This is a genomic window from Stenotrophomonas sp. GD03877 (assembly GCF_029840555.1).
Taxonomy (GTDB): Bacteria; Pseudomonadota; Gammaproteobacteria; order Xanthomonadales; family Xanthomonadaceae; genus Stenotrophomonas; species Stenotrophomonas geniculata.
In genome coordinates, this window is sequence record NZ_JAOCCT010000028.1 from 1 (window position 1) to 55522 (window position 55522).

Sequence of the window (55522 nt, forward strand, 5' to 3'; positions counted from 1 at the left end):
TTTCGGGATCGGTGGGAGCAGTCAACTGGTACTCGCTGCTGGCGGTGTTCAGGCGCACAGCCTGGAACGGGGCCAAGCAGATCTCTTCAATTCGGCCTCGGGCCTTGGCCGCGCCGCGGCCCGTGCGGGCAAACGGGGTCAGCACCATGCGCAGGCGCAGCTGCAGGGCCGATTTGCCCTCCGGCGCCGGCAGTGCCATCGCCGGTACCGGCACGGTTGGACTGGGCAGGCTTGCTTCAATGCGGTCCCGGGCAAACGGGTCACGCCCGTCCAGGTAACGCATGGCCGACTGCACATCGCGCCAGCCCACGTACTCCATCAAGGCCTTCATGTCCCAGCCTTGGTCGTTGGCCCAGCTGGCAAAGCCGCGGCGCAACGAATGGCTGCTGTGGAGCCCCGCATCGGCAAAGCCGGCACTGGTCAGCAACTCGCGTAGCAGGCGCACCAAGCTGTTGGGATGCAGGCCCTCGGCGCTCACCTGGCCCCATTGGTTAACCGCCCGAAACACCGGCCCTTCGTGCAGGTCGGCCGCCTGCAGCCACGCCTGGGTCGCCTCCACCGGACATAACCGCGACAGCGCCGGCACCTTGTAGGTGACGCCGGCTGCCTGGCGATCACCCTTGCTGCGTGGCAAGAAGCAGGTCATCCCCTGTCCCGGCACCAGCGTGAGATGGGCCACGTCCAGACGCAGCAGTTCATCGCCACGGAATCCCCGCCAGAACCCGAGCAGCACCAGCGCTCGGTCTCGTTGATGGCGCAGCGCCGCCGGCCCATCGCCCCGGGCATGTGCCGCAGCGATCGCCGCGGCCAGCCAGTCATCGAGCTCGACCAGCCGCCGAATCTGGAGCGGCGCGGCTTGCTTGACCTGGCCCGGGTGCAGGGTCTGGATGCCTTTGAGCACCTTGCGCACCAGCGGCGATCGGGTCGGGTCGACAAAGCCGTGGTCGCGGTGCCAAGAGGCGATGGCCGCCAGACGTTGGCGGAGGGTGCTGGTCGCCAAGGTCTGCGCATAAGCGGCCAGGTACCGGGCCACGCTGTCAGGTGTCGCTGGGAGGTGGCCTTGCCATTCAACCTCGAAGTGCCGCAGCGCCGACGCATAGCTGCGCACCGTGTTCTGGCGCGTGGCCGCATCGAGGTAGCGGTCCAGTTCGGTCACTGGCGCGTGGCCTCCACCGAGGTCGTCTGGCGCAGCGTCGACAGGATGGTGCATTCCGCCCGCTGCCCGCCATGGCAACTGGCAATCACCCGTTCCAGCTCGCTGGCCATGCGCTGCAGGTCGGCCATGCGGGCGCGCACGTCGGCCAGATGGCTGCGGGCCAACCGGTCCACGTCCCCGCACGAAAGCTCCTCATCGCCGGCCAGCTGCAGCAGGCTGCGGACCTCCTCCAGGCTGAAGCCCAGGTCCCGGCCACGCGCAATGAAGCGCAGCCGCTCGATGTCGGCCGGGCCATAGACCCGGTAGCCGTTGCCCGTGCGCCCCGGGCGCGGCAGCAACCCGATCCGCTCGTAATAGCGAATCGTCTCCAAGTGGCATCCGCTGGCGTCGGCAGCCTCACTGATTTTCATTCGTAGTACGCTTGACTCCGTAGTAGCTACGGACTTTACGCTGAACCCGTATCCGCCGCCACTCCGGCCGCGGCGCTGCATGTGACGACCATGCCACTGCCCATCGCCTTGATTCGCTACTGCTTGATTGCCTTGCTGATCGGCTGGGTTCTGCCCGCTTCTGCTCAGGCGGAGCCTGCCGCAGCAGACCTGCGCCAAACCTGGCAGATGCTCGATTACATCGCGGTCGACTACCCCGGCGCGGTCCAGGCCGGTCGCGTAATTGCCCCCAACGAATACGCCGAAATGAGCGAGTTTGCCGGCGCCGTGCGCAGTCAGCTGGCAGCATTGCCCGGTGGCCAGAACCAGCAGGAGCTGACGGCCCAGGCCGACCGCCTGGTCCAGGCGGTGGCAGAGAAGGCCGACCCGGCGCAAGTGGCAACGTTGGCGCGCGGGCTCGGCACGACGCTGTTGGCCCGCTACCCGATCGGCGCTGTTCCGGCGAGCGCGCCGAAGACCTCCCAGGCCGCGTCCATCTACAGCCAGCAGTGCGCGGCCTGTCACGGCCCCACAGGTCACGGTGATGGCCCCGCCGCGCAAGCGTTAAGTCCGCCGCCGATCGCGTTCACCGATGCCACTCGCGCCGCGCAGCGAACGCCGCTGTCGTTGTACGAGGTCATTTCCCAGGGTGTGCCGGGTACCGGCATGGTCAGCTTCTCTGGGCTGTCAGAAAGTGATCGCTGGGCGTTGGCATTCTATGTGGGCAGCTTGGGGTACTCCTCGCAAGCCAAGGCTCAAGGTGAGGCGTTATGGCGCACCAGTGCCGAGGCCCATACGCACATTCCCTCGCTCGAAGCGCTGACACGCACGCGAGAGGCCGATCTTGCCACCACGATGCCCGCCGATCAGGCAAACGCGATCATCGCCTACCTGCGTTCGCAGCCACAGGCAGTAAACGAAGCGGTACCAGGAGCCGATCGCTTTGCGGTGGCGCGGCAGCGACTGGCCGCCAGCCAGCGCGCTTACGCTGATGAGGACCTGGCTCAAGCCAAAAAGCTTGCGCTCTCGTCCTATCTGGATGGTGTAGAGCCGCTTGAACCCACGCTGGCCACGCGCAATCCGTCATTGCTGCGAGAGATCGAGACGGCCATGGCAGGCTACCGCGCGCAGCTGGATCAGCATGCGCCCGCGGCTGACGTTGCCGGGCAGGCAGCGCAAATTGCCCAGCTGTTTGATCGCGCGGACGTGGCGCTGCAGGACACCCGAATAGGCGCCAGCACCGCGTTTCTAGGCAGCTTTACCATCTTGGTACGCGAAGGACTGGAAGCGCTGCTGATCGTGATTGGTATCGTGGCGTTCTTGCGTAAAGCCGAGCGGTCTGATGTGTTGCCGTATGTGCATGCGGGTTGGATCTGCGCGTTGTTGGCAGGCGCAGCTACCTGGGCAGTGGCCACTTACTTTGTTGATATCAGCGGTGCGAACCGGGAAGTCACTGAGGGCGTCTCGGCCTCGTTCGCTGCCGCTGTCCTGCTCAGCGTAGGCATCTGGATGCACCAAAAGAGCCTTGCAGGGCGGTGGCAGGAGTACCTGCACGCCAAGCTGACGACTGCGCTGACACGGCGCTCGGCTGTTTTCCTGTTCATGCTGGCCTTTGTCGCGGTGTACCGCGAGGTGTTTGAGACGATCTTGTTCTACATCGCGATGTGGAGCGATCAGGCGTCCACCGCCATCCTCGCAGGCCTGGTGGCGGGAATCGCGGTGTTGGCTGCGGTGGCGTACTGGATGCTGCGCATGAGCAGGCGGCTGCCGATTGGCCGGTTCTTTTCGATCAGCTCGATTCTCATCGCGGTGATGGCGGTCATCCTGATCGGTAAAGGCGTGGCCGCGTTGCAGGAAGCGGGCTGGATCTCTCAAACACCGCTCGCGTTGCCGCGCATCGAGTGGATCGGCCTGTATCCCACCTGGCAGTCGCTGCTGGCGCAGGTATTGGTAGGCACCGCCGCCATCGTGGGGTTCCTCGCCAATGCCCGTTCCGGTGTGCGTAGACAGCCAGGCGCAAACAAGCAATGAAACAACACAGCAGAGGACCAAGACATGAGTGATTGCGGGTGCCACCACGAAGCCAAGAACAAGGAGGAGCGACGCATCCTCTGGATCGCCTTGGTCCTGAATGCAGCGATGGCCGTGATCGGCGGCATTGCCGGCTGGATTGCCCATTCCACCGGGCTGCTGGCTGACGCGCTGGACATGCTGTCTGACGCCACCGCCTATGCCATTGGCCTGGTCGCTATCGGGCGCACGGCGCGCTTCAAGGCCAACGCCGCGTGGGTCAGTGGCAGCGTGCTGCTGGTGCTGGGCGTAGGCGTGCTGGTCGAAGTCGGCCGCCGGGTGATGTACGGCGCCGAGCCGGTCAGCGGTTGGATGATCGGTACCGCTCTGGTCTCGCTGGCCGTGAACCTGAAGGTGCTCCGTATGCTCGCCCCCTTGAAGTCTGGCGAAGTGCATCTGCGAGCGACCTGGCTGTTTACCCGCGCCGATGTGGTGGCCAACGTTGGGGTGATTCTGGCCGGCCTGTTGGTGTGGTGGCTGGCCAGCCCCTACCCGGATTTCGTGATCGGCGCCCTGATCGGCCTGTATGTGATCAAGGAGGCTTTCGAGATCTTGGGTGATGCTCGCCGGGCGCGTGCCGACGCGCGCAAAACGCCTGCATGACAGCGCTTGGCCGGCTGAGCTGTGGCCTGCGCTGGCTGCTGCTGGCGCACTTGGCCGTGGGCCTTGTGACGCAGCCGGTGCTGGCAGTGGTTGGCGAGCTCCATGCTCAAACCCATCTGGCCGCGGCCGACCATGACCCGGCAGTGGCATCACCAGCTTCCGAGCGTGGCGTAGACGCCGCGCTGCACCGGCTACAGCAGCTGGTGCTGTGCTGTAGCCAGGCCGCGCCGGCTCCAGAAATAGTGTTGGCCATTGCTCATATCGGCCGGCATTGGCCGTCGGCGACAGCCCATGCGGACAGATATCGGCATGAGCACCTGCTCGCGCCGTTCCGGCCGCCGATCGCAGGGTGATGCGCGCCGGCGTGCGCCGGATCCCTGTTGGCTATCGAAAATTCTGGAGTACTTCATGCATGTGCGATTGGCGGCCCTGGCCGCGTGGCTACTGTTGAGCGCGGCGGCAACGCCGGCGACAGCAGAAGAGCTGATGACCTTGGACGACGCGTTTGCACGCGTGGCCCAAACCCACCCCGAGCTGCGCCTGGTCGATGCGCGAGCCACGGTGCTCGCTGCCGAGCGCGACCAGGCCGTGCAGCGGCCACCGTGGACGTTGGGGGCGGAGGTTGAAAATGCGCTGGGCACGGGCGCGGCCCGTGGCCTGGACAGCGCGGAGTTGACCTTGAGCCTGAGCTCGGTCCTGGAGCGCGGCGGCAAGCTCGACGCCCGCCGCACCTTGGCCCAAAGCCGGATTGATGCACTGGCCGTGCAGCGCGAGACCGGGCGGCTGGACCTGCTCGCCGAGACGGCGCAGCGCTATTTGGCCGTTGTCGGTGCCGACCGGCAACGCAGCCTGGCGAACATGGATGTCGGCCAGCGCCAGCGGACCGTCGCCGCTGCCCGGCAGCGCCTGCAGGCTGGCGCGTCTCCCGAATCGGTGATGCTCACCGCACAAGCAGCACTGGCGAGAGCAGAATTGACCCGTGATCGGGCCGAGCAGCAGCGCATTGCCGCCCGGCAGCACCTTGCTGCCCTCTGGGGCGAACGTGCTCCGAGCTTCGAGGTGGCCGCGGCGGATCCCATGACCCTGCCGGCGATCGCGTCCATGCAGTCGCTGGCCGAGGAATTGGAGCGCACTCCCGAGTTGGCGCAGTTTGCCGATGCCCGCCGGATCGCGCAGGCACGACTGCAGCTGGCGCGTTCGGCGGCCTCGCCGGACTTGTCGTGGCAGCTGGGCGTGCGCCGCCTGCAGGAGACTGACGACACCGCGCTGGTGGCCAGCCTGTCCATGCCACTGGGCAGCCGCAGCCGCGCGCAGCCGGAGATCCGCGCCGGCGAAGCCGAGCTGGAGGTTCTGACGATCGAGCGCGAGGCCAAGGGCCTGTCGCTGTATTCCACGCTGGTCGAAGCCCATGGTCGCTACACCGTGGCGCAGGCCGAGGTGGCACGGCTGCAAGGCGAGGTGCTGCCGAAGTTGGCCCGGGCTGAGCAGGCCGCCGAGCGCGCCTATCGCGCCGGCGCGATCAGCTACCTGGAATGGGCACAGCTGCAGTCCGAACGCACGGCCATGGCCCAGCAGCAGCTGGACGTGGCGCTCGATGCGCAGCGCGCCCTGATCGAAATTCAACGCCTGACCGGCCAGGCGCTTGTCGCGCCGCCGGCGGCTGCTTCCACCGGAGAGACCCCATGAATCGCTTTTCCTGGACCGCACTGGGCATGGCCCTGATGATGCTGGCCGCCTGCAACGCGTCGGCCCCCAACGAAGCGTCCGAAGGCGGCGCCGCCGCTGAGGGCGAAGAGCACGGCGAGCACGAGGAAGCGCCGCTGGAAACCAAGATTGCCGCCAAAGCTGCGCAGGCAGCGGGTATCCAGGTCGCACCGGCAGGCCCCGGTGAGATTGCTGACGAGCATGAGGTGCAAGGGCTGTTGACCCCGATTGACGGTCGCATCGCGCAGGTCACGGCACGCTTCCCCGGACCGGTCCGCTCCGTGCGTGCGGGCGTGGGTGATCAGGTACGGGCCGGCCAGGCACTGGCCACGGTAGAGAGCAACCTGAGCCTGACCACCTATACCGTCACCGCGCCGATCAGTGGCGTGGTCATGGCGCGCACGGCCGCCGTAGGCATGGCCGCCGCTGAGGGCGCGCCGCTGTTTGAGGTCGCCGACCTGTCCACGCTGTGGGTGGACCTGCACATCTTCGGCGCCGACGCCCAGCACATCGGTGCTGGCGTGCCGGTGACGGTTACCCGCTTGAGCGATGGCGTCACCGCACAGACCACCTTGGAGCGCGTCCTGCCCGGCACCGCCACCGCCAGCCAAAGCACCATTGCGCGCGGCACGGTGGCCAACACCGATGGCCTGTGGCGGCCGGGGTCGGCGGTCAAGGCGCGGGTCACCGTGGATCGCCAATCGGCAGCGTTGGTGGTGCCGATCACGGCGCTGCAGACCGCAGAAGACCAGGACGTGGTCTACGTGCAGCAGGGCGAAACCTACCACACCCGGCCGGTGAAGCTGGGGCGCCGCGACGCCGAACGCGCCGAAGTGCTGGAAGGCCTCAAGGCCGGTGAACAGGTGGTGGTGGCCCAAAGCTTCCTGATCAAGGCCGACATCGAAAAGTCCACCGTGGAAGAAGAATGAGGCCCGCCATGCTCGAACGCCTCATTGGGCTGTCCATCCGCCATCGCTGGCTGACGCTAGTGCTCACCGCTGCGCTGGTTGCGCTGGGCGTGTGGAGCTACCGTCACCTTTCCATTGACGCCACACCCGACATCACCAACGTCCAGGTCCAGATCAACACCCAGGCCCCGGGTTACTCGCCGCTGGAGGCCGAACAACGGGTCACCTTTGCCATCGAAACGGCCATGGCCGGTCTGCCCAAGCTGGACTACAGCCGCTCGCTGTCGCGCTACGGGCTTTCGCAGGTCACCGTGGTGTTCAAGGACGGCACCGACCTGTACTTTGCCCGCCAGCAGGTCGCCGAGCGCCTGCAGCAGATCGCTTCCCAGCTGCCCGACGGATTGGACCCGGAAATGGGGCCGATCTCCACCGGGTTGGGCGAGATCTTCATGTACACCGTGGAGGCCGAGCCCAACGCTCGCAAGCCCGACGGCACCCCGTACACCGCCACGGACCTGCGCACCCTGCAGGACTGGGTGATCCGGCCGCAGCTGCGCACCACGCCCGGCGTCACCGAGGTCAACACCATCGGCGGCTTCGAGCGGCAGATCCACATCACCCCGGATCCGGCCCAGTTGGTGGCGCTGGGCTTTACGTTGAACGACGTGGTCGCCGCGGTCATGCGCAACAACCAGAACATCGGTGCCGGCTACATCGAGCGCAATGGACAGCAGTTCCTGGTGCGCGTGCCTGGCCAGCTGGCGAATCTGGATGCGATCGGCAACATCGTGCTGGATCGCCGCGATGGTGTGCCCATCCGGGTGCGCGACGTCGCTAGCGTGGGCGAAGGCAAGGAGCTGCGCACGGGCGCGGCCACCCAGAATGGCCACGAGGTCGTGGTCGGTACCGCCTTCATGCTGTTTGGCGCCAACAGCCGGGAAGTCTCCCAGGCGGCCGCGGCCAAGCTGGACGCTGCCAACGCCAGCTTGCCTGCCGGCGTCCATGCCAAGGCCGTCTATGACCGCACGGCGCTGGTGGACCGCACCATCGGCACGGTGTCCAAGAACCTGATCGAGGGCGCGCTGCTGGTGGTGGTGGTGCTGTTCCTGCTGCTGGGCAATGTGCGCGCCTCGTTGATCACTGCGGCGGTGATTCCGCTGGCGATGCTGTTCACCATCATCGGCATGGTGCGTGGCGGCGTGTCGGGCAACCTGATGAGCCTGGGCGCGCTGGACTTCGGCCTGATCGTGGACGGTGCGGTGATCATCATCGAGAACTGCCTACGCCGGTTCGGGGAGGCGCAGCACGCGCTGGGCCGCCAGCTCAATGATGAAGAGCGCTATGACCTGACCGCCTCGGCCACCGCCGAGGTGATCCGTCCCAGCCTGTTTGGCCTGGGCATCATCGCCGCGGTCTACCTGCCGATCTTCGCGCTGTCCGGGGTGGAAGGAAAAATGTTCCACCCGATGGCGATCACGGTGGTGCTGGCCCTGACCGGTGCCATGGTGTTGTCGCTGACCTTTGTGCCGGCAGCGATCGCCAGCTTCCTGCGCGGCCGTGTGGCTGAGCACGACAACCGCCTGATGCGCTGGTCGCGCGCCCGTTATACGCCGCTGCTGGATTGGGCCCTGCGTCGGCGCGTGGTGGTGCTGGCCGGCGCGGCCGTGCTGGTGGTGGGCTGTGGCGTGCTGGCCACCCGCTTGGGTTCGGAGTTCGTGCCGAGCCTGGATGAGGGCGACATCACCTTGCAGCCCATGCGTATTCCCGGCACCAGCTTGGAGCAGTCGGTGGCCATGCAGGAAACGCTGGAGAAGCGCCTGGCCCAGTTCCCGGAGGTGGCCAACATCTTCTCCAAGATCGGCACCGCCGAGGTGGCCACCGATCCTATGCCGCCGTCGATGGCCGACACCTTCCTGATGCTCAAGCCCCGCGACCAGTGGCCCGACCCGCGCAAGCCCAAGGCCGAGCTGGTGGAAGAGCTGGAGGCGGCGGCCAAGGAAATCCCGGGCAGCAACTACGAGTTCACCCAGCCCATCCAGATGCGCACCAACGAGTTGATCTCCGGCGTCCGTTCGGACGTGGCGGTCAAGGTCTACGGCGACAACCTTGACCAGTTGACGCGCCTGGCCAGCCGGGTCGAGCGGGTCATGCGTAGCGTCCCCGGCGCCGAAGACGTCAAGGCCGAGCAGGTCTCCGGCCTGCCGCTGCTGACCATCACGCCAGATCCGGCGGCATTGGCACGGTATGGCCTGAACCCGGGCGATGTGCAGGAAACGGTGGCCACCGCCATTGGGGGCAGTGTTGCCGGCCAGTTGATCGAGGGCGACCGCCGCTTCGACCTGGTCGTGCGCCTGCCCGAAGCGCAGCGCCAAGACCCCGCTGTGCTGGCAGATCTGCCCATTCCGCTGCCGGCAAGCACCAGTGTCGATGAGTCCAGCCGTCTGGCCGCCGGCGCCAATGGGGGGCCTCGCACGGTGCCGCTGCGGGAAGTGGCGAAGATCCAGGTAGAGCGCGGGCCCAATCAGATCAACCGCGAGAACGGCAAGCGCCGCGTGGTGATCACCGCCAACGTGCGCGAGCGCGATCTGGGCGGGTTCGTCGGCGAGTTGCGCACACGCATCGGCCAGGATGTCGCGCTTCCAGAGGGCTACTGGATCGATTACGGCGGCACCTTCGAGCAGCTGATCTCGGCCACCCAACGCCTGGGCGTGGTCGTTCCGGTGACACTGGCGTTGATCTTCGCTCTGCTATTCATGGCCTTCGGCTCGGCCAAGGATGCGGCCATTGTGTTCAGTGGCGTGCCGCTGGCGCTGACCGGCGGTGTGCTGGCACTGGCTCTGCGCGGGATTCCGTTGTCGATCTCTGCCGGCGTGGGCTTCATCGCGCTGTCGGGCGTGGCCGTACTCAACGGGCTGGTCATGATCGCCTTCATCCGCCGTCTGCGCGAACAGGGCGATCCGCTAGACGACGCTGTGCGCGACGGCGCCCTTGGACGCCTGCGACCGGTGTTGATGACCGCCCTGGTAGCCTCGCTGGGCTTCCTACCCATGGCCTTGAATGTCGGTGCTGGCTCGGAAGTGCAGCGGCCGCTGGCCACTGTCGTCATCGGCGGCATCGTCTCATCCACCGCATTGACCTTGTTGGTGCTGCCGGTGCTCTATCGTTGGCTGCATCGCGACCGAGCTCCCCGCGCCGGTAGCACTGCTTTGGAGTCCCCATGAACGAGCTCAACCTGGAACAGGTCCGTGCGGCGATGTTTACCGACCCGGGCGTGAAAGCGGTGGACGACCTGCGCCTGGTCGCCGGTGAGCATGGCCGTGCGATCGCGGCCACCATCACCGTCGCTGCGCCCTCGGTCGACCTGGACCTGGTGCATGCTGTGATTGCCCAGGTCCTGGCCGATCAATTCGGCATCGATCAGATCATGCTGTGTTTCAACGACCCGGGCCCGGTACCGCCGCCGCCCACCGCGGTGCCGTTAAAGAAGATGTGATCGCAGCCCCTGGCTCTATGCGTCTGCGCTGGCAGGCGCATAGAGCTGATGACCCGGCAACGCGCACGCGCCGGCATACACAAAGGCCACGCTTTGCCGCACGCACGTCAGCTATTACCGCGAGCCTAAGCTGCGCCCCAAGCGAATCTGCGATGAGGCGTCCCATGGGCAGCACGGTACACGAAACAGCAAGTAGCGATGCTCGGGTTCGCTTGTACGCACTCAACGCGTCTGCGAGCCCGAGAGCTGCTTCAACCCAATCGCGGAAAACAAGGTGTGTCACGAAAGTATCCCGTTTTTCAGAAGATTCGCACTCTCCGCCCATGCCGACGGGCGCCAACGAACTACGGCGTCTGCAGCCATGCCGGACCTTACTCAGCCCGGGTCGAGATCAATGTGCTGTAAGTACTCGGGGATGCATGCAGACCAATGCAGCTGCCGCTCAATGGCTAACCTCTGAGCGTCGGCAGCGTCTGGCTCTCCGTGTGTGATGAAAACCCGCCGCGGAGTCGTCTGTGCCGTGCGCAGCCAGCTTAGAAGTTCATCGGCGTCGGCGTGGGCAGAAGCTGCTTCCACCTGTACCACCTCGGCACGTATCGGCACGTCCTGACCATAGATTCGCAGTAACTTGTCACCGCGCACCAATGCCGCCCCGCGCGTTCCCCCTGCCTGGAAGCCTGGCAAAAGGATCATGTTGCGACAATCCGGGCCAAAGGCGATGAGATGATGAAGAATGCGTCCCCCGGTCAGCATTCCACTACCCGCGACGATGATCATAGGGCCTTGCCGAAGGTTGAGAGCCTTGGATTCCTCGATGCTATTGACGAGCCGGGTTGCCGCGTGCAACCGCTCCAGTGCGGCGTCATCCAGCAGATGTTCGTTTCTGTATTTCCCATAGAGCAAGGTGACGTCCTTTGCCATGGGGCTGTTCAAGTAGATCGGGGCGCGCGGAATCCGCCCTTCCGCCTGCAGGGTGGCGATCACGTGCAACAAGAGCTGGGCGCGCCCCACCGCGAACGCCGGTATCATCACCACTCCACCCCGCCCGAGGGTGCGCCGGATCGGCTCGATAAGCAGGTCCGTCAAAGACGTCGTCGGATGGCGCCGATTGCCGTATGTCGATTCGACCACGACCCAATCCGATGCCGGCAGCGCCCAGGGAGGGCGCATCACCGGATCGTTCGAACGACCGACATCACCACTGAACGTGATGCGCCTGCCCCGATGGATCAGCGATACCGATGCGGCGCCAAGGATGTGTCCCTGTTTGCGAAACGTAGCCGTTACGCCAGGCACCGGTTCAAAGGGATCGGAAAAGTAGACGACGCGCATTAGATCCAGGCACCGTTGCGCATCCTCCTCGGTGTAGAGCGGCTCGGCCGGATGGTGTTTCGAGCTGCCACGCTGATTGGCGTGGCGCGCCTCCTCCTCCAGCAGGCGCGCGGCGTCGGGGAGAAGTGTCCTGCATAGATCCCGGGTGGCCGGTGTGCACCACACGGATCCATGGAATCCCTGCTTCATCAGTCGTGGCAGATATCCGCTGTGATCCAGGTGCGCGTGGGTGAGCACCACCGCATCAATGGATGCGGGATCCACCGGAAACGGTAGCCAGTTCCGCAATCGCAGCGGTTTGTATCCCTGGAAGAGCCCGCAATCCACCATGACGCGGGCGCCACCGGCCTCTATCAGGTAGCGTGAGCCGGTGACAGTATCCGTGCCGCCCAGGAACGAGACACTGAGGCGGGTTGCATCGTGAGGCGGATTGTTCACGTACATGGATCACCTGGGAGGGCGTTGGATCAGCCGTGCGGCAGGCCAAGCCGGCGTTGCTCGGCAGCCGATGCCCGGTACGGGAGAACTGGGTGGCCAGCGGGCTTCACGCCGATCTCAGTGGGCGAGAAATACTGGTATCGGACTGTGCCGGATCAGTGTGCGGGTAACGCCGCCAAACAGGAATTCCGAGGCACGGGATCTGCCGTAGCCGCCGGCGACAATGCAATCGGCGCCGCTCTCCTTCACGAAGTTCAGTATGGCCGGTCCTGCTCCACCTTCCTCATAGCCGCGGTGCACAGGCGAGGCTGAGACGCCGTGGCGCTGTAGATGAGTCACCAGGCGCAGAGTCGCGTCTTTCTCCCTGCTGGGTTCGCCGGGACCGGCATCGATAGACAACAGGTGTACACGCTGTGCAGCGACAAGCAACGGCAAGGCATCATGGACCGCGCGAATGGATTCCCTCGTGCTTTTCCATGCAATTACAACGTCACGCGGCACCGCATCGCGTGCTTCCGGTGGCACGAGCAGCAGCGGCACGCCCGATTCCACCAGCAACGAGGAGACAAGCGTGTCCTCAATGCCGGGGTCATCGCGATGCAACCCCAAGATGGTCAGGTCAACGCATCGTGACTGAGGCATCACCTGATCCACAGGCCCCTCCCACACCCTCTCGTTCGCGGACACGAGCCAATCTACCCCTGCGCCCGCCAGCCGCTCCTCCAGCGACGTGGCAAGCATCCTGACCGTTTCCTTGGCCGGCTCGTGCAGAGCGGTGTAGACGGCAGGGTAGTACATCCAACCCGTCGCTACCGGCACAACTACACTGGCCCCAGCCAGAGCTACCAGACGGCTCCCCTGCTCACGCGAAAGCGCCGTGGCCAGACCCAACGCCTGCTCGTGCAGGCGCCCCAAGACGAAGGGCAGCAGAATGTCGCAGTACATGATCGGTCTCCCCGGGGTGAAGGAGTCGTTAGCTTGAGCCCCGCGCGACGAATGAACTTGATCGAAGTCAACGAAAGTTCCCCTGGATCGTTGACTTGGATCAAGTCATCCCGGGATTCGTTCTGGACAAATGCCCGAGCAGAATCGCCATTGACCGATTCCAGTGGGCAACCAAAAATGCTGAGCATCGTCCAGGATCCGGCAGGCACCGCCGCGGGGCTGATTACCGCCTCTGTCGTGGGCGCCCTTGTTGGACTGGCCTGGCAGCGAGCAGGCGGGAGGATGGCGGCGGCCCACACGCGCTTTGGGGGCAGTGTTGTGCTTGCGCTGGTCGCGATCTCAGGCGGGTTGGGAGCGCTGCTGGGAGGCGCGGCGCTGGTAGCTGGCGCAGTGCTGCTGGGCCTGGCAGTCTGCCCTCGCCCACGACACTCCCAGGCAGCCGCGGCCAGTCTGATTGTGCTGCCTGCCCTGTATCTGGTAGGCGCCATTGCGGTAAGCGCACCTGCAACGGCGATCCTCGCCGGCAGTGCCATCCTGGTGATACTGGTTGGGGGCCCTGCCCTGATACGGAAGGTGAATGCGAAGGTTTCCAGCCGTGAGCTTCGGGACGTCGCAACGGTGCTGGTTGCTGGCTTTCTGATTCTTCCCTTGCTTCCAGACCGCACCGTCGACCCTTGGGAAGTCATCAACCCGAGTCGGCTCGGCACACTCATCGTGGCGCTGATGGCAGTCAGCGTCGGAGCGCACCTGGCGCTACGCCATCTGGGGCCCCGGTCGGCCTTGGCCTTGACCGGCTTCGCCGGTGGGTTTGTCTCCAGTACCGCCACCATCGCGGCAATGGCGGACGGGGCGCGGTCGTCGCCCCGGCTGGCGCCTGCATTCGCAGGAGCAGCCTTGCTTTCCAACGTGGCCATGATTCTGCAGTTGGGCCTGGTAATGGGCACGCTGGCACCTGCATTACTCGCCTACAGCATGGTCCCGCTGGTCTGCTCGGCAATCGTGGCCATGGGGATAGCATTGGCATTCGGATGGCGGTCCTTGCTCAGTACCTCAGCGGTGTCCGGGCTGGCCATCGTGCGGCCATTCAAACCGTTGGCGATCGTGGTTTTTGTTGGGCTGATCGTCATTCTGCTTCTGGCAGCAAGTCTGCTGCGAGACTGGCTGGGTGACGAGAGCCTGCCCTGGACTCTGGGCATCTCCGGCATTGCCGACGTACATGCCGCCACCGCCTCTGCCGCCCAGATGGTTGGTGCGGAGCGGATCAGCAACGGTATCGCGATACAGGCGATCACCATCGCACTCGCGACCAACTCATTGCTGAAATGCTTGATCGCCGCGGCAAGGGGCGGATGGCGCTTCTCTGCTCCGTTGTTGATCGGGACCAGCCTGATCGTCGGAACGTTCGCTGTGGCCGCCGGGCGTAGCGGGTGATCGTCAACACCTTGACCCACGTCAATATCTCCGTGCAGGACTGGCGGAGAATGCGGGGCAACGCCGGCCTCTGTGTCCAACAGCCAAGATGGATATTCTTGTCCCTTTGACGGATACGCCCGCTGATGCTTCTGCCATGCAGCTGGCAGCAGCGCTTGTCGGCGCCCGTGGCGGGCACATCACGCTGGTGCAGCCAGTGGAATCTCCCTTGCCCGACGTTGCACGCGCCGAAGTCCCGCCCAGAGTCGCCACGCTCTTGCGCCGGGTTGCGCAGTGGAGCGTTCCGCATGACATCCAGATCGAGGACGGGCGCGCGGAACGTCCTGTGGACGCGATTGCCCTGCGCGCACAGGGTTTCGACCAGGTGATAATGGCGTGCGCCGGACATGACCACGCCGAGCGCAGGCTGCAACATGCTCAGTTCTCTTCACTGGTTAGCCGATCCGGACGCCCCATCCTGGCATTGCCAGGGAGAACCCGTTTCGACGGAATCTTCAAGCGGGCCGTCATCGGCTGGAGTGCAACCCCCGAATCCGCTCGCGCGGCACATGATTTCCTGAGATTGGATTTCGCGTGTGCCCTTGTGGTTACCACCGTGGACGGAAGTGACCGGGTCAATGAACATGCTCAGGCGTTCATCAACAGTCTGATGCGGCAGGGGCGAGAAGCGATATTTACTCCCGTGTCGTCAGATGGGGGGAGCGTGGCTGAAGCGCTACTGGGCCACGCATTTGATAGCCAGGCGGATCTACTCGTCTGCGGCGCCTATGGCCATTCGCGCGCGCGCGAATGGCTGCTGGGGGGAACGACGAGGGAGCTCTTCGAGCGCACCCTCACGCCCCTGTTCCTGTCACGTTGACGCACCAGGATGCCAGAGCCATGTTGAAGGATATTCTTGTGCCTTTGTCAGACTCATCAGCAGATGACGCGGCCATCCGCTTCGCCGTCGAGATCGGCAGGTCGCAGGACGCGCGGGTGCGCATCATCGAAACGGTCGACCTGCCTCCGCCGGCGATCGGGACTGCTGATCCGACGCCCCGCGCATCGTTCCTGGCTGCCCAGGACGCATGTCGGCGGGAGGCCTCGGAAAGAGCCTCAAGGATCAGGGCCAGAATCGCAGAGCACCCTGGTGTTTCCGTAGAAGTTCACGAAGCGGGCATTGAATCTCCTGCAGAGCTCGCCGCTCGACTGGCCTTCTCTGCGGATCTGGCCATTGTCGGGGGCTGGTCAGGATTCGCCAAGGCCGACCCAGCGGGCGTGGCCCTGTTCAATGCGCTGCTTTTTGACGCGGGAAGGCCCGTTGTGGTGGTGCCGCCGCATTGGCGGGCAAGCGACCACTCGTGTGCGATTGTGGGTTGGAAAGACACCCCAAACGCATGCCGCGCCCTGCACAGCGCGATCCCATTGCTACAGCAGGTGCAGACTGTCCTTCTGGTGGAGATATGCAGCCATTCGGACGAGATGGAGGGTGCTGCTGGCACTGTCACAGCTTCCCTCATTGAACACCTCCGGAGCTGGGGCATCGCCGCATCGGCCACCCGGCTGCTTGCCAGACACCGCCGTTCCAGCGAGGTCCTGCTCGATCACGCCCGCGCGACCAAGGCGACGTTGATCGTGGTTGGCGGATACGGACACTCCCGCCTGCGCGAGCGGACCATCGGAGGGATGACGATGGAGCTATTGCAGGGGGCGACCATTCCGGTCCTTTATGCCCATTGAGTACCCCCAACGCCAGGATCGTGCCTCGGCAGCGGCGAAAGGCAGATTGGGGAGCACGCAGTCGGACTCCTGGCGCTTCGCGCTGTTCTGCCTTGGAATCTACATAGGGTGCTGGCTGCTTGCCGCAGTCGAACCCTACCACCGGCGCGACTGGTTGCTGGAGAATCTGCTGGTATTCATCGCCATTCCCTACGTTGTCTTCCAGCAGTGGAAGCGCCCGTTCCGGCCCGCAACCAATGTCTCGCTTCTGCTTTTTCTGTGCCTGCATGCCGTGGGCGCTCATTTTACGTACTCGGAAGTCCCTTACGACGCTTGGGCGCAGAAACTTGCGGGCTACAGGATCACCGACCTGTTCGGCTGGGATCGCAACCATTTCGACAGACTCGTTCACCTCGCCTACGGCGTATTGGTCTTTCCCGCGGCGAGAGAGCTCTACGCAAGGCGTGCTGTGGCCAGCGAGCTGACGCTGACCCTGATTGCCACTCAGTTCATCGTCGCCACGTCCGCTGCCTATGAACTGATCGAATGGGGCGCGGTTCTGGTGGTCGACCAGGACCTTGGAATGGCTTATCTCGGCATCCAGGGCGACGTGTGGGATGCGCACAAGGATGTGCTGTTGGCGTCGGCTGGAGCGATCATCAGCGCGGTGGGTGCCAGCGTACGGCACGCCACGTCTGCTCACTCCCGGTCGTCGGACTGATCCACGCAGAAGATCCTGTGCATGGCAACCAGCATCGCCTCAACGCGGCTGTCATTGATGCGATAGAAGACTGAACGTGACTCTCGCCGGGTCGTCACCAGATGCCGTTGACGCAGTTCGGCGAGCTGCTGGGAAAGGGCCGGCTGTCGGATGCCGGTGGCCTCCTCGAGGGCGCCGACGGTCGACTCCCCTTGGGACAGCTGACAAAGCAACAGCAGACGCGACGGCGTGGCCATGAAGCGCAGCAACTCGGCCACTTCAGGCGCCCGTTCCTTCATGTCGGCCAGGTTGTTGGCGGTGAGGCGGTTGGTCAAGAGCGGTTCACCAGAAAGGAGAGCTAGAGCGTACCTGTTAATCCGCACGCCAGCTGAACCGGACAAAGGACACGAAGCGGCACTTACATAGTTTACGTAAGTATGTATTAATATCCATCATACAACCACCGGGAGCGAGTCGTGAACAGGCCTGTCGTCGTCGATTCTTCATTGGAGAGAGCTCAAAACATCGTGCGTGAAGCGCGAGGTGGCCACACGCCTTCGCCTTGCGTGAAGACGTTCTTCGACCCCGCCACCTTTACGGCCAGCCACGTGGTACGCGACCCCCGGTCTTCGGCGTGCGCCATCATCGACAGCGTTCTTGATTTCGATATGCCCTCTGGACGCACCTCGACCGACTCCGCCGCGGCGCTGGTCCAGTACATTCATGACGAAGGGCTGCAGGTTCAGTGGCTGCTGGAAACGCATGCCCACGCCGATCACCTTTCCGCTGCACCGTGGTTGCAGCGGCGGGTCGGCGGAACGCTTGCCATTGGCGAGCACATCACCGGCGTGCAGGACACCTTCGGCAAGGTTTTCAACGCTGGCAAGGAGTTCAAGCGCGACGGGAGCCAATTCGACCATCTGTTTGCCGATGGCGCGGAGTTCACCGTTGGGAATCTCCAGGCAACTGCCTTGCACGTGCCAGGCCACACCCCTGCGTGCATGGCCTACGTCATCGGGGATGCGGTCTTTCCGGGCGACACTCTGTTCATGCCGGACTACGGCACGGCCCGCTGCGACTTCCCCGGTGGCTCGGCCCGCCAGCTCTATCGCTCCATCCAACGTCTACTGGCCCTGCCGGATGACGCCCGGGTGTTCCTCTGCCACGACTACAAGGCCACGGGCCGGGATCGGTTCGCATGGGAAACCACCATGGGCGCGGAACGAACCGCGAATATCCATGTGCATCAAGGTGTGACGGAGGACATGTTCGTGGAGATGCGTGAGAGCCGCGACGCGACGCTCCCCATGCCGCGCCTGATCCTGCCCTCAGTGCAGGTCAACATGCGCGCGGGCCATCTGCCCGACCCGGATGACAACGGGGTGCGCTACCTCAAACTGCCGGTGGACCTGCTATGACCCTCCCCTCTTTGGCGTGGTACTGGCCCGTCATCGGCGGCCTGATGATCGGTACGGCAGCGGGTGGATTTCTGCTGCTGACCGGTCGCATTGCCGGCGTCTCCGGCTTGCTTGCAAACACTCTTGGCCTGTCGTCCGCTGGCGACCGCTCCTTGTCGGCCCTGTTCCTGGCAGGGCTGCTGGTGGCGTCCGGGCTGGCGCTCGCGGTCAAGCCCATTTCGCTGCCGTCGCTTTCAATCTCCGCTACGCCGTTGTTGGTGTTGGCCGGGCTGCTGGTCGGCTTTGGAACCCGCCTCGGATCTGGCTGCACGAGCGGTCACGGCGTTTGCGGCCTGGCCAGGCTGTCACCACGCTCCATGGTTGCCACGGGCGTTTTCATGCTCATGGGCATGGCGACCGTGGCGGTTGTCCGCATGATGATCGGAGGCGGAACATGATCCGGCTGGCGGCAGTTCTGTGTGGCGCCTTGTTTGGCCTGGGCCTGGTCGTCTCGGACATGGCCAATCCCACGCGCGTACTCGCCTTTCTTGACGTCACAGGCAGGTGGGATCCATCACTGGCACTTGTCATGGCCGGGGCGCTGATTCCGTCAGCGATCGCCTATCGATGGGTCCGCGCACGCAATGCTCCTGTGCTCGCTGCGGCGCTGCACATTCCCAATCAGCGTCAGATCGACCGGAACCTGGTCATTGGCGCGGCAGTGTTTGGCGTTGGGTGGGGGCTGGCAGGCGTATGCCCGGGCCCGGCCATTGCACTGTTGCCAACGGGTCAACCCTTTGCACTCGTTTTCGCGGCCGCCATGGTCGTCGGCATGCTCCTCCACTGGCTCCTCCACCGTCCCCGCTCAACAGAGAATTCGCCATGAATCTGCACTCACTTGCGCCGAGCTTGCATGTGACCGACCAACTGGTTCCCACCGACATACCTGCCTTGAAAAAGGCGGGCATCTCGAGTGTCATCTGTAATAGACCCGACGGCGAGCAGCCGGACCAGCCCGATCACCTTGCACTGCAGGCGGCCTGCTCCAGGGCGGGCCTGGGCTTTGCCTATCTGCCCGTCGTGCCTGGCGGCATCACCGATGGACATGTGCAGCAGTTTGGCGTGCTGCTGGAACAACTGCCTGCACCCATCGTCGCTTACTGCAGGACCGGCACCCGCTCGACGTCGCTATGGGCCCTATCCCAGGTTCGTAACGGCGGAGCTACGCCCGAACAGGTGCTGTCCATTGCCGGTGAGGCTGGTTACGACCTGTCCTCTCTTGCTTCGCGCCTGCGAGGCGCCCCCTCTTCCGCTGCCTAACGGCCAACTGACATGGAAACCCTTTCCCTGTTGCAGCTCGCGCTGGGTGGACTCTCCGGCATTCTGGTGGGCTTCGTACTCGGGCTGGTCGGCGGAGGCGGCTCTATTCTGGCTGTCCCGCTCATGCTTTACCTGGTGGGCATCGACAGTCCACACGTCGCCATCGGTACCAGTGCATTGGCGGTTGCTGCCAATGCACTTTCCAACCTTTTCGTTCATGCCCGCCGGGGAAACGTGAGATGGCCGTGCGCGTCGGTCTTCGCGTTGGCAGGCATCGCTGGCGCCTATCTGGGCTCCAGCTTAGGTAAGGCCGTGGATGGGCAGCGACTATTGTTCATGTTTGCCCTGCTGATGGTCGTGATAGGCATTCTTATGCTGCGCAAACGCAATGCGGAAGGTGATGCAAGCGTCCGCCTCAGCAAAGGGAACATGCCGGCACTGCTCGGATTAGGGGCGTTCTCCGGGGCACTCTCCGGATTCTTCGGTATTGGCGGCGGCTTCCTGGTTGTCCCTGGGCTGATGGCCGCCACGGGCATGCCGATGCTGGCCGCAATAGGCAGCTCCCTCGTAGCTGTCTCCGCTTTCGGTCTGACGACTGCCATCAACTATGCTCAATCCGGCCTGGTCAACTGGCCACTTGCTGCCGCATTCGTCGTTGCTGGAAGTGCGGGCGGAATCGCCGGAGCGCGCGCATCAGCAGCGTTGGCAGAGCACCGTGGAGTGTTGAATGTTGCATTCGCGCTACTCATTTTCATGACGGCGGCTTATATGCTCTGGCAGATGCCCTGACTACCGCGCCATCGCCCAACCCGCCATGGCAGCCAGCAACACCACCACGATCGGCGGTGCACGCGCGACGACCAGTAGCCCGAACGCAACCAGCGCCATCGTGACATCCCATCGGTCATGGATCGCACTCGTCCACACCGGGTCGTACAACGCTGCCAGCAGGATCCCGACGACCCCGGCGTTGACGCCTGCAATTGAAGCCTGCAGATCCTTGCGGTGGCTTAGCGACTCCCAGAAGGGCAGCACTCCTACGAGCACGAGAACGGCAGGCATGAAAATGACCGCCAACAGCGTAAGACCTCCCGCCCAGCCACTCAACGGACCCGCGGCCATGGCCCCCAGGTACGCTGCGAATGTGAAAAGAGGGCCCGGCACCGCCTGCGCCGCACCGTACCCGGCGAGCAGATCTGCCGTGCTCACGGTGCCGCTCTGGACAACCGCGGTCTGCAGCAATGGCAGCACGACGTGGCCGCCGCCAAAGACCAGGGCGCCGGCGCGGTAGACCCCCTCCAACAGCATGGCCAGGGGGGATCCGCTCGCCGCGGCCCACACCGGCAGCAGAACAAGTGGCAGCACCAGTAGCACCAGTGCCACCGTGCCGGTTCTTCGCGAGACGGGATAGCCGCCGTCTGATTGGCCGGAAACTGGTGACTGCCACAACGGAAACGCCCCAGATCCCACAGCTGTCCGCCCGTATTTCCCCACAAGGACGCCCGCGATTTCCAGATCTCCCCCAAAGATGCCCTTGATTCCTGGATCCGCACCTAAGACGCCCTCGATTTCTGGCTCCACATCCAGCTCGCCCTTGAGTTCCCAACTGCGCACCTGATCGGTCAGAGCTTGTCGCCTGCACTTCCCAGTTCCGCCAGTCGCGACATTGGTCGCAAGAACAATTAGACGAGATCTCGGGCCTGAACGTGCGAACAGTTCAGCGGGTTGAGCAGGACTACAACACCGCGACTTCCCTGGGTGACGCGCCACGCCCCGCTCCACCTGCTCAAGCGCGTCGCTCGCCCCCTGACCAAGCTTTGACCTTAACTGGGCGTCGGTGACTCCCTCCCGTTCTGGTCGGCATCTGGGCCTTGTAGCGGCTCAAGCGCTGAGCTATAACGCCTTAGCCAGTCGCTATAAAGCGCCGGTGTTGTGCCCGCATAGCCAATAGGCTCCGGGTGCCCGAGGTCCACCCAATGGGGGCACGGGAATCCTTCGATTCCGGAGCCATCCATGACCGCCAAACGCCGCAGATCCCTTCGCACTTCTGCCTTCTACGCCCAATCGGGCCGTTGCTTCTATTGCGGCCTGCCGATGTGGCTCACTGCACCCTCAGAGCTCGGGCTGAAGGCCAGTAAGGCCCGAGCCTTTCAATGCACCGCCGAGCACCTGGTGGCCCAACAGGACGGGGGCAGAGACGTGTCCGGGAACGTGGTGGCCGCGCATAGCCGGTGCAACCAGGGCAGGCACCAGCGGAAGGGACCAGCCCCTTCCGCTGAAGCGTTCCGGGCGCTGGTTCAGACGCGGCTGGCAATGGGGAGATGGTGGTCCCGACTGCCATCAGGGATTGCACGTGCTTCCGTATGGCCAATTGAATTGAATCTTTGCAAGGAATCGGCAGCTGCTTGCCTGATTCGCTAGTCCACACTAGTGGCGCCCGGTTGCGGTGCTAGAACGGCGAGTCTGCTGCGAAATGGTCGCGCATTGGGCCTAACAAGGTCTGCGACCCTGTCAACACGTCCGAGAATTCCACCTGTCGCCACCTTCTCGTTCCAATATCGTTCCATCCACTCGGCTTTATCCAGGATCTTACCCGGAGCGCCTAGCAGCCTCTTGGCGATGAAATGCCGGATGAGAGCGGCCTGGCTATCGAGAATCACGACGCCCGCCCTTGGATTAGAGTCATAAGCGCTGTACGAGATCAGATAGTGGACATAGTGGCGGTCTGGCTCTTCGTCATCCCACGTCAACAGGTTGCTTAACCCCGCAGCGCGAGCATCCGATCGCACCTCTTCGCTCACGAGCACCATGGGATTGCGTGCTTCCTTACATTCCATGCGATAGGCGTCCAGCATCGCCGGTCCGAAGATCATCTGAGAATCATGATGAATGCTTCCAACTGTGAGCCCTCCACGTATCAATATATCAACCACTAGCAGGTTCTCGGCCAACATTCTGATGCAGCTCAGGATGTCGGCAAGGCCAGCAGGAGAGCGGCTGCTTGATATGACGATGCAGTCGCTGAAGTAAGTGAACAAAAGTCCTGTTGCTGGGTTGCAGCACGCTGTGTTCTTTAGTCTGTCGATGGCCTCTGCTATTTCATCAAGCTTGCTCATGTCGGCTGCCGACTCTTGGACAAGTGCGGAGAACCCGAGCATGTCGATGAAGGCGACGTACTTATCTTGGTAGAGCATGAAGAACTCCTTAGATGGTCGTGCCCATGGTGCCGAGGGCGGTTCCATTTGACCAGCGGGTGCGGGGCACGTCATAGGCCATGGAGCAATGTCAGCGACCTGGCTCGCGCACTAGTCTCGCAGAGGCTTGTTACGGCGCATCTTCGCATCGGATAGAAGCGAGCGAACGAGAGAGTTGAAGTCCATCCTGGCCCTAAAAGTTTCCTTCACCCTTGGTTAAACGAATGTCCGCTTTCGGTCAGAAGCGGACCAAAGTAGCCGGTGCTCTTCGCAGCCCGTACGCGACTTGGAGTCATATCATCAATCTGTATCAGGGCTCAGACCTAAGTGCCTGATGGTCCAATTCAGCGACACTATCCAGCTTCGGCGTCATCGCACACTTCGGGATACAGCCAGCGCGATCCGCTTATGGAACCAAACCGCACTGTGCCTTACTCTTAAGGAACATTGCCAACGGCAACCTTCGGCAATTGAATTTAGAGAATCCGGGCGGTTCATCCCGCGCGGCCCGTTAATGTCTACAGCTGTGGAGTTGTGAATGGCAGAAGATCAAGGTGGTGAAGAGGTAATTAGGGAGATAGGGAAGGCGCTAGCCCTTGCGTCTGAGCTTGATCCACAAATTGTTAGATCGCTTCGCTCCGCGATTGTTCAGGCGATGTCTGATTACGAGGACGACACGAATGCACAAGCTGCAGCCGCACTTGCGGCGGTTCTCGATTTTAGACCTGTGACGACCCAAGACGCCCTCTCGCAAACCTTGGGTGAGATCGGGAAGCTGGTCCAAGGTCTCACCGGACTGGAGGACGTTCATTACACTGTTGAGACACCAGAAGGTCGCCGAGTTCGCTCAATCCGGTCACATCTACCAACTGTATCACCCCAGCGTTTGACGGATCACGAGCAGGCAGATCTTGAGGCCTATATCGCTCGATATCTGCCACCGGACGACCCTCGCGAGGAACACGCGCCACGAGGACCGCGACTGTGACGATCAGTAAGTTAGCAATCCTCAACGCTGTGAAAGCAGCCATTTCGCGTGCTAAGGCGAGCGGGTCTCCCTACGCGCAAGGAAAGGCTTACGAACTTCGGGTGCTGCTTAGGCTTCTGCGAATCATCGATAGTGCGGGCTACAAGCTCACGTGTACCCCCAAGATGGCAGGCGTCCTGACGTTTGGAGGATCTCCATGCAAAGCAAACCATCCGGATCACGATTACATCAGTGGATCTACGTCTACTGAGAAGCTCGAGATTAGGATTTCAGTGCAGGTCACCACACTAAGCCATAGCTGGAAAGGCACGACGGTGGTCAAAGCGGCTGACCGTCACGAGATTGACGTCGGTGTATATCGTCCGATTAAGACCCGTCGCTATCCCGCATTTACGGAGTTACTTCTTGGGGTCTCGTGCAAGACTGGCGGCTGGAACAAGGCGTACGTCCGCGAGGCGCTAGGTATGCGTAGGGAGCTAGGATTCCTCACATCACCTAGGACGAGCTTGACGAGCTCAGCTCCGTGGTTCATCGCAACAGTTCCCTGCGATCCTCCGGTTCCCTTTGCCTTGTACGCGACCAACGCTGGGTCCGCCGTGTATGCGTCGTTGGCAGCTTTGGGGCTCTACGTCGAGCACTACAAGGGGTAGCGGAAACAGGCTTTGGAGTACGGATCAACTCAGGTGTGTCGAGAACGATGCCCGCTTTGGGTCGAAGGCGGATGCCATCACCCGGCCGGTCGCCGCCCAATGTCCGCTTCCGGCCAGAAGCGGACATCCACCCTGCCCTCGATAAACATCCCAAATCCACGGACGACCTTGGTCTGCTTTGGCCTTCTGCCTTAGGGCCAGACCTGAACTTCGATTTCAGCCCCTAGCGTATTTGACTCCCGCGACCTAGATCTCTCCTAGATCCTTGAGCAGGGCTTGCCCCTTCTGCAGAAACCCAACTAGCAGTCGACCTCCTGCTACTTTCCGGCCCAATTGCCCATTGAGGTAGCTGACCTGGAGACGCGCATGGGCCAGCAGATCCACCTGGGCCATGCTAGGGGTCGCGGCCTGGAGCGGTTCGCCCGGCGACGCCATCTGCCCCCCGATCGGCTGGACAACGCAAGGGCGCCGGCTGTCACTCTTCGCATACGCCGTGGCCATCATCCGGCCGTTCTTCAACGACCATCCACCAAGCACCAACTCGGTCCCGAGTTGCTCGATCGGCAATCCCGCTTCGCTAACCGCTTTCTCAAAGTTCGGCCAGAGTTGGTCCACCACCAGCCCTAGCTCGGCAGATAGCTGTTCTATTGTGAAATCTGCGCGGAAGCTGGCCTGCAGTGCAAGCTCGTAGATGCGGAGGAAGGGGGAACCGCAGAATTCGGAAAAAATCGTACGCTAAGCTAACGGTGTTCTCGTGACAGCTCTTTGACTAGGCTTTCTAAGGGGTCGTCTCAGAAAACGGAAAATAAAGCACGCTAAGGCATAGCCGAACCTGCCAAGCTTGCTCCACCCTGTAGTGACGCGATCAGCGGGCAGGAAACGTTCCCCCTTCGCGCATGGCAGGCGCGCACCAACTCAGACAGCACGGCCTCCATGCGCGCCAGGTCAGCCATTTTCTCGCGCACGTCCTTGAGCTTGTGCTCGGCCAGACTGCTGGCTTCCTCGCAATGGGTGCCATCCTCCAGCCGCAGCAGCTCGGCGATCTCATCCAGGCTGAAGCCCAGCCGCTGGGCTGATTTCACGAAGCGCACCCGCGTTACATTCGCCTCGCCATAGCGGCGGATGCTGCCATAGGGCTTGTCAGGCTCCAGCAACAAGCCCTTGCGCTGATAGAAACGGATGGTCTCCACATTGACCCCGGCCGCCTTGGCGAAAACGCCAATGGTCAGGTTCTCCAAATTGTTTTCCATATCGCTTGACTCCGTACATGAGTACGGAAGTAAGGTTACGCTATCCAATTTCAATTCGAAAGGACAAGCGCATGTCTGAACCAAAAACCGGGCGCGGCGCGCTCTTCACTGGAGGGCTTGCCGCCATCCTCGCCTCGGCTTGCTGCCTCGGGCCGTTGGTTCTGATCGCCTTGGGGTTCAGCGGCGCTTGGATCGGCAACTTGGCGGTGTTGGAACCCTATCGCCCCATCTTTATCGGCGTGGCGCTGGTGGCGTTGTTCTTCGCCTGGCGGCGCATCTACCGGCAGGCAGCGGCCTGCAAACCGGGTGAGGTCTGCGCGATTCCCCAAGTGCGAGCTACTTACAAGCTCATTTTCTGGATCGTGGCCGCGCTGGTTCTGGTCGCGCTCGGATTTCCCTACGTCATGCCATTTTTCTACTGATCGGAGTTCACCATGAAGAAACTGTTTGCCTCCCTCGCCCTCGCCGCCGTTGTTGCCCCCGTCTGGGCCGCCACCCAGACCGTCACGCTGTCCGTACCGGGCATGACCTGCTCCGCCTGCCCGATCACTGTCAAGAAGGCGATTTCCAAGGTCGAAGGCGTCAGCAAAGTTGACGTGACTTTCGAGACACGCCAAGCGGTCGTCACCTTCGACGATGCCAAGACCAGCGTGCAGAAGCTGACCAAGGCAACCGCAGACGCGGGCTATCCGTCCAGCGTCAAGCAGTGAGTCACTGAAAACGGCACCGCAGCACAACGGACGTCATTGTCTGGCGCCACAAACGATAAAGGATCTGTTGCATGACCCATCTAAAAATCACCGGCATGACTTGCGACTCGTGCGCGGCGCACGTCAAGGAAGCGCTGGAAAAAGTGCCAGGCGTGCAGTCGGCGCTGGTGTCCTATCCGAAGGGCACAGCGCAACTCGCCATCGTGCCGGGCACATCGCCGGACGCGCTGACTGCCGCCGTGGCCGGACTGGGCTACAAGGCAACGCTAGCCGATGCGCCACTGGCGGACAACCGCGTCGGACTGCTCGACAAGGTGCGGGGATGGATGGCCGCCGCCGAAAAGCACAGTGGCAACGAGCCCCCGGTGCAGGTAGCGGTCATTGGCAGCGGTGGAGCCGCGATGGCGGCGGCGCTGAAGGCCGTCGAGCAAGGCGCGCAGGTCACGCTGATCGAGCGCGGCACCATCGGCGGCACCTGCGTCAATGTCGGCTGTGTGCCGTCCAAGATCATGATCCGCGCCGCCCACATCGCCCATCTGCGCCGGGAAAGCCCGTTCGATGGCGGTATTGCGGCAACTGTGCCTACGATTGACCGCAGTAAGCTGCTGGCCCAGCAGCAGGCCCGCGTCGACGAACTGCGGCACGCCAAGTACGAAGGCATCCTGGGCGGTAATCCGGCCATCACCGTTGTGCACGGTGAGGCGCGCTTCAAGGACGACCAGAGCCTTACCGTCCGTTTGAACGAGGGTGGCGAGCGCGTCGTGATGTTCGACCGCTGCCTGGTCGCCACGGGTGCCAGCCCGGCGGTCCCGCCGATTCCGGGCTTGAAAGAGTCACCCTACTGGACTTCCACCGAGGCCCTGGCGAGCGACACCATTCCCGAACGCCTTGCCGTAATCGGCTCGTCGGTGGTGGCGCTGGAGCTGGCGCAAGCCTTTGCCCGGCTGGGCAGCAAGGTCACGGTCCTGGCGCGCAATACCTTGTTCTTCCGTGAAGACCCGGCCATCGGCGAGGCGGTGACAGCCGCTTTCCGTGCCGAGGGCATCGAGGTGCTGGAGCACACGCAAGCCAGCCAGGTCGCCCATATGGACGGTGAATTCGTGCTGACCACCACGCACGGTGAATTGCGCGCCGACAAACTGCTGGTTGCCACCGGTCGGACACCGAACACGCGCAGCCTCGCGCTGGACGCAGCGGGGGTCACTGTCAATGCGCAAGGTGCCATCGTCATCGACCAAGGCATGCGCACGAGCAACCCGAACATCTACGCGGCCGGCGACTGCACCGACCAGCCGCAGTTCGTCTATGTGGCGGCAGCGGCCGGCACCCGTGCCGCGATCAACATGACCGGCGGCGATGCGGCGCTCGACCTGACCGCAATGCCGGCCGTGGTGTTCACCGATCCGCAAGTGGCGACCGTGGGCTACAGCGAGGCGGAAGCCCACCACGACGGGATCGAGACCGACAGCCGCACCTTGACCTTGGACAACGTGCCGCGTGCGCTCGCCAACTTCGACACACGCGGCTTCATCAAGTTGGTTATCGAGGAAGGCAGCCATCGGCTGATCGGCGTACAGGCGGTCGCGCCGGAAGCGGGTGAACTGATCCAGACGGCGGCTCTGGCCATTCGCAACCGCATGACGGTGCAGGAACTGGCCGACCAGTTGTTCCCCTACCTGACGATGGTCGAGGGGTTGAAGCTCGCGGCGCAGACCTTCAACAAGGATGTGAAGCAGCTTTCCTGCTGCGCCGGGTGAGAAAAAGGAGGTGTTCAATGAACGCCTACACGGTGTCCCGGCTGGCTCTTGATGCCGGGGTGAGCGTGCATATCGTGCGCGACTACCTGCTGCGCGGATTGCTGCGCCCGGTGGCGTGCACACCAGGCGGCTACGGCTTGTTCGATGACGCCGCCTTGCAACGGCTGTGCTTCGTGCGGGCGGCCTTCGAGGCGGGCAACGGCCTCGACGCGCTGGCGCGGCTGTGCCGGGCGCTGGATGCGGCGGACGGCGACGAAGCGGCCGCGCAGCTTGCCCTGCTGCGTCAGTTCGTCGAGCGTCGGCGCGAAGCGTTGGCCGATCTGGAAGTGCAGTTGGCCACCCTGCCGACCGAGCCGGCACAGCACGCGGAGAGTCTGCCATGAACAACCCCGAGCGCTTGCCGTCCGAGACGCACAAACCGATCACCGGCTACCTGTGGGGCGGACTGGCTGTGCTGACTTGCCCCTGCCACCTGCCCATCCTCGCTGTCGTGCTGGCCGGCACAACCGCCGGTGCTTTCCTCGGCGAGCATTGGGTCATCGCGGCGCTCGGTTTGACCGGCCTGTTCCTTCTGTCCCTGTCGCGGGCGTTGCGGGCATTCAGGGAAAGAGAATGAGCGCTTTCCGGCCGGATGGATGGACGACGCCGGAACTGGCCCAAGCGGTCGAGCGCGGGCAGCTTGAACTGCACTACCAGCCCGTCGTCGATCTGCGCAGTGGTGGGATTGTCGGCGCGGAAGCCCTGTTGCGCTGGCGTCATCCGACGCTTGGACTATTGCCACCGGGCCAGTTCCTGCCCGTGGTCGAATCGTCCGGCCTGATGCCTGAAATCGGCGCTTGGGTGCTGGGTGAAGCCTGCCGCCAGATGCGTGACTGGCGAATGCTGGCATGGCGACCGTTCCGGCTGGCCGTCAATGTTTCGGCGAGCCAAGTGGGACCGGACTTCGACGGGTGGGTAAAGGGCGTGCTGGCTGATGCCGAGTTGCCCGCCGAGTATCTCGAAATCGAGCTGACCGAATCGGTCGCGTTTGGTGATCCGGCGATCTTCCCCGCCCTGGACGCCTTGCGGCAGATCGGTGTGCGCTTCGCCGCCGATGACTTCGGGACGGGGTATTCCTGTCTGCAACATCTGAAGTGCTGCCCAATCAGCACGCTCAAGATCGACCAATCGTTTGTCGCCGGGCTCGCCAACGACCGCCGCGACCAAACCATCGTGCACACCGTGATTCAGCTTGCGCACGGGCTGGGCATGGATGTGGTGGCTGAAGGCGTGGAAACATCGGCGAGTCTTGATCTATTGCGACAAGCGGACTGCGACACAGGACAAGGCTTCCTGTTCGCGAAGCCAATGCCGGCGGCGGCATTCGCCGTCTTCGTCAGTCAATGGAGGGGTGCCACCATGAATGCAAGTGACTCGACCACCACCAGTTGCTGCGTGTGCTGCAAGGAAATCCCGCTCGATGCCGCCTTCACCCCGGAAGGCGCGGAATACGTCGAGCACTTCTGCGGGTTGGAGTGTTATCAACGCTTCGAAGCGCGTGCCAAGACAGGGAACGAAACCGATGCCGATCCGAACGCCTGCGACTCGCTACCGTCAGATTGAGGCATACCCTAACTGGATGTCAGGCAGGGCCGCGCCGCTTGTCATTTTCAGAAGACGACTGCACCAATTGACGGGGCGTAACGCCAGGTGTGCAGTCGGCTCCTGACCACGCAATATCAGAAGTCATCTGCACCAATCTCGACTATGCTCAATACTCGTGTGCACCAAAGCGAGGTGTGAGCATGGCGTCAGACACATTACCAATTGCCGAGCAGGGCGTGGCCACCCTGCCCGATGCGGCATGGGCACAGGCCCGGCACCGGACCGAAATCATCGGGCCGCTGGCAGCGCTTGAAGTGGTTGGGCATGAAGCCGCCGATGCCGCTGCTCAAGCGCTGGGCCTATCCAGGCGACAGGTGTATGTCCTGATCCGGCGTGCCCGGCAAGGTGCTGGGTTTGTGACGGACCTGGTTCCCGGCCAGTCCGGCGGCGGAAAAGGCAAGGGACGCTTGCCGGAATCAGTTGAGCGCATCATCCGCGAGTTGCTGCAAAAGCGCTTCCTGACCAAGCAGAAGCGTAGCCTGGCGGCGTTCCACCGCGAGGTCGCGCAGGCTTGCAAAGCGCAAAAGCTACGGGTGCCGGCGCGCAACACTTTGGCCCTGCGGATCGCCGGCCTCGACCCGCTCAAGGCCACTCGCCGCCGGGAAGGTCAGGATGCGTCCCGCAGCCTGCAAGGTGTCGGTGGTGAGCCTCCCGCCGTGACCGCGCCACTGGAACAAGTGCAGATTGATCACACGGTCATCGACCTGATCGTGGTGGACGAGCGCGACCGGCAACCGATTGGCCGTCCGTATCTGACCATCGCCATCGACGTGTTTACCCGCTGCGTGCTCGGCATGGTCGTCACGCTGGAAGCGCCGTCATCTGTTTCGGTCGGCCTGTGCCTTGTGCATGTCGCCTGCGACAAGCGTCCCTGGCTGGAGGGTCTGAATATAGAAATGGATTGGCCGATGAGCGGCAAGCCCAGGCTGCTCTACTTGGACAACGCGGCCGAGTTCAAGAGCGAGGCGCTGCGCCGTGGCTGCGAGCAGCACGGCATCCGGTTGGACTATCGTCCGCCAGGGCAGCCGCACTACGGCGGCATCGTGGAACGGATCATCGGTACGGCGATGCAGATGATCCACGATGAATTGCCAGGGACGACCTTCTCCAACCCTGACCAGCGCGGGGACTACGATTCCGAAAACAAGGCCGCCCTGACATTGCGTGAGCTGGAGCGCTGGCTCACGTTGGCGGTGGGCACCTATCACGGCTCTGTGCACAACGGCCTGCTTCAGCCGCCGGCGGCGCGCTGGTCAGAAGCCGTGGCGCGTGTCGGTGTACCGGCTGTCGTCACCCGCGCCTTGGCTTTTTTGGTCGATTTCCTGCCCATCATTCGCCGTACTCTGACTCGCACCGGCTTTGTCATCGACCACATTCACTACTACGCCGATGCGCTCAAACCGTGGATCGCACGACGCGACCGCTTGCCCGCTTTCCTGATCCGGCGCGACCCGCGTGACATCAGCCGTATCTGGGTGCTGGAACCGGAGGGGCAGCATTACCTGGAAATCCCCTACCGTACCTTGTCGCACCCGGCTGTCACCCTCTGGGAACAACGGCAGGCGCTGACGAAATTGCGGCAGCAGGGACGCGAACAGGTGGATGAGTCGGCGCTGTTCCGCATGATCGGGCAGATGCGCGAGATCGTGACCACCGCACAGAAGGCCACGCGCAAGGCGCGGCGCGACGCGGATCGACGCCAGCACCTCAAGGCATCGCCTCCGCCGGACAAGCCGATTCCGCCGAAAACGGACGTTGCTGATCCGCAGGCAGACAACCTGCCTCCGGCCAAACCGTTCGACCAGATCGAGGAGTGGTAGCCGTGGACGAATATCCCATCATCGACTTGTCACACCTGCTGCCAGCGGCACAGGGGCTGGCTCGGCTGCCGGCGGACGAGCGCATCCAGCGCCTTCGCGCCGACCGCTGGATCGGCTACCCGCGCGCGGTCGAGGCGCTGAACCGGCTGGAAACCCTGTATGCGTGGCCAAACAAGCAACGCATGCCCAACCTGCTGCTGGTTGGCCCGACCAACAACGGCAAGTCGATGATCATCGAGAAATTCCGGCGCACGCATCCGGCCAGCTCCGACGCGGACCAGGAACACATGCCGGTGCTGGTCGTGCAGATGCCGTCCGAACCGTCGGTGATCCGCTTCTACGTCGCGCTACTTGCCGCGATGGGGGCACCATTGCGCCCGCGCCCACGGCTGCCGGAAATGGAGCAACTGGCGCTGGCACTGCTGCGCAAGGTCGGCGTGCGCATGCTGGTGATCGACGAGCTGCACAACGTCTTGGCCGGCAACAGCGTCAACCGGCGGGAATTTCTCAACCTGCTGCGCTTCCTCGGCAATGAGCTGCGCATCCCATTGGTCGGGGTCGGCACGCGCGACGCCTACCTGGCCATCCGCTCGGATGACCAATTGGAAAACCGCTTCGAGCCCATGATGCTGCCGGTGTGGGAGGCCAACGACGATTGCTGCTCACTGCTGGCCAGCTTCGCCGCTTCGCTTCCATTGCGGCGACCCTCGTCGATTGCCACGCTGGACATGGCCCGCTACCTGCTCACACGCAGCGAGGGCACCATCGGCGAACTGGCGCACTTGCTGATGGCGGCGGCCCTCGTCGCCGTGGAGAGCGGCGAGGAAGCGATCAACCACCGCACGCTCAGCATGGCCGATTACACCGGCCCAAGCGAGCGGCGTCGGCAATTCGAGCGGGAACTGATGTGAAGCCAGCGCCACGCTGGCCGCTGCATCCGGCTCCCAAGGAAGGCGAAGCCTTGTCTTCATGGCTCAACCGCGTGGCCCTTTGCTATCACATGGAGGTGTCCGACCTGCTGGAGCACGATCTTGGTCACGGCCAGGTTGATGACCTGGATACCGCGCCACCACTGTCGCTGCTGATGATGCTCTTCCAGCGGAGCGGTATCGAGCTGGATCGGCTGCGCTGCATGAGTTTCGCCGGCTGGGTGCCTTGGCTACTGGACAGCCTTGATGATCAGATTCCAGCCGCATTGGAAACCTATGCGTTCCAGCTCTCGGTACTGCTGCCGAGACTCCGCCGTAAGACGCGATCCATCACGAGCTGGCGTGCCTGGCTGCCCACCCAACCGATACACCGCGCCTGTCCGCTCTGCCTGAACGATCCGGAGAACCAAGCCGTACTGCTCGCGTGGAAGCTGCCCCTGATGCTGAGCTGCCCACTGCATGGCTGCTGGCTGGAATCCTATTGGGGCGTGCCAGGGCGGTTTCTCGGCTGGGAGAACGCCGACGCCGAACCGCGCACTGCCAGCGACGCGATTGCGGCGATGGACCAGCGTACCTGGCAGGCACTGACGACCGGCCACGTGGAGTTGCCGCGCCGACGCATCCACGCCGGATTGTGGTTTAGGCTGCTACGCACGCTGCTCGATGAGCTGAACACCCCGCTTTCGACGTGCGGCACCTACGCGGGGTATCTCCGCCAAATCTGGGAATGCTGCGGGCATCCGCTGCGTGCTGGGCAAAGTCTGTGGCGACCGTATGAAACCCTGAACCCGGCAGTACGGTTGCAGATGCTGGAGGCGGCGGCAACGGCAATCAGCTTGATTGAGGTGAGGGATATAAGCCCGCCAGGCGAGCACGCAAAGCTATTCTGGTCCGAGCCCCAAACCGGGTTCACCAGTGGCCTGCCGGCGAAAGCGCCGAAGCCCGAACCCGTCGATCACTGGCAGCGTGCAATCCAGGCCATTGATGAGGCCATCATTGAAGCACGACACAACCCCGAGACGGCACGCTCGCTGTTCGCGTTGGCTTCCTATGGTCGGCGCGACCCCGCTTCCTTGGAACAGTTGCGCGCCACCTTCGCGAAGGAAGGCATCCCCCCGGAATTTCTGTCACATTATGAGCCTAGCCTACCCTTTGCATGCCTTAGGCAGAATGACGGGTTAAGTGACAAATTTTGACGTGCAGAGCTTCCCGATGCAAACTGTCACATAATAGAACGTATATGTGACAGGTACAAGATGCTGATTGGCTACATGCGAGTATCGAAGGCGGATGGCTCCCAGGCGACGGACTTGCAGCGCGATGCGCTGGTCGCGGCCGGTGTTGATCCGGCGCATCTCTATGAAGACCAAGCGTCCGGAAAACGCGAGGATCGTCCCGGTCTGGCGAGCTGTCTGAAGGCACTACGGCCAGGCGACACGTTGGTCGTTTGGAAACTGGATCGGCTCGGGCGCGACCTGCGCCATCTGATCAATACCGTCCATGACCTGACCGGACGCGGCATCGGCCTCAAGGTGCTGACCGGGCACGGCGCGGCCATTGACACCACGACCGCCGCCGGCAAGCTGGTCTTCGGTATCTTCGCCGCGCTGGCCGAGTTCGAGCGCGAGTTGATCGCCGAGCGCACCGTGGCGGGCCTGGCCTCAGCACGGGCACGCGGCCGGAAAGGCGGCCGGCCGTTCAAGATGACCGCCGCCAAGCTGCGGCTGGCGATGGCGGCAATGGGGCAGTCAGAGACCAAGGTCGGCGACCTGTGCCAGGAACTTGGCATCACGCGGCAGACCCTGTATCGGCATATTTCACCCAAGGGCGAGCTACGTCCAGATGGCGAGAAGCTACTCAGCCGAATTTGATGCCGACATGAGGCGACGTAGCGAAAGCGTGGTTTGTCTCAATTTGACGGCGGCGAACCGCAAGCGTTCGGTTCGCCGCTCGTTTCGGTCGCAGTGCTGGCCCGCGCCTGGAAACGTTGATAACACTCCAGCCCGCAGAAGTGCTCGACGTACTCCGCGCCTTCCGGTGTGAAGGCGGCATCGAGCGGAATTTCCTTGCAGCACACGCAGCAACTGGTGGCGGTCGGATCATTTGCATTCATGGTGGCACCCCTCCATTGACTGACGAAGACGGCGAATGCCGCCGCCGGCATCGGCTTTGCGAACAGAAAGCCTTGCCCGCGCTCGAACGCTTGGGCCCTCCGCCGTAGTCCATCCATCCGGCCGGGAAGCGCTCATGATCTTTCCCTGAATGCCCGCAACGCCCGCGCCAGTGACAGAAGAAACAGGCCGGTCAAACCGAGCGCCGTGATGACCCAATACTCGACAAGGAATGCACCGGCGGTTGTGCCGGCCAGCACGGCAGCGAGGATGGACAGGTGGCAGGGGCAAGTCAGCACGGCCAGCGTGCCCCACAGGTAGCCGGTGAACGGTTTGTGCGTCTCGGCCGGCATGCGCTCGGGGCTGTTCATGGCAAACTCTCCGCATGCTGTGCCGGCGCGGTCGGCATGGCGGCCAACTGCACTTCCAGATTGGCCAACGCTTCGCGCCGGCGTTCGACGAACTGACGCAGCACAGCAAGCTGCGCGGCAGTTTCATCGCAGTTCGCCGCATCCAGCGCCCGGCACAGCCGCGCCAATGCGCCGAGGCCGATGCCCGCCTCGAAGGCGGCCCGCACGAAGCACAGTCGCTGCAAGGCGGCGTCATCGAACAGGCCGTAGCCACCCGTGGTGCAGGCGACTGGCCGCAGCAATCCGCGCAGCAGGTAGTCGCGCACGATATGCACGCTCACCCCGGCATCAAGGGCCAGCCGGGACACCGTGTAGGCGTTCATCGAACACCTCCTTTTGGTCGGTTCACGGCAATGCATATACCGTTTCGCCGAGTTCAATCCGCGCGCTGCGAATCCGATGCCGGTGCCGTAGAACATTGGGTCGATATCCGATCACGGTGTCCTAGATGACATGGTCTGCAACAGATGTCGATTAAACTCCTGGCCCAAGCCGAAAGCCTCGTGGACACTGACGATCGCCAATCCTTCCAATCCTTGATGCTTGGAGGCCCAGTCTTCCGCCGTCGGGACAGATGCAAAGAAATGTACATGGCAACAGAAGGACTGACGAACGTCGGCTGCTTCCTGCGGCAATACCAAGGACACCGCCATGCCGGCAGGTTCGACAGCCTGTATCTCGCTGGGTGAAACCGTGAGTGAAACGGGTGCTCCGGTTGCAGCGCAATGCGATGAGACGCGAGCTGTACGGCCGATCAGCGCCGGAAATATCAAGGTGTCCAGCGCGCACCAGGCATACAGACGGCGGTCGTCAATTTCAAAGACATACGAAGTCTCGCGCAAGGTGAGGCCGTAGCCGATGATGTTCCCATCTTTGTCATATTCGGTACTGGTGGCCTGTTCGAGTACGGCGGCCACTCGCTCAGCGGGCCAGTCGAGAATCCCGGCAAGTGTCGTTCGTGAAACCGGACGCCCCTTGGCGAGTTCCCGCAGTAGCGGGACCAAGAGATCCGCAGTACCATTGGTACGATTGACCGAAGTGAGACGTTCTAAAATATATGGGGCGAGCTTCATGGTTCCATCTCCTTTCATCCTGCGCAGCAGGACAATTGTTTGACATCCTTGGTGAAGGTCTGCGCCGCGAGCTTCAGCCCCTCGACCATCGTCAGGTAGGGGAACAACTGGTCAGCCAGTTCCTGTACGGTCATGCGGTTACGGATCGCGAGCACCGCCGTCTGGATCAGCTCGCCCGCTTCCGGGGCCACTGCCTGTACCCCAATGAGTCGTCCGCTACCTTCCTCGATTACCAGCTTGATAAAGCCGCGTGTGTCGAAGTTGGCGAGCGCACGCGGCACGTTATCCAGTGTTAGCAGGCGGCTGTCGGTCTCGATCCCGTCGTGGTGCGCTTCCGCCTCGCTGTAGCCCACAGTGGCGACCTGCGGATCGGTGAACACCACCGCCGGCATCGCGGTCAGATTGAGCGTAGCGTCTCCGCCGGTCATGTTGATGGCCGCACGGGTGCCGGCGGCCGCTGCCACATAGACGAATTGCGGCTGGTCAGTGCAGTCTCCTGCGGCATAAATGTGTGGCGTACTGGTGCGCATGCCCTTGTCAATGACGATGGCTCCCTGCGCATTGACGGCGACACCCGCCGCTTCCAGCGCCAAGCTGCGCGTGTTCGGCGTGCGGCCGGTAGCGACCAGCAACTTGTCGGCGCGCACTTCGCCGTGCCCTGTGGTCAGCACGAATTCGCCGTCCGCATAGGCGACCTGGCTGGCTTGCGTGTGTTCCAGAACCTTGATTCCTTCGGCACGAAAGGCGGCTGTGACGGCCTCACCGATGGCCGGGTCTTCGCGGAAGAACAGTGTGCTGCGCGCCAGGATCGTGACCTGGCTGCCCAGCCGGGCGAAGGCTTGCGCCAGTTCCAGCGCCACCACCGACGATCCGATCACGGCTAGGCGTTCGGGAATGGTGTCACTCACTAGGGCCTCGGTAGATGTCCAGTACGGCGTGCCTTTCAAACCAGTGATGGGCGGAATGGCCGGACTGGCACCAGTGGCGACCAGGCAGCGATCGAACACCACGACGCGCTCGCCGCCATCGTTCAAACGGACGGTAAGGCTTTGGTCATCCTTGAAACGCGCTTCACCATGCAGAACGGTGATGGCCGGGTTGCCATCCAGGATGCCTTCATACTTGGCGTGGCGCAGCTCATCGACGCGCGCCTGCTGCTGGGCCAGTAGTTTGCTGCGGTTAATCGCCGGCACAGTAGCCGCGATGCCATCGTCGAACGGACTTTCACGGCGCAGATGCGCAATGTGGGCGGCACGGATCATGATCTTGGACGGTACGCAGCCGATGTTGACGCAGGTGCCGCCGATAGTACCGCGCTCGATCAGCGTGACTTTCGCGCCTTGCTCGACGGCCTTCAGCGCCGCCGCCATTGCAGCGCCGCCGCTACCGATCACGGCGACCTGCAACTGGCGTTCACCGTCGCTGCCCTTGTCGGCGGTCCCCATCCAGCCGCGTACCTTGTCGAGTAGCCCGGCGCGGTTGTCCGTCGATAAGGTATCAGCGAACGTTGCCTTGTAGCCGAGTCCGGCCACGGCGGCAGTCAGTGCGTCCGATGCGGTGCCGGGGTCAAGGTCGAGTTGGGCCGCGCCCTTGGCGTAGGACACGACGGCCGACTGTACGCCGGGCACTTTCTCCAAGGCTTCCTTGACGTGCGTAGCGCACGAATCGCAGGTCATGCCGGTGATCTTAAGGGTGGTCATGTTTGTTCCTTCTCTGTTGTCGGCGACGGTCGTTTCCGTCAGCCATGTTGTGGTGGCAGTTCGCAGCCGTCCGGGCCGCAGCGGCGATGTGCCGGCGAGACGAAATCCCAGATCGACACCCCGACCATCAAGGCCAGACCGACGTACATCAGGTTCGCCGTCCACCAGTTGCCGAGAAGCCAAACCGTGGCCGCGAATACGATGGCCGGCCTGATCATGCCGAGCAGGCTGCGGTGCCATTGACGATGACTCAGCCAGCCCAGCGCGTTTGCTAACAGGGCGATGGCGGCAAACAGCGGCAATAGCCTGGAGATAAACAGGCCCTCGTATTCACTCAGGAAGCCCAGCCCTATGGCCGCGCCGAAACTGGCGATGGCTGGGAAACAAGCCGCGCAGCCCATCGCGGAAACGACGCTGCCGAGCGCTCCGGTTTTATCGGCGATGCGTGTAATCAAGCCCATGATGTCGCTCACTGCTTAACACTGGAACTTCTTGTCCATTCCATAGCCTGAGCATCGCCGTCCGCGATCTGCTCACGTGTCAATCTGGCCGCAAGCTCGGCGCGCAGCTTGACCGCGGTCTCGTCGCCGCGGGCGGCGGCGATGCCGAACCACTTGTACGCCTGGACCAGATCGGACGCGGCCGGAGCGACGCCCTTCGCGTACAGCTGTGCCAGCTTAACTTGCGCCTGTGTGTGGTTCTGCTCAGCGGAGCGGCGGTACCAATTCACGGCCTCGCTGTCGTCAGCGGGCACAGGCCGTGCGTGGCGACGATAGAAGGTGTCGTTGGCATGCCCTTCGTAGATGCGCGCGAGGTTGAACTGGGCGTCCGCCTCGCCCTGCTCTGCCGCTGAGCGGAACCACTTCCACGAGACTGCCTGATCCTGCGCGACGCCGATGCCGTACTTGTACGCCATGCCGGTGACGTTCTGCGCAATGGGTTCACCCGCTGTGGCCTTGCGCTCCCATTCGCTTTGCGTGGTAGGCGAGAGCGACTCGATGGCCGCCTCCATCCTTTTGAAGTCATAGGCCAACGCACCGACGCTCATGAGCATCAGAAGGCCGCTTACGACGGACGAACGTCCGTATCTAAACAAGTTACTCATCATCGCTTTCCGGGTAGATTTACTGCTTGACGCTGGACGGAAAGCCCGCGTCTCCGGTTGCCTTGATCAGCTTCTGCACGCTGGTCTTGGCATCATCGAACGTGACAACCGCTTCGCGTGTCTCGAAGGTCACGTCAATTTTGCTGACGCCTTCGACCTTGGAAATCGCCTTCTTGACGATGATCGGGCAGGTGGAGCAGGTCATGCCCGGTACGGACAGCGTGACGGTCTGGGTGGCGGCCCACACGGGGGCAACAACGGCAGCGAGGGCGAGGGCGGCAAACAGTTTTTTCATGATGAACTCCTGTGATTAATAGAAAAATGGCATGACGTAGGGAAATCCGAGCGAGACCAGGACCAGCGCGGCCACGATCCAGAAAATGAGCTTGTAAGTAGCTCGCACTTGGGGAATCGCGCAGACCTCACCCGGTTTGCAGGCTTGCGCCGGGCGGTAGATGCGCCGCCAGGCGAAAAACAGCGCGACCAGCGCTGCGCCGATGAAGATCGGGCGATAGGGTTCCAGCACCGTCAGGTTGCCGATCCATGCCCCGCTGAACCCCAAGGCGATCAAAACCAGCGGCCCCAGGCAGCAGGCCGACGCAAGAATGGCGGCCAGCCCACCGGCGAAGAGCGCGCCGCGCCCGTTTTGTGGTTCAGACATACGCTTGTCCTTTCAAATTTGGTTTGGATAGCTTAAGCTTACTTCCGTAGTTATGTACGGAGTCAAGCGATATGCAAATTAATTTTGAGAATCTGACCATTGGCGTTTTTGCCAAGGCGGCCGGGGTCAATGTGGAGACCATCCGGTTCTATCAGCGCAAGGGCTTGTTGCCCGAGCCGGACAAGCCCTATGGCAGCATTCGCCGCTATGGCGCGGCGGACGTGACACGGGTGCGATTCGTGAAATCGGCCCAGCGGTTGGGCTTCAGCCTGGATGAAATCGCCGAGTTGCTGCGGCTCGACGATGGCACCCACTGCGAGGAGGCCAGCAGCCTGGCCGAGCACAAGCTCCAAGACGTGCGCGAGAAGATGGCCGATTTGGCGCGCATGGAGGCTGTGCTGTCTGACCTGGTGTGCGCCTGCCATTCGCGGCAGGGGAATGTTTCGTGTCCGCTGATTGCGTCGTTGCAAGGTGGAACGAGCTTGGCAGGGGCTTCCACAGCTTAGCGTGCTTTATTTTCCGTTTTCTGAGACGACCACAGATCAGAAAAGACTGTGCAGCCGACTCTTGATATTCCGTGCAGTCACCTTCTGAAAATGACACCGCTTAGTCAGAATAGAGTCATCTTTCGCATTTTTTGACACATGCCTGCGAAGGGCATAGATTTCAGCCTGACAGAAACGGGGTTTGAGGCACAACGGAACAGAAGGAGCACTTAAGCCGCCTTCAACCAAGGAGACATCGTGCAGGGGCACCGCATCGGCTACGTCCGGGTCAGCAGCTTCGACCAGAACCCGGAACGCCAGCTGGAACAGACACAGGTGAGCAAGGTGTTCACCGACAAGGCATCGGGCAAGGACACCCAGCGCCCCCAGCTCGAAGCGCTGCTGAGCTTCGTCCGCGAAGGCGATACAGTGGTGGTGCACAGCATGGACCGGCTGGCCCGCAACCTCGATGACCTGCGTCGCTTGGTACAGAAGCTGACTCAACGCGGCGTGCGCATCGAGTTCCTGAAGGAGGGCCTGGTGTTCACTGGCGAGGACTCGCCGATGGCCAACCTGATGCTGTCGGTGATGGGGGCCTTCGCTGAGTTCGAGCGCGCCCTGATCCGCGAGCGGCAGCGTGAGGGCATCACCTTGGCCAAGCAGCGTGGCGCGTACCGGGGCCGCAAGAAAGCCCTGTCCGATGAGCAGGCTGCTACCCTGCGGCAGCGAGCGACGGCCGGCGAGCCCAAGGCGCAGCTTGCCCGCGAGTTCAACATCAGCCGGGAAACCCTCTACCAGTACCTCCGCACGGACGACTGACACATGCCGCGTCGCTTGATCCTCTCGGCCACGGAGCGGGGCACCCTGCTCGCGTTGCCAGAAAGCCAGGATGACCTGATCCGCTACTACACCTTCAACGACTCCGACCTGTCGCTGATCCGTCAGCGGCGCGGCGACGCCAACCGCCTCGGCTTCGCCGTGCAACTCTGCCTGCTGCGCTACCCCGGCTATGCGTTGGGCACTGACAGCGAGCTGCCCGAACCGGTCATCCTGTGGGTGGCCAAGCAAGTCCAGACCGATCCGGCGAGTTGGACGAAGTACGGCGAGCGCGATGTGACCCGTCGCGAGCACGCCCAGGAACTGCGCACCTACCTTCAACTGGCCCCGTTCGGCCTGTCCGACTTCCGCGCCCTGGTGCGCGAGCTGACCGAACTGGCCCAGCAGACCGACAAGGGCTTGCTGCTGGCCGGCCAGGCGCTGGAGAGCCTGCGGCAGAAGCGACGCATCCTGCCGGCGTTGAGCGTGATCGACCGGGCTTGCTCGGAGGCCATTGCACGGGCCAATCGGCGGGTCTACCGCGCCCTGGTTGAACCGCTCACGGACTCGCATCGGGCCAAGCTGGACGAGCTGTTGAAGCTCAAGGCCGGCAGCAGCATCACCTGGTTGACCTGGCTGCGCCAGGCACCGCTGAAACCCAACTCTCGGCATATGCTTGAGCACATCGAGCGGCTGAAGACATTTCAGCTGGTGGACTTGCCCGAAGTCCTGGGCCGGCACATCCACCAGAACCGCCTGCTCAAGCTGGCCCGCGAGGGTGGGCAGATGACGCCCAAAGACCTCGGCAAGTTCGAGCCGCAGCGGCGCTATGCGACCCTGGCCGCCGTGGTGCTGGAGAGCACTGCAACCGTGATTGATGAGCTGGTGGATCTGCACGACCGCATCCTAGTCAAGCTGTTCAGCGGCGCGAAGCACAAGCATCAGCAGCAGTTCCAGAAGCAGGGCAAGGCGATCAACGACAAGGTGCGCCTGTACTCCAAGATCGGCCAGGCGCTGCTGGAGGCCAAGGAAGCCGGCAGCGACCCCTATGCCGCCATCGAGGCGGTGATCCCCTGGGACGAGTTCACCGAGAGCGTCAGCGAAGCCGAGCTGCTGGCCCGGCCGGAGGGCTTCGACCACCTGCACCTGGTCGGCGAGAACTTCGCCACCCTGCGCCGCTACACGCCGGCTCTGCTGGAGGTATTGGAGCTGCGCGCCGCCCCGGCCGCGCAGGGCGTGCTGGCAGCCGTGCAGACGCTGCGCGAGATGAACGCCGACAACCTGCGCAAGGTGCCGGCCGATGCTCCCACCGCCTTCATCAAGCCGCGCTGGAAGCCACTGGTGATCACCCCGGAAGGCCTCGACCGGCGCTTCTACGAAATCTGCGCCCTGTCCGAGCTGAAGAACGCCCTGCGCTCCGGCGACATCTGGGTCAAGGGCTCGCGGCAGTTCCGCGACTTCGACGACTACCTGCTGCCGGCCGAGAAGTTCGCCGCGCTCAAGCGGGAACAGGCCCTGCCGCTGGCGATCAACCCGAACAGCGACCAGTATCTGGAAGAGCGCTTGCAGCTGCTGGACGAGCAGTTGGCCACTGTCGCCCGCCTGGCCAAGGACAACGAGCTGCCCGATGCCATCCTCACCGAGTCCGGGTTGAAGATCACCCCGCTGGATGCGGCGGTGCCGGATCGGGCGCAGGCGCTGATCGACCAGACCAGTCAGTTACTGCCGCGCATCAAGATCACCGAACTGCTGATGGACGTGGACGACTGGACGGGCTTCAGCCGCCACTTCACCCACCTGAAGGACGGGGCCGAGGCCAAAGACCGGACGTTGCTGCTGTCCGCGATCCTCGGTGATGCGATCAACCTCGGGCTGACCAAGATGGCCGAGTCGAGCCCCGGTCTGACCTACGCCAAGCTGTCCTGGCTGCAAGCCTGGCACATCCGCGACGAGACCTATTCGGCGGCCCTGGCCGAGCTGGTCAACCACCAGTACCAGCATGCCTTCGCCGCCCACTGGGGCGACGGCACCACCTCATCCTCCGATGGCCAGCGTTTCCGGGCTGGCGGCCGGGGCGAGAGCACCAGACACGTCAACCCGAAGTACGGCAGTGAGCCGGGACGGCTGTTCTACACCCATATCTCCGACCAGTACGCGCCGTTCAGCACCCGCGTGGTGAATGTCGGCGTGCGCGATTCCACCTATGTGCTCGACGGCCTGCTGTACCACGAGTCCGACCTGCGGATCGAGGAGCACTACACCGACACGGCCGGCTTCACCGATCACGTCTTCGCCCTGATGCACCTGCTGGGCTTCCGTTTCGCGCCGCGCATCCGCGACCTCGGCGAAACCAAGCTGTACGTGCCGCAGGGCGTGCAGACCTACCCGACGCTGCGGCCGCTGATCGGCGGCACCCTGAACATCAAGCACGTCCGCGCCCATTGGGACGACATCCTGCGCCTGGCCAGCTCGATCAAACAGGGCACCGTCACTGCCTCGCTGATGCTGCGCAAGCTCGGCAGCTATCCGCGCCAGAACGGCCTGGCCGTGGCCCTGCGCGAGCTGGGCCGGATCGAACGCACGCTGTTCATCCTAGACTGGCTGCAAAGTGTTGAGCTGCGCCGCCGCGTGCATGCCGGCCTGAACAAAGGTGAGGCGCGCAACTCGCTGGCCAGGGCGGTGTTCTTCAACCGCCTTGGGGAAATCAGGGATCGGAGCTTCGAGCAGCAGCGCTACCGGGCCAGCGGCCTCAACCTGGTGACGGCGGCTATCGTGCTGTGGAACACGGTGTACCTGGAGCGCGCCACCCAGGGGTTGGTCGAGGCCGGCAAGCCGGTGGACGGCGAGCTGCTGCAATTCCTGTCGCCGCTGGGCTGGGAGCACATCAACCTCACCGGCGATTACGTCTGGCGGCAGAGCCGCAGACTGGAAGACGGGAAGTTTCGGCCCCTACGGATGCCCGGAAAACCTTAGCGTACGATTTTTTCCGAATTCTGCGAGCCCCCCAGGAAGAATTGCGTAGACCCGCGCGCAGCAAGCACTACGTTGTGCTGAGGGATCAGCAGCAGCTTTGCCCCCGCGGAATACGCCCCTGTGAGAGCATCCTCTGCCAGGGTATCCGCTGCGACGACGAGGTGGTCACGAGTGAGGAGAACGTTGAGGATGCTCATTGCGGGATCGTCTAGACGTTTGCAGACTATCGCCTTCCCCTCCCCTCCTGTCCAGACTGCTATGGCCTCCGCGATCACACAAATTCTTGGTCGCCCCAATGCTTGCGAGAACGCACTTGAGATACGCCGCGGCTACCTCAAGGCGATGGAAGATGCGCTGCGGGTTTCGCTTCTGATCCACCAAGATCCAAGGCTTCTGTTCGACACGTGGGCCAGACTGCTCCCCTTGATCGCTCAAAGCCACGAGAGTGACGGCAGCCAGCCATTTGCGACCGGGATCGTCCGCTCGCGCGATCATGGATCCCGGCGGTTGGCTGGCTGAGCGTATGGTTGCAATATAGGAAGCAATCGCGCGCGGACCAGAACGCTGTTCATCGCAGACATTCTTAGGGTGCCATTGCAGAGATTTCAGCTTTTGAGGAATAAAATTTCAGTGCAAGACGGTCCATTGCAGAAAAATTTGACTTGCGACTGACGCAACGCAGAAATTGCTGATGCACGGATGATGCAATGCAGAGATTACCGGCTAACAGATGCTGCAGCCCAGCCGGCCAACTGAGGGCTTTGCCCGATGGACGAGCCGTTACTCTTGCCTGCAGATCACGATTCTAGGATGACTTGTGCCTCAATCGGCTGACCAGGATCGGGCGTCTGTGCTGGAGGGCTCCTTAGAGCTCTTGGGTGAAATTCGAGCCGCTTGGATGGAGATAGAGCATGGACGTGACCGAAGATCGACGGCGGTGGCGGCACTTTGCCAGATGTCCCTTGATCACGCCGTGGCAGTACAGTCCCTGATCGCTACTCTGCCCCAGTCAGCAATCTCGCTGGTCCGGCCCCAGTATGAGGCCCTCGTGCGTGCAACCTGGGCATGTTATGCAGCTACCGACACCGACATCGAGAAGCTTCTTGCGCCCCTGACTCTGGAGAGTCAGCAAGCGGCAAAGAGGCTCCCTGGCGTTCAGGACATGCTCGTAAAGCTTGAGTCCTCTGGGCCCCGAGGAGCATCACAGTTGTTGGGCAGAGCCAGACAATGCCTTTATGTCGGCTTGAACTCCTATCTCCATGCCGGGATTCACCCCTTGGCAAGGCAGTTAAATGGCTACCCGGGCGCGCTTCTGGCGGGGGTGGCCATGAACAGCAATGCGCTTGCCATGCTAACCCTTCTGAATCTGGCGCACCTGTGGCCAGGCGAACCAGTTCTGGCATGGATGAATGCACTGCATCATCAATTTGGGGGTGTTTTGCCAGAGTTGGAGCCATTGACCCCCCATCAGCCCTCGCCATAGAGCTGTCCCGGATCGCCTGCGCGTCTAGGGTGGGGTCTGTGGTGAGTGACTAGGCAGTTGGGCCTCGCCCCCCTCTGGGGGCACGGGGAGAACATCACGGGCGCATAAGCAGTTGCCCCGGATTTCTCGTTGGGGCAAGTCCTGGCAGTTGATCTGTGTCGGGGGCCTGTCGGGCGACTGTCATGTTTCCAAGTTCGGCACCCTCCTAATCTGGGCTCCCTACCCCTCCGGAGTTATCTTCTATGACCACCAAGACCCCGCCTCGCCTGCTTACCGCTGCTGAGGTTGGCGCCTGCATTCGCCAGTTCCGCCAGTTGCGTCATTGGTCGCAAGAACAATTGGCCGAGATCTCGGGCCTGAACGTGCGAACAGTTCAGCGGGTTGAGCAGGGTGACTCGGCCAGTTTCGACACCCGTCGCGCACTGGCGCGCGCCTTCGATTTCAATGACATCGATGCACTCAACAAGCCTTTCTCGCTGCCGACAGACGAGGAACTGCAGGCGGCGCAAGCGCAGTTTGAGCGCGACTACATCACCCTGGCGGTGTCCCCGCTTGCTGCTGGGCGCGAGCTGGCCAGCCTGATCGTTTCGTGCGACATGGATCTGTCCGAACCGGCTTTCGAGCTGTCGCGCGAGGCGGCGAGCGAGTTTGCTGCACTGGTCGACTACTACCGTGAGTATCGCGACTGCCAAGACCTGTATTCAGAAGTCGACAAGCTAGACATCTACGACGGGCTGCAGCAGCGCATTGAGGTCCTGCGGGAACTGGGAGTATCACTGTCGCACGGTCAGCGTAAGGTCGTCATTCGGATGGGCTCAGGTATGCCGATGGATGCCACGGTCCTGTACGTCGTGGCGTTTCGCCTCGGCCACGAGTGCAGTCAGATCGTAACTCCTAAGGCAGCACGCATCGGCTGAGTCAGCATTCATTAGATCGATAGTGGTGGCGATACATCTGACAGATGTCTATTGATCGCGCCGTCGCAGTACAGTCCCTGGAGGTTGCCCTGCCTTAGTCAGCGATAGCGCTGGTCCGGCCCCAGCACAAGACCCTGATTCGTGCGACAGCAAGGTTCTTAGCTTTCGAGGCAGCGAATTTTTGATGTGCCCTGAACCCTCGCGAAGATCCACTATGGAGACGCCGTCGATTTCTGGATCCAGACCTAAGAAGCCCTCGAGTTCTGGATCCACAGGCAACTCGTCCTTGAGTTCCTGACTGCGCACCTGAGTGGTCAAGCTCCGCCCGGGTGAAGGCTCTGCGCCCAGTACTCTAGGAACTCCTCTTGAGCAATCGTTTCGATTGCGCCTGGCCTGGCATGCCGCACCATGTGGATGGCATCCGATGCCCGCTTGGCCTCGCCAGACTGCAGCAAAAGCATGGCAGCGACCGTTCCCGCGCGTCCCAACCCCCCCTTGCAGTGGACCACGATCCTTTGACCGCTCAGCATGTCAGCGACGAGCTCAGCACTTAGCTGTAGCCAATCTTTGAGGAGTCTGTCGTCTGGTGCGGCTCCATCAGTGATTGGCAGTCCATGCCAAGAGATGCCCTTCCCCGCCACTATCGCCGGTAAGCTCTCGATTCGAAGGTCCTTGAGCTCCCAAGGCTCAAGCAAGGTGACTAGGTGAGTGGCACCCCAGTCCTGAATAGCCGAGACGTCCACATCTAGGTCTCTCGCCCATGCTCCAGTCATGGCGACTTCCTGGTACTTGCCTGGCGCAAATGTCACCCCTATGCCGCCTCCATGGGCTCCAACAGGCAACTCTGCAATCAGTAACGGGTGGCTAGCGCTGGTGCGCATCATTTCGGCTCTCCCAACATGCGGTAACGTTCTGCGTCGTGCGCCGGGGCGCTCCCCGCTCATTCGCTGCACGGCTAGGATATCGGATGTTCAGATATCGTTGAACTGGAGAGAACACCTAAGGGTCAATATCGGAAAGTCAGATAGACAGTCTGTGGGCAGGTTGATATCCTGACAACTGGTATCGCGATTTGAGGGCTGTGTGGCCTATGTCGTTAGCCAACCGACCCTCATCGCGCCCTGGCCAGAACTGGACAATTTCGTTCGTTCAATAGGTCCCTTTCTTGCGTGCGCGTGGTGCGCGCTAGAGCGCTCAAGAACGGCTAGTTCGCCGGTAGCTGCTGAGGGGTTGGCCTCGCAGGCACTTGACACGCTTGCGACGCTGCGCGTCCTCCATCGCGAACCAGTCGAATGTTCTCGGCTTGCCGCAAGATCTCTGTATGAGCCCCTGGCTTGGTCCTACAAATCTCCGTGGTCTCGCAGTGACTTGAACCTTGAGTCGGCATTGACCCGGTCGCTCACCCAGTGGGCGGCTGAGTGCACGCCCAGTGCGAGGCGGAATCTCGGAATTTCACTGGCATCCACCGAAGCTCGAGCGTACTTGGCAAACCTTCTGCGGAAGCATCGGTTGGACCCGAAGCTAGGCGACGGGCTTCAGTCGATTGGATCGCCTGAATGGAATGCGCTCAGCTTGGGGCGTAAGCGCTACGTGCTGTGGGCGAGCATGCGAAATTCTGCCTCGGAGTTCATACAAAGCGGTTTGGATGAGCATGCCGCGAGGCGAGCACTTGATCGCGAGATAAAACGCAGATGCATCTGGTTAGCTGGACGCGAGCAAGCTGGAACCCTCGCCCGGAAGGATTTTTGCTTCTTGCCTGGTCAGGGTTGGCGTCAGCCGTTGATCCTGGACGTTGCAATGGAGACTTTCCTGCCGCTGGGCATGGCGTACTGGCTGGAACCTAGCGGCAGTTGGCAGCTTTAGCTTCTAGTCTGAGTAGACCGACCAGCTGCCACGGGTCCATGAGATGGTTTGAGGGGGCTCAGGACTCTATCGCGGTAAACGCCCCCCCAGGTCTATATCGACGGTTCTCCAACGAAGCGCTGGACCTTGGTTGACCGGCGAGCCTGTGGCCCATTGGACGCTGGCCAAGAGATGGCCCTCTAGTACTCGTTCAGTCGCTTACGGATTGCCTCGATGGCATCGTCCAGTCCCGCGTCGTCCTCGGGGTAAGGAGAACAAAACAGTTGAACCGGGACCCAGCAATGTTCCTGTCCCGGTTGTACATAGGGGGCGTAATCATCTAGTAGCCATGCAGAGCCGATGGGCTGGGAAACGTTGGCAAGATCCTTCGTCGGCCCAGTCCAGTCTATGTATGGCAAGCGGGCAAACCAACCCGGGGCCGCTCCTTCGCAAGCCAATAGGTCGGCAATCTCGCGAAATCTAGGCTCCGGAACTGTGGTGAAGATGACTAGACCCTCAAAGAGCGACTTTGCCGACTCCAGAAATTCGTAGAGGCCCGGGCGCGGGATCTGGCTTACAGCGTTGGAAATCAGCGTTCCTTCTAAGTCCAAGGCGAGGATGGACGGGCGCATTGTGTAATGGTCCTCTTTGGCGGGGGTGAACGTCGGTACCGCTACCAAGCCCCGCCGGAGGGTGATCCGCCGGCGGGGCTTGGTAGCATCAGACATCTTCGAACTCGCTCGCTTGCTTGAGTTGGTTCTCAAGGAAATCAATGCGCTTCTGAAGATCGGCACTTAGATAGGCTTTGTCCGTAAAGTCCATTGCTGTCTCAGGGATCATCTCCAGCTCGACGCGTGTGGATGTAGCTTGACGAATCGCCAAGGTGGTCCAGGCCTTATCGCCCTTGACGAATCCGACAGTGAATCGAGCCGTAACATGGTGTTCGGGCTTGAGGCCTTCGATGGAACGGAAATCGCTGCGCACCTTCGACGTGGCTACAGGCTGTACATCGCCATTGATGTACAGCGCCGCATTCCAGCTCGCTTCGCTCAATGGCAGTGTTGAGCGGTTGATGATGCGGGCGGTGATGACTGGCTTGGGCCCAAAGAAGCTGTTTTCCATCCGGAACTCTGGATCAACCGCACTGACCCTCTTTAGCTCGGCGATAGTAGGAAGTTGATCGTTGGCCTCCTGTCGTAGCGCTTCTATCTCCTTGGGATTGCTATCCCTGATGTGCTTAACCTGCCCTCTCACCACCTGCCTTACGGAAGCGTTTGGGTAGGTCTGGTTCAGTTTTTCAAGAAGGTCGGCAGGGATTCGTGAGAAAAACAGCCGAATCGTCTCTAACACCATGATTCAACGAGGAAACACCCCTCGACGTCAGGCAGTTCGTGGATTACAGACCTAGGCTTGATTGAACCAGAAGCCGCGTGACACAGGCATTCCTGGAGTACTGCTCAGGCACGCGTGCCCTTCTTGAATATTGGATTCAAGAGTTTCCACGCTCCTGACCCAACGGAAACCTTCAAGAAGGCTCTGACCGTCGCCTGATCCATTGCAGTAGTTCCTCGTGCGGGATCGTACGTCCAGCGTCGACGTCGGCCATACCCTCGCGGGTCCGCCGTTCCTTCTCTTCCTCGGTCAATCCCGGAAGGAGTGCTAGTAGCTTATCTTCAGGGCTCATAGGCCGATGAGCTGTGCTCAAGTTGGCTTGATTCTCGTGAAAAAATATGGGCAGGATCTGGGGATCATCCAAGCCCGCCGGCAAAGGCAGCGATACGTCGTGGACCGCCAAGTCGATGATGACGTCCAAATCTGAGCATAAGGGCTGTATGGCGGTGGTCACCAGACGAGCCGCCCGCTCGGCGAAAGCCAGGTCCACCACCAGCCAGATCAACAGACCGGGAGGCTGTTCGACGCCCCCTGACGAGTGAGTTTCCAGGAGATAGGCCGACGAGACGAAGTCGGCGTGCTCAAGGCTGCCGCTGATGGCCGGAGCGAGCCAAGCCGGCGCGGCCTGGGCAGGTCTCACCGCGAACTCCGCCGGCGCCAGACGTTCCACCCTGGCCAGAAAGCCCGTATCCAACAATGTCGCAACCTCTTCCGGGTACAGGACAACGCCGCCGTAGTTGGGATTGAGCATCAACGTCGCGCCGCGAGTACCGGTTAGCAGCTCACGGCCTGAAACTCCCAGAATTCTGACAGCAGACGAGCTGGCCGCCTGCGCCTTGTCGAGCGAGGTAAAGAAAGGGATCGCATCGAAACCGTCAGGATGGCGGAACTGGACCAGCCGCAGTGTCTGCGCGTCGTCCGAGATGGGCGCATGCACGTACACGATCGCATCCATCAGTCGCTTGAAGAATGCGCGTTCCTCGGCCGCACTGTCGCGGGCCCGTTCAAAGGAAGCCTCCAGCGCTGTCTCCGCAGACGTAGTCCCTCTTCCACGCGGCCTGCTCGGTTGCTTCATGGTCAGATGCGATGAGGGCCGAGCGGGTACCCGGAGAACCAATCCGCCTCGATCTCGCTGCTCAGGTAGGGTCGTACGAAGGCCGACTGGGTCAGCGCTCGCAGCCGCTCTTCGTGCTCAGCAATCGCCTCGATGTCGCTGACGGTTGGATAGTGCCGCAGCAGTCGATATGCCTCTTGCCGCACCTCTTTAGGCACGGCTTGGCTGGCCGCTAGCTGCCTGAGGAACGCGCCCGCCTGCAGCACATTGCGGGTGCGCTCAGATGGCATCGTCATGACATCAAGAATGACTAGCACTAAGGAATGCTTAGCTTATCGCGTTTGTGGCCGGCCAGGGCACGGTGCAACTACAGACCTTGCGATTCCTGTATTAATGTAATATAATCAATAACTTAATTCGCATAAGTGAGCGTTATGTCCATGGAGTGAGGGCCAATAGGAACGAGCAGGTAGCCTGAGCCTTCCCATGATGGGAAGGTCAACAACGCGGGACGGATTACCACTCAACTTGCCTGTCGTTTGACCTTCCCACCGTGGGAAGGCTCATCGTCACGCCGTCGGCAAACCGCCGATGCTTTTGGAGGGTTGTCCATGAATCTCGTTGTTGAAGGTATGACCTGTGGTCACTGTGTCCGAACGGTCACCCAAGCCATTCAGGCCCTTGACCCCCACGCCCAGGTGGACGTCGATCTGGGCAGTGGCGTGGTCAAGATCGAGGGCCTGCTTGCCGTAGAACAGGCGGTTGAGGCTATCCAGCGGCAAGGCTATGTGATCGCTGCGGTGCTCCCTTCTGAGGCTGGTACGCCGGCCGCCCCGGCCGTCGCATCCTCCTGCTGCGGCGGATGCCACCGCTGAGTCCGCGCGAGGGCTTGATCCTGATCAATGACAGTCGGCCCCAAGAGGGCTAGACTGGCCATCATGAGAGCTCGCACGTCCCCTGCCCTGATCTGCCCAGCGTCCGCAGGCGCTGCTTCGGGCGTGCGGGAGCTGTCATGGTGAGGCTGCTGAGGCGATGGCGGCGACCCCGTTCTCGTGCCCGACTGGCATGGCTGGGACTGTGGGCGCTGCTGCTGCAGCAACTCGCGCTGGTGGCTTACGCCTGTCCGCTGGAATCGGTGGAAGCTGGACAAGCGACCCTGATGGTCGGTTGCGAAGAGATGTCCACGCCGGATCCCGATGCTCCGGCGTTGTGCGACCAGCATTGCCAGCGCGATCACATCGCCACGGCCGATGCGAAGGCCCCTCAAGTGCCTTACCAGCCCGCGCTGGCCGCCTTCGCGCTGGTGCAGGCTCTGTTGCCACCGGTACACGCGCAGTTGTATCGGGATGTTCCGGTGTGCGTGTCCGATCCGCCTCCCCTGCAGCGCTTTTGTAGCCTGCTGATTTAAGCCCCCTCCTGGATTGACCCGTGCTCGTGCTGCATGCGTTGCAGCGCGCTCGTTGTCGTTTCCCGGAGGTCTTATGGAGATGTCTTTCTTCTTGCGTGCAAGGCGCAAGATGGCGTGTGGGTTCGTGTTTGCCCTGGCGCTCAGTGGGTCCTGTGCTGGCGGCATCGCCCGCTATCCCGATCAGCTACACAGAAGCCCTACAACGGGCGCTTGCTAACGCCCCAACCCTGCAGGTGCGCCGATCGCAGATCGATGCCAGTACCGAAGAAGCCGCGCGTGCTGGCGCGCTTCCCGACCCACGTTTGATCGTGGGGCTGGCGAACTGGCCCGTCAGCGGACCCGATGCCTTCAGCTTGCGGGCCGATGAGATGACCACCCAGCAAATCGGTCTGATGCAGGAGTTTCCTGCGCGTGCGAAACGACGTGCCGAGCACGCCTTGGCGCAAGCGACGCTGGCGCAAGCGCGCTCACTGTCGATGGCCGAACAGCAGATGGTGGCCCAAGCGGCCGCGCTGGCCTGGATCGAGCTGTGGAGTACGCAGCAAGCCGTAGATGCGTTGGAAGGTCTGCGCGAGCCGGCCCGTATAGCCGAGCGTGCGGCGCGTGCTCGCTTGGCAGGCGGCACGGCCGGGGCCAGTGATGTGCTTGCCGCCCAGGCCGCCCTACTGCAGTTGGACAATCGCCTGGAGCAGGTACATGCGGAGCACGCCGCCGCGCAGGCCGGCCTGGCGCGGTGGTTGGGTATTGCACCAGAGGCGATCTTGGCCAGTGGTGCGGCACCGGATTTTTCGCAGTTGCCATTGGAGCCCACCCAACTGCTGGCCAAACTGGACCAACACACGCCACTACTGGGCTGGGAGGCACGCGAGAGCTTAGCCCAGGCCCAGGTGGATGCGGCCGTGGCCGAAACCCGCCCGGATTGGAGTGTGGAGCTCACCTACGGACGTCGCGAGCGCGCACCCGACGGCATGGCGCGCAGCGACATGCTCATGGTGGAAGTGGGTGTGGGCCTGCCGCTGTTCCAGAAGAACCGCCAAGCACGAGGCATCGCGGCACGGCGGGCCGAGCTGGAGGCGGTGTCCGCAGAGCGCGATGAGGCCCGGCGCATCCAAGCCGAGTCGGTGCAACGCGCGATAGCGCGATGGCGCGGGTTAACCGGCCAGTTGGAGCGCCAGAACACGCAGAGCCTGCCTTTGGCGCGCGATCGTGCACGCACGGCGTTGGCCGCCTACGGCGCCGGTGCCGACCTGCAGCCGTGGCTGGAAGCGCGGCGCGATGAGATCGAATTGCACCTGGAGAACGCCCGTCTGCTGGGCGAACAGGGCCGTGCCTGGGCGGCACTGGCCTATCTGCTACCCCATGAGGAGAACACGCCATGAGCCCGACCAAGACGCGTCTCACACAGCTCGCCGTGGCCCTCGGGTTGCTGGCGCTCGGCTTTGCCGGCGGCTACGCCTGGATGACTCGAACCTCTGATACCACCCCGCCCCCCGGCACGAGCGTCGCAGATCAAGCACGCAAGGTGCTGTACTGGTACGACCCCATGGCGCCGGAGCAGCGATTCGACAAGCCGGGCAAATCTCCGTTCATGGATATGGAGTTGCTGCCCAAATACGCAGATGAGGCCATAGGGGGCGGAACGCAGATCGATCCGCGCCTGCAGCAGAACGTGGGCATACGCACTCAGGAAGTGACGGTAGAGTTACTAGGGACTGCCGTACGCGTGCCGGGCACACTGACGTGGGATCTGACCCAGGAAAGCGTGATCAGTGCGCGCATGGAAGGCTTGATCACCCACGTGCAGGTAAAGGCGCCGTTTACCGAGGTTCGTCGTGGTCAAACGCTGGCCACCGTGCAGGCCCCGGCATGGAACGCGGCCATCGCCGAAGCACATGCCCTGAGCCAAGCTCAGTCCGCGGGCGCGCGTGAGCTGCAGGGTGCGGCGCAACAACGGTTGCGTTCGTTGGGTGTTCCTTCTGGCGCCTCGGCCAGAAGTGGCGTCGTGCTTAGCGCAGACCACAGTGGTGTCGTGACCGAGATCCTGGCACGCGAGGGACAGACGGTGATGCCCGGTACGCCACTGTTCAAGATCAATGGGCTGGACACGTTGTGGCTGGAGGCCTCGGTACCCCAGGCAGCGCTGGGCACCTTGCGGCCGGGGACCTCAGTGCAGGCCACGGTCAGTGCCTGGCCGGCAGAGCGCTTTGCCGGACAGATCCAGGCGTTGCTTCCCCAGGTCGACATGGCTAGTCGCACGCAGCGGGCGCGAATTGTGCTGCGCAACCCGCAGCGTCGGCTGGTGCCGGGCATGTTCGCCGAGGTTCTGGTGCAGCCCGACGCCGAGCAGGCCCTGCCAGTCGTTCCCACGGAGGCGCTGATCGCCACCGGGCGGGACAGCCGGGTCATCGTGCAGGATCCGGACGGGAGCTTCCGGCCAGTGCGGGTGAGTGTGGGACGTAGCGTGCAAGGGCGCACGCAGATCGTGGCAGGCTTGGCCGGTGGTGAACGCGTGGTCGTCTCGGGTCAGTTCTTGCTCGACTCCGAAGCCAGTCTCTCCGGTGCGTTGGAGCGCCTGGGTGCTGCACAACCGACACGCCCTGCCAGCGCATCAGGTGTGCACGAGCGCCATGACGCCGGGCACGAACCACGCACTGTCGTGCCGTCACCGTCCAGACAGCCGGCGCCTGTCGCGCCAGACACCTCCACCTCTACGCCGCCGCGCTGCCCGGTGCAGTACTGGTATGACCCGATGGTGCCGGAGAAGCATTTCGACAAGCCGGGCAAGTCACCGTTCATGGATATGCAGTTGGTACCCAAGTTCGGCCCCGCCGCAGCCGCTGATTGCCAGGCAAGCGAGGTCATGTCCGAAGCGATGGAGGGCACACCATGATCGCGCGCCTGATCCATGCTTGCATCGCCAATCGCGTGCTGGTGCTGGTTGCCGCCGCGCTGCTGGCGGTGGTCGGTATCTGGTCGGTAAAGAACACGCCGCTGGATGCGCTGCCGGACCTGTCCGATACCCAGGTCATCATCCGCACGCAATGGGCGGGGCAAACCCCGCGCATCATCGAAGACCAGGTCACCTACCCGTTGGCCACCACGATGTTGTCCGTGCCGGGCGTGAAGGCGGTACGCGGCTTCTCCTTCTTCGGTGATTCATTCGTCTACATCCTGTTTGACGATGCCACTGATCTTTACTGGGCGCGCTCTCGAGTGCTCGAGTACTTGAGCCAGGTACGCGATCGACTTCCGCCGAATGTGAATCCGGCGCTGGGTCCTGATGCGACAGGACTGGGCTGGATCTACCAGTACGCCTTGGTGGATCGAACAGGTCAACGTGATGTGGGGCAGCTGCGTGCGTTGCAGGACTGGTTTCTTCGTTATGAGCTAAAAACCGTGCCGGACGTGGCTGAAGTAGCCAGTGTGGGCGGTGCGGTGCGCGCCTGGCAGATCCAGCCCGATCCGCAGGCGTTGGCGGCCCGTGGACTGACGGTGGCCGAGCTCATCGAGGCGGTGGATGCGGCCAA

Annotated in this window: 58 protein-coding genes and 3 pseudogenes (1 of these 61 cut by a window edge); 38 read left to right on the forward strand and 23 right to left on the reverse strand. The window is 62.8% G+C overall.

The features are described 5' to 3' along the window. A partial coding sequence (locus tag N5D20_RS18180) for a site-specific integrase (protein WP_188252578.1) occupies positions 1-1156 on the reverse strand: 1156 nt, incomplete at its 3' end. Then, a complete protein-coding gene (locus N5D20_RS18185) occupies positions 1153-1566 on the reverse strand; it encodes a helix-turn-helix domain-containing protein (RefSeq protein WP_012480230.1) in 414 nt (137 codons plus the stop codon). The genes N5D20_RS18185 and N5D20_RS18180, both read right to left, overlap by 4 nt. Before the next feature lie 90 nt (positions 1567-1656). Here N5D20_RS18185 and N5D20_RS18190 point away from each other — a divergent pair, with 90 nt between their 5' ends. From N5D20_RS18190 to N5D20_RS18220, 7 genes are read left to right on the forward strand one after another with little or no spacing between them, the layout of a single operon-like run. After that, positions 1657-3615, forward strand: coding sequence for an FTR1 family protein (locus N5D20_RS18190; RefSeq protein WP_049430610.1), 1959 nt, complete (start codon positions 1657-1659; stop codon positions 3613-3615). 24 nt (positions 3616-3639) lie between these two features. Then, entirely contained in the window at positions 3640-4257 is a 618-nt protein-coding gene (locus N5D20_RS18195) for a cation transporter (protein WP_005413376.1), read from the forward strand. Next, positions 4254-4610, forward strand: coding sequence for a hypothetical protein (locus N5D20_RS18200; RefSeq protein ID WP_012480228.1), 357 nt, complete (start codon positions 4254-4256; stop codon positions 4608-4610). Before N5D20_RS18195 ends, N5D20_RS18200 begins: the two co-directional genes overlap by 4 nt. A gap of 55 nt (positions 4611-4665) precedes the next feature. After that, positions 4666-5943, forward strand: coding sequence for a TolC family protein (locus N5D20_RS18205; protein WP_012480227.1), 1278 nt, complete (start codon positions 4666-4668; stop codon positions 5941-5943). Beyond that, positions 5940-6890 carry an efflux RND transporter periplasmic adaptor subunit gene (locus N5D20_RS18210; RefSeq protein ID WP_021201906.1) on the forward strand — a complete coding sequence of 317 codons (951 nt, stop codon included), beginning with the start codon at positions 5940-5942 and terminating at the stop codon, positions 6888-6890. The genes N5D20_RS18205 and N5D20_RS18210 overlap by 4 nt, the downstream gene beginning before the upstream one ends. Before the next feature lie 8 nt (positions 6891-6898). Beyond that, positions 6899-10090 carry a CusA/CzcA family heavy metal efflux RND transporter gene (locus tag N5D20_RS18215; RefSeq protein WP_005413379.1) on the forward strand — a complete coding sequence of 1064 codons (3192 nt, stop codon included), beginning with the start codon at positions 6899-6901 and terminating at the stop codon, positions 10088-10090. Further along, positions 10087-10362, forward strand: coding sequence for a hypothetical protein (locus N5D20_RS18220; protein ID WP_005413380.1), 276 nt, complete (start codon positions 10087-10089; stop codon positions 10360-10362). The genes N5D20_RS18215 and N5D20_RS18220 overlap by 4 nt, the downstream gene beginning before the upstream one ends. Positions 10363-10737: 375 nt before the next feature. Here the strand turns inward: N5D20_RS18220 and N5D20_RS18225 are convergent, their stop codons facing one another. Then, positions 10738-12138 (reverse strand): MBL fold metallo-hydrolase, encoded by a 1401-nt coding sequence (locus tag N5D20_RS18225; protein ID WP_100443864.1) that lies wholly within the window; start codon positions 12136-12138, stop codon positions 10738-10740. A gap of 111 nt (positions 12139-12249) precedes the next feature. Further along, positions 12250-13077, reverse strand: coding sequence for a universal stress protein (locus N5D20_RS18230; protein ID WP_049430389.1), 828 nt, complete (start codon positions 13075-13077; stop codon positions 12250-12252). A gap of 51 nt (positions 13078-13128) precedes the next feature. Between N5D20_RS18230 and N5D20_RS18235 the strand changes: the two genes are divergently transcribed. From N5D20_RS18235 to N5D20_RS18250, 4 genes are all read left to right on the forward strand, one after another. Beyond that, positions 13129-14508 carry a DUF4010 domain-containing protein gene (locus tag N5D20_RS18235; protein WP_080101814.1) on the forward strand — a complete coding sequence of 460 codons (1380 nt, stop codon included), beginning with the start codon at positions 13129-13131 and terminating at the stop codon, positions 14506-14508. An 88-nt stretch (positions 14509-14596) separates the two neighbouring features. After that, entirely contained in the window at positions 14597-15367 is a 771-nt protein-coding gene (locus N5D20_RS18240) for a universal stress protein (RefSeq protein WP_049447182.1), read from the forward strand. A 20-nt stretch (positions 15368-15387) separates the two neighbouring features. After that, positions 15388-16227 (forward strand): universal stress protein, encoded by an 840-nt coding sequence (locus N5D20_RS18245; RefSeq protein ID WP_049430394.1) that lies wholly within the window; start codon positions 15388-15390, stop codon positions 16225-16227. Next, entirely contained in the window at positions 16217-16927 is a 711-nt protein-coding gene (locus N5D20_RS18250) for a DUF2238 domain-containing protein (protein ID WP_049430396.1), read from the forward strand. Before N5D20_RS18245 ends, N5D20_RS18250 begins: the two co-directional genes overlap by 11 nt. Here the strand turns inward: N5D20_RS18250 and N5D20_RS18255 are convergent. Then, positions 16906-17205, reverse strand: a complete 300-nt coding sequence (locus N5D20_RS18255; protein ID WP_032967187.1) for a metalloregulator ArsR/SmtB family transcription factor — start codon at positions 17203-17205, stop codon at positions 16906-16908. The two genes, N5D20_RS18250 and N5D20_RS18255, sit on opposite strands and share 22 nt — an antisense overlap. Positions 17206-17433: 228 nt before the next feature. Between N5D20_RS18255 and N5D20_RS18260 the strand changes: the two genes are divergently transcribed. The 5 genes from N5D20_RS18260 to N5D20_RS18280 are packed head-to-tail and all read left to right on the forward strand — an operon-like array spanning position 17434 to position 20412. Next, entirely contained in the window at positions 17434-18324 is an 891-nt protein-coding gene (locus N5D20_RS18260; protein ID WP_046272510.1) for an MBL fold metallo-hydrolase, read from the forward strand. After that, positions 18321-18761, forward strand: coding sequence for a YeeE/YedE family protein (locus N5D20_RS18265; RefSeq protein ID WP_005413386.1), 441 nt, complete (start codon positions 18321-18323; stop codon positions 18759-18761). The genes N5D20_RS18260 and N5D20_RS18265 overlap by 4 nt, the downstream gene beginning before the upstream one ends. After that, positions 18758-19189, forward strand: coding sequence for a YeeE/YedE family protein (locus N5D20_RS18270; RefSeq protein WP_046272483.1), 432 nt, complete (start codon positions 18758-18760; stop codon positions 19187-19189). Before N5D20_RS18265 ends, N5D20_RS18270 begins: the two co-directional genes overlap by 4 nt. Continuing rightward, positions 19186-19623 (forward strand): TIGR01244 family sulfur transferase, encoded by a 438-nt coding sequence (locus tag N5D20_RS18275; protein ID WP_049430400.1) that lies wholly within the window; start codon positions 19186-19188, stop codon positions 19621-19623. The genes N5D20_RS18270 and N5D20_RS18275 overlap by 4 nt, the downstream gene beginning before the upstream one ends. Before the next feature lie 27 nt (positions 19624-19650). Further along, entirely contained in the window at positions 19651-20412 is a 762-nt protein-coding gene (locus tag N5D20_RS18280; RefSeq protein ID WP_080341470.1) for a sulfite exporter TauE/SafE family protein, read from the forward strand. Here the strand turns inward: N5D20_RS18280 and N5D20_RS18285 are convergent. Next, positions 20413-21033 (reverse strand): annotated as a pseudogene (locus N5D20_RS18285) (chromate transporter); the annotation flags it as partial. It lies immediately after the preceding gene. Positions 21034-21281: 248 nt separating this feature from the next. Between N5D20_RS18285 and N5D20_RS24735 the strand changes: the two are divergent. Continuing rightward, positions 21282-21464, forward strand: a pseudogene (locus tag N5D20_RS24735) (hypothetical protein); the annotation flags it as partial. Between the two features lie 253 nt (positions 21465-21717). Further along, positions 21718-22044: an HNH endonuclease gene (locus N5D20_RS24740; protein ID WP_323162603.1), complete on the forward strand. Its 327-nt coding sequence runs from the start codon at positions 21718-21720 to the stop codon at positions 22042-22044. Here the strand turns inward: N5D20_RS24740 and N5D20_RS18290 are convergent. Together N5D20_RS18290 and merR (N5D20_RS18295) are read right to left on the reverse strand one after the other, a co-directional pair. Continuing rightward, positions 22041-22817 (reverse strand): hypothetical protein, encoded by a 777-nt coding sequence (locus N5D20_RS18290; RefSeq protein ID WP_032966761.1) that lies wholly within the window; start codon positions 22815-22817, stop codon positions 22041-22043. The two genes, N5D20_RS24740 and N5D20_RS18290, sit on opposite strands and share 4 nt — an antisense overlap. 2453 nt (positions 22818-25270) lie before the next feature. After that, positions 25271-25705: an Hg(II)-responsive transcriptional regulator gene (gene merR, locus N5D20_RS18295; RefSeq protein ID WP_005413387.1), complete on the reverse strand. Its 435-nt coding sequence runs from the start codon at positions 25703-25705 to the stop codon at positions 25271-25273. Between the two features lie 71 nt (positions 25706-25776). Between merR (N5D20_RS18295) and merT (N5D20_RS18300) the strand changes: the two genes are divergently transcribed. The 10 genes from merT (N5D20_RS18300) to N5D20_RS18350 all read left to right on the forward strand — a co-directional run bounded on the left by merT (N5D20_RS18300) (position 25777) and on the right by N5D20_RS18350 (position 34436). Then, a complete protein-coding gene (gene merT / locus N5D20_RS18300) occupies positions 25777-26127 on the forward strand; it encodes a mercuric ion transporter MerT (protein WP_003131974.1) in 351 nt (116 codons plus the stop codon). A gap of 12 nt (positions 26128-26139) precedes the next feature. Beyond that, a complete protein-coding gene (gene merP / locus N5D20_RS18305) occupies positions 26140-26415 on the forward strand; it encodes a mercury resistance system periplasmic binding protein MerP (protein WP_003131987.1) in 276 nt (91 codons plus the stop codon). A 71-nt stretch (positions 26416-26486) separates the two neighbouring features. After that, complete coding sequence (gene merA, locus N5D20_RS18310; RefSeq protein WP_003156770.1) at positions 26487-28172, forward strand: mercury(II) reductase; 1686 nt, start codon at positions 26487-26489, stop codon at positions 28170-28172. A 17-nt stretch (positions 28173-28189) separates the two neighbouring features. Further along, complete coding sequence (gene merD / locus N5D20_RS18315) at positions 28190-28555, forward strand: mercury resistance co-regulator MerD (RefSeq protein WP_197578749.1); 366 nt, start codon at positions 28190-28192, stop codon at positions 28553-28555. Further along, positions 28552-28788, forward strand: a complete 237-nt coding sequence (merE, locus tag N5D20_RS18320; RefSeq protein WP_003132004.1) for a broad-spectrum mercury transporter MerE — start codon at positions 28552-28554, stop codon at positions 28786-28788. The genes merD (N5D20_RS18315) and merE (N5D20_RS18320) overlap by 4 nt, the downstream gene beginning before the upstream one ends. Continuing rightward, complete coding sequence (locus tag N5D20_RS18325; RefSeq protein WP_003132006.1) at positions 28785-29774, forward strand: DUF3330 domain-containing protein; 990 nt, start codon at positions 28785-28787, stop codon at positions 29772-29774. Before merE (N5D20_RS18320) ends, N5D20_RS18325 begins: the two co-directional genes overlap by 4 nt. Before the next feature lie 182 nt (positions 29775-29956). Then, positions 29957-31636 (forward strand): DDE-type integrase/transposase/recombinase, encoded by a 1680-nt coding sequence (locus N5D20_RS18335; protein WP_003830788.1) that lies wholly within the window; start codon positions 29957-29959, stop codon positions 31634-31636. A gap of 2 nt (positions 31637-31638) precedes the next feature. Continuing rightward, positions 31639-32547, forward strand: a complete 909-nt coding sequence (locus N5D20_RS18340) for a TniB family NTP-binding protein (RefSeq protein ID WP_003830789.1) — start codon at positions 31639-31641, stop codon at positions 32545-32547. After that, entirely contained in the window at positions 32544-33761 is a 1218-nt protein-coding gene (locus N5D20_RS18345) for a TniQ family protein (RefSeq protein WP_005413389.1), read from the forward strand. Before N5D20_RS18340 ends, N5D20_RS18345 begins: the two co-directional genes overlap by 4 nt. Before the next feature lie 60 nt (positions 33762-33821). Then, positions 33822-34436, forward strand: a complete 615-nt coding sequence (locus N5D20_RS18350; protein WP_010981357.1) for a recombinase family protein — start codon at positions 33822-33824, stop codon at positions 34434-34436. A gap of 38 nt (positions 34437-34474) precedes the next feature. Here N5D20_RS18350 and N5D20_RS18355 read toward each other — a convergent pair. From N5D20_RS18355 to merT (N5D20_RS18395), 9 genes and pseudogenes are all read right to left on the reverse strand, one after another. Beyond that, positions 34475-34756: pseudogene (locus N5D20_RS18355) on the reverse strand (DUF3330 domain-containing protein); the annotation flags it as partial. Positions 34757-34810: 54 nt separating this feature from the next. Then, positions 34811-35047 (reverse strand): broad-spectrum mercury transporter MerE, encoded by a 237-nt coding sequence (merE, locus tag N5D20_RS18360; protein WP_005413392.1) that lies wholly within the window; start codon positions 35045-35047, stop codon positions 34811-34813. After that, complete coding sequence (gene merD, locus N5D20_RS18365) at positions 35044-35409, reverse strand: mercury resistance co-regulator MerD (RefSeq protein WP_000995361.1); 366 nt, start codon at positions 35407-35409, stop codon at positions 35044-35046. Before merD (N5D20_RS18365) ends, merE (N5D20_RS18360) begins: the two co-directional genes overlap by 4 nt. Positions 35410-35520: 111 nt before the next feature. After that, the gene (merB, locus tag N5D20_RS18370) at positions 35521-36159 is read right to left on the reverse strand and encodes an organomercurial lyase MerB (protein ID WP_000761850.1); all 639 of its coding nucleotides are present in this window, start codon (positions 36157-36159) and stop codon (positions 35521-35523) included. 14 nt (positions 36160-36173) lie between these two features. Next, positions 36174-37859, reverse strand: coding sequence for a mercury(II) reductase (gene merA, locus N5D20_RS18375; RefSeq protein WP_005413393.1), 1686 nt, complete (start codon positions 37857-37859; stop codon positions 36174-36176). Between the two features lie 38 nt (positions 37860-37897). Beyond that, entirely contained in the window at positions 37898-38320 is a 423-nt protein-coding gene (gene merC, locus N5D20_RS18380) for an organomercurial transporter MerC (RefSeq protein ID WP_005413394.1), read from the reverse strand. Positions 38321-38328: 8 nt separating this feature from the next. Further along, positions 38329-38964: a tetratricopeptide repeat protein gene (locus N5D20_RS18385; protein WP_020833620.1), complete on the reverse strand. Its 636-nt coding sequence runs from the start codon at positions 38962-38964 to the stop codon at positions 38329-38331. A 19-nt stretch (positions 38965-38983) separates the two neighbouring features. Further along, positions 38984-39259: a mercury resistance system periplasmic binding protein MerP gene (gene merP, locus N5D20_RS18390; RefSeq protein ID WP_005413396.1), complete on the reverse strand. Its 276-nt coding sequence runs from the start codon at positions 39257-39259 to the stop codon at positions 38984-38986. Positions 39260-39274: 15 nt separating this feature from the next. Then, complete coding sequence (gene merT, locus N5D20_RS18395) at positions 39275-39625, reverse strand: mercuric ion transporter MerT (protein ID WP_031623830.1); 351 nt, start codon at positions 39623-39625, stop codon at positions 39275-39277. Positions 39626-39696: 71 nt separating this feature from the next. Here merT (N5D20_RS18395) and merR (N5D20_RS18400) point away from each other — a divergent pair, with 71 nt between their 5' ends. The 3 genes from merR (N5D20_RS18400) to N5D20_RS18410 all read left to right on the forward strand — a co-directional run bounded on the left by merR (N5D20_RS18400) (position 39697) and on the right by N5D20_RS18410 (position 43899). Then, entirely contained in the window at positions 39697-40131 is a 435-nt protein-coding gene (gene merR, locus N5D20_RS18400) for an Hg(II)-responsive transcriptional regulator (protein ID WP_005413398.1), read from the forward strand. 237 nt (positions 40132-40368) lie between these two features. Next, on the forward strand, positions 40369-40929 hold the full coding sequence (locus N5D20_RS18405) for a recombinase family protein (protein ID WP_010921730.1): 561 nt from the start codon (positions 40369-40371) through the stop codon (positions 40927-40929). Between the two features lie 3 nt (positions 40930-40932). Next, the gene (locus N5D20_RS18410; RefSeq protein ID WP_005413400.1) at positions 40933-43899 is read left to right on the forward strand and encodes a Tn3-like element TnAs1 family transposase; all 2967 of its coding nucleotides are present in this window, start codon (positions 40933-40935) and stop codon (positions 43897-43899) included. On the opposite strand, the gene N5D20_RS18415 is transcribed toward N5D20_RS18410, so the two are convergent. Beyond that, on the reverse strand, positions 43896-44096 hold the full coding sequence (locus N5D20_RS18415) for a hypothetical protein (RefSeq protein ID WP_032966765.1): 201 nt from the start codon (positions 44094-44096) through the stop codon (positions 43896-43898). The two genes, N5D20_RS18410 and N5D20_RS18415, sit on opposite strands and share 4 nt — an antisense overlap. A gap of 61 nt (positions 44097-44157) precedes the next feature. On the opposite strand from N5D20_RS18415, the gene N5D20_RS18420 reads away from it, so the two are divergent. Next, positions 44158-44418, forward strand: a complete 261-nt coding sequence (locus N5D20_RS18420; protein ID WP_049401600.1) for a hypothetical protein — start codon at positions 44158-44160, stop codon at positions 44416-44418. A gap of 1206 nt (positions 44419-45624) precedes the next feature. Continuing rightward, on the forward strand, positions 45625-46299 hold the full coding sequence (locus N5D20_RS18425) for a helix-turn-helix transcriptional regulator (RefSeq protein WP_005413401.1): 675 nt from the start codon (positions 45625-45627) through the stop codon (positions 46297-46299). 314 nt (positions 46300-46613) lie between these two features. Here N5D20_RS18425 and N5D20_RS18430 read toward each other — a convergent pair whose 3' ends face one another. The 5 genes from N5D20_RS18430 to N5D20_RS18450 all read right to left on the reverse strand — a co-directional run bounded on the left by N5D20_RS18430 (position 46614) and on the right by N5D20_RS18450 (position 50904). After that, positions 46614-47243: a cyclin-dependent kinase inhibitor 3 family protein gene (locus tag N5D20_RS18430; protein ID WP_306341171.1), complete on the reverse strand. Its 630-nt coding sequence runs from the start codon at positions 47241-47243 to the stop codon at positions 46614-46616. 1098 nt (positions 47244-48341) lie between these two features. Further along, complete coding sequence (locus tag N5D20_RS18435; protein WP_031269101.1) at positions 48342-48773, reverse strand: NIF family HAD-type phosphatase; 432 nt, start codon at positions 48771-48773, stop codon at positions 48342-48344. 88 nt (positions 48774-48861) lie between these two features. Beyond that, complete coding sequence (locus N5D20_RS18440) at positions 48862-49491, reverse strand: hypothetical protein (protein WP_136191796.1); 630 nt, start codon at positions 49489-49491, stop codon at positions 48862-48864. Positions 49492-49666: 175 nt separating this feature from the next. Further along, positions 49667-50608, reverse strand: a complete 942-nt coding sequence (locus N5D20_RS18445) for an SseB family protein (protein WP_049401588.1) — start codon at positions 50606-50608, stop codon at positions 49667-49669. Positions 50609-50610: 2 nt separating this feature from the next. Beyond that, complete coding sequence (locus tag N5D20_RS18450) at positions 50611-50904, reverse strand: BPSL0761 family protein (protein WP_223224794.1); 294 nt, start codon at positions 50902-50904, stop codon at positions 50611-50613. Between the two features lie 294 nt (positions 50905-51198). On the opposite strand from N5D20_RS18450, the gene N5D20_RS18455 reads away from it, so the two are divergent. The 5 genes from N5D20_RS18455 to N5D20_RS18475 form a co-directional block, all read left to right on the forward strand. Continuing rightward, positions 51199-51462 (forward strand): cation transporter, encoded by a 264-nt coding sequence (locus N5D20_RS18455; protein WP_021201833.1) that lies wholly within the window; start codon positions 51199-51201, stop codon positions 51460-51462. A 233-nt stretch (positions 51463-51695) separates the two neighbouring features. After that, complete coding sequence (locus N5D20_RS18460; RefSeq protein WP_232017559.1) at positions 51696-51995, forward strand: hypothetical protein; 300 nt, start codon at positions 51696-51698, stop codon at positions 51993-51995. Between the two features lie 143 nt (positions 51996-52138). After that, positions 52139-53374, forward strand: coding sequence for a TolC family protein (locus N5D20_RS18465; RefSeq protein ID WP_279948134.1), 1236 nt, complete (start codon positions 52139-52141; stop codon positions 53372-53374). Further along, positions 53371-54885 (forward strand): efflux RND transporter periplasmic adaptor subunit, encoded by a 1515-nt coding sequence (locus tag N5D20_RS18470; protein WP_005413406.1) that lies wholly within the window; start codon positions 53371-53373, stop codon positions 54883-54885. The genes N5D20_RS18465 and N5D20_RS18470 overlap by 4 nt, the downstream gene beginning before the upstream one ends. Beyond that, a protein-coding gene (locus tag N5D20_RS18475) for a CusA/CzcA family heavy metal efflux RND transporter (protein WP_005413407.1) crosses the window boundary here: on the forward strand, positions 54882-55522 show its start. It continues 2500 nt past the right edge of the window; only the first 641 of its 3141 coding nucleotides appear in the window; the start codon lies at positions 54882-54884; the stop codon falls past the right edge of the window. Before N5D20_RS18470 ends, N5D20_RS18475 begins: the two co-directional genes overlap by 4 nt.

Bases quoted from the DNA above. Each gene is read 5' to 3' on its own strand.
- merB (WP_000761850.1), bottom strand. From the start codon at position 36,159: ATGAAGCTCGCCCCATATATTTTAGAACGTCTCACTTCGGTCAATCGT.
- merT (WP_031623830.1), bottom strand. From the start codon at position 39,625: ATGTCTGAACCACAAAACGGGCGCGGCGCGCTCTTCGCCGGTGGGCTG.
- N5D20_RS18325 (WP_003132006.1), top strand. From the start codon at position 28,785: ATGAGCGCTTTCCGGCCGGATGGATGGACGACGCCGGAACTGGCCCAA.
- N5D20_RS18350 (WP_010981357.1), top strand. From the start codon at position 33,822: ATGCTGATTGGCTACATGCGAGTATCGAAGGCGGATGGCTCCCAGGCG.
- merD (WP_197578749.1), top strand. From the start codon at position 28,190: ATGAACGCCTACACGGTGTCCCGGCTGGCTCTTGATGCCGGGGTGAGC.
- N5D20_RS18250 (WP_049430396.1), top strand. From the start codon at position 16,217: ATGCCCATTGAGTACCCCCAACGCCAGGATCGTGCCTCGGCAGCGGCG.
- N5D20_RS18430 (WP_306341171.1), bottom strand. From the start codon at position 47,243: ATGAGCGGGGAGCGCCCCGGCGCACGACGCAGAACGTTACCGCATGTT.
- merD (WP_000995361.1), bottom strand. From the start codon at position 35,409: ATGAACGCCTACACGGTGTCCCGGCTGGCCCTTGATGCCGGGGTGAGC.
- N5D20_RS18435 (WP_031269101.1), bottom strand. From the start codon at position 48,773: ATGCGCCCGTCCATCCTCGCCTTGGACTTAGAAGGAACGCTGATTTCC.
- N5D20_RS18410 (WP_005413400.1), top strand. From the start codon at position 40,933: ATGCCGCGTCGCTTGATCCTCTCGGCCACGGAGCGGGGCACCCTGCTC.
- N5D20_RS18245 (WP_049430394.1), top strand. From the start codon at position 15,388: ATGTTGAAGGATATTCTTGTGCCTTTGTCAGACTCATCAGCAGATGAC.
- N5D20_RS18335 (WP_003830788.1), top strand. From the start codon at position 29,957: ATGGCGTCAGACACATTACCAATTGCCGAGCAGGGCGTGGCCACCCTG.
- N5D20_RS18265 (WP_005413386.1), top strand. From the start codon at position 18,321: ATGACCCTCCCCTCTTTGGCGTGGTACTGGCCCGTCATCGGCGGCCTG.
- merE (WP_005413392.1), bottom strand. From the start codon at position 35,047: ATGAACAGCCCCGAGCGCATGCCGGCCGAGACGCACAAACCGTTCACC.
- N5D20_RS18205 (WP_012480227.1), top strand. From the start codon at position 4,666: ATGCATGTGCGATTGGCGGCCCTGGCCGCGTGGCTACTGTTGAGCGCG.
- N5D20_RS18470 (WP_005413406.1), top strand. From the start codon at position 53,371: ATGAGCCCGACCAAGACGCGTCTCACACAGCTCGCCGTGGCCCTCGGG.
- N5D20_RS18425 (WP_005413401.1), top strand. From the start codon at position 45,625: ATGACCACCAAGACCCCGCCTCGCCTGCTTACCGCTGCTGAGGTTGGC.
- N5D20_RS18385 (WP_020833620.1), bottom strand. From the start codon at position 38,964: ATGAGTAACTTGTTTAGATACGGACGTTCGTCCGTCGTAAGCGGCCTT.
- N5D20_RS18210 (WP_021201906.1), top strand. From the start codon at position 5,940: ATGAATCGCTTTTCCTGGACCGCACTGGGCATGGCCCTGATGATGCTG.
- N5D20_RS18445 (WP_049401588.1), bottom strand. From the start codon at position 50,608: ATGAAGCAACCGAGCAGGCCGCGTGGAAGAGGGACTACGTCTGCGGAG.
- N5D20_RS18420 (WP_049401600.1), top strand. From the start codon at position 44,158: ATGGCCTCCGCGATCACACAAATTCTTGGTCGCCCCAATGCTTGCGAG.
- N5D20_RS18255 (WP_032967187.1), bottom strand. From the start codon at position 17,205: ATGAAGGAACGGGCGCCTGAAGTGGCCGAGTTGCTGCGCTTCATGGCC.
- N5D20_RS18230 (WP_049430389.1), bottom strand. From the start codon at position 13,077: ATGTACTGCGACATTCTGCTGCCCTTCGTCTTGGGGCGCCTGCACGAG.
- N5D20_RS18200 (WP_012480228.1), top strand. From the start codon at position 4,254: ATGACAGCGCTTGGCCGGCTGAGCTGTGGCCTGCGCTGGCTGCTGCTG.
- N5D20_RS18215 (WP_005413379.1), top strand. From the start codon at position 6,899: ATGCTCGAACGCCTCATTGGGCTGTCCATCCGCCATCGCTGGCTGACG.
- merC (WP_005413394.1), bottom strand. From the start codon at position 38,320: ATGGGCTTGATTACACGCATCGCCGATAAAACCGGAGCGCTCGGCAGC.
- N5D20_RS18225 (WP_100443864.1), bottom strand. From the start codon at position 12,138: ATGTACGTGAACAATCCGCCTCACGATGCAACCCGCCTCAGTGTCTCG.
- N5D20_RS18275 (WP_049430400.1), top strand. From the start codon at position 19,186: ATGAATCTGCACTCACTTGCGCCGAGCTTGCATGTGACCGACCAACTG.
- merT (WP_003131974.1), top strand. From the start codon at position 25,777: ATGTCTGAACCAAAAACCGGGCGCGGCGCGCTCTTCACTGGAGGGCTT.
- merP (WP_005413396.1), bottom strand. From the start codon at position 39,259: ATGAAAAAACTGTTTGCCGCCCTCGCCCTCGCTGCCGTTGTTGCCCCC.
- N5D20_RS18455 (WP_021201833.1), top strand. From the start codon at position 51,199: ATGAATCTCGTTGTTGAAGGTATGACCTGTGGTCACTGTGTCCGAACG.
- merA (WP_003156770.1), top strand. From the start codon at position 26,487: ATGACCCATCTAAAAATCACCGGCATGACTTGCGACTCGTGCGCGGCG.
- merP (WP_003131987.1), top strand. From the start codon at position 26,140: ATGAAGAAACTGTTTGCCTCCCTCGCCCTCGCCGCCGTTGTTGCCCCC.
- merR (WP_005413387.1), bottom strand. From the start codon at position 25,705: ATGGAAAACAATTTGGAGAACCTGACCATTGGCGTTTTCGCCAAGGCG.
- merA (WP_005413393.1), bottom strand. From the start codon at position 37,859: ATGACCACCCTTAAGATCACCGGCATGACCTGCGATTCGTGCGCTACG.
- N5D20_RS24740 (WP_323162603.1), top strand. From the start codon at position 21,718: ATGTGGCTCACTGCACCCTCAGAGCTCGGGCTGAAGGCCAGTAAGGCC.
- N5D20_RS18220 (WP_005413380.1), top strand. From the start codon at position 10,087: ATGAACGAGCTCAACCTGGAACAGGTCCGTGCGGCGATGTTTACCGAC.
- N5D20_RS18235 (WP_080101814.1), top strand. From the start codon at position 13,129: ATGAACTTGATCGAAGTCAACGAAAGTTCCCCTGGATCGTTGACTTGG.
- merR (WP_005413398.1), top strand. From the start codon at position 39,697: ATGCAAATTAATTTTGAGAATCTGACCATTGGCGTTTTTGCCAAGGCG.
- N5D20_RS18195 (WP_005413376.1), top strand. From the start codon at position 3,640: ATGAGTGATTGCGGGTGCCACCACGAAGCCAAGAACAAGGAGGAGCGA.
- N5D20_RS18190 (WP_049430610.1), top strand. From the start codon at position 1,657: ATGCCACTGCCCATCGCCTTGATTCGCTACTGCTTGATTGCCTTGCTG.
- N5D20_RS18270 (WP_046272483.1), top strand. From the start codon at position 18,758: ATGATCCGGCTGGCGGCAGTTCTGTGTGGCGCCTTGTTTGGCCTGGGC.
- N5D20_RS18290 (WP_032966761.1), bottom strand. From the start codon at position 22,817: ATGCTCTACCAAGATAAGTACGTCGCCTTCATCGACATGCTCGGGTTC.
- N5D20_RS18185 (WP_012480230.1), bottom strand. From the start codon at position 1,566: ATGAAAATCAGTGAGGCTGCCGACGCCAGCGGATGCCACTTGGAGACG.
- N5D20_RS18240 (WP_049447182.1), top strand. From the start codon at position 14,597: ATGGATATTCTTGTCCCTTTGACGGATACGCCCGCTGATGCTTCTGCC.
- N5D20_RS18415 (WP_032966765.1), bottom strand. From the start codon at position 44,096: ATGAGCATCCTCAACGTTCTCCTCACTCGTGACCACCTCGTCGTCGCA.
- merE (WP_003132004.1), top strand. From the start codon at position 28,552: ATGAACAACCCCGAGCGCTTGCCGTCCGAGACGCACAAACCGATCACC.